Below are 53,301 nucleotides of genomic sequence, written 5' to 3'. Positions count from 1 at the left end.
TCCGCCTGGTCACCGTGGTACACCCGGCCGACGGGTGACTCACTCCGAACGGCGCTCCTCCCGCGGCTCGTCCGGCATCCCCGCGAAGAGTTCCTCGACCCGAGCGACTGTTCCGGCACGGTCGAGCCAGTCGTCGAGGCGGGCGAGGTCCAGGCAGCCGGTGACGCGGGCGCGGGCGTCGTCGGACACGATCAGGCCGCGGACTTCGAGCACCCGCAGGACCCCCTGGGCCTTTCCCTTGGCCCTGCCCACGGCCTCCCCTTCGGCCCTGCCTTCAGCCCTGCCTTCAGCCCTGCCTTCGGCTTCTCCCTTGGCCCTGCCTTCGTAGTACGTCTCCTCCCAGACCGTTCCCCTGCCCGGGAAATACGAGATGACCATCTTCTCCAGCTCCCTCCATGTCTCTCGGGCCGGAGTGTCCTCCAGGCCCACTTCCAGCAGTTCCGCCCAGTACTTGGCTGTGGGTTTGTCGAACGACCGCATTCCACGGGCCAGCAGTTGCAGTATGGCGTCGATGTCCCGGCTTTCGCTGTGCACGATGGCGGAGAACGTCGCCAGCGCCGGCTCTCGCGCCACCACTGCTTCGTCACTGATTTCCGGAACACTGTCCGGCCCCAGCACGAACGGGCGCGTGACCTGGGACTCCCAGGGCCCGACCCGGCATTCGAAGGGACCGGCGGCCCAGGCCGCCGTGGAGCGGTTGCGGCAGACCGCGACGAGCAGTACCGGCAGGCCGAACTTCGCCTGCAAGTACGCCACGTAGTACGGCCAGTTGACTGCCTTGTCAGCGGCCTTACGGGTCTGGGCCTCGACGGCGAGCACGAAGCTCTCCCCGTCGGACGGCTCGACCTTCAGCACCGTGTCCACACGACGCTCAAGCGGTTTCAGCTCCGTGGCGTCGGGAGTCATGAGCTCGATCTCCGCCTTGGCAGGCGGCGGCATGCCCAACGCCTCGAAGATCGGCGCGAGAACCTCCGGATGATCCTGGAAGATCCGGTGCGAGGTCTCGTGGGTGGATGTGACCATGCGTGCAACCCATTTCCGGAGTGGGGCGGTATTTTCGGGTGATCGGGACGCGTTCACCCTTTCGAGCGGCGAGGAAACGTTCACGCCGCCCGCTCCGCAGCGCCCAGTTCGCACCAGACGTATTTGCCGCGATTTCCCTCCCGCGCCAGCGGCTGCCAGCCCCACACGTCGGCGCAGGACCGCACCAGGGCCAGGCCTCGCCCTTCCTCGGCGTCCAAGCCCCGGTCGAAGGGGAGCGGCGGCTCGGGCGGGGTCGGGTCCGCGTCCCAGGCGCCGATCCGCAGCACGCCGTTCCCCGACCAGCGCACCCGCAGGGCGGCCGGCCCCTTGGTGTGCCGTACGGCGTTGGACACCAGCTCCGTCGCGAGCAGCTCCGCGACGTCGACCATGCCGATCAGGCCGTGCATCGTGAGGACGAGGCGGAGGGTGCGGCGGCAGACGGTGACGGCGCGGGGGTCGTTCGGGATGTAGAGGGAGTACTCCCACGAGTTGTTTCCGGGCATGCGGCAACTCCTGTTCCGATGTCGGTGTTTGGGGATGGCGGCCGGCGTCATTGCCGCACCCGTCACGACAGGACGAAGCGGTGCACTTCCGGCAACCCGGCATTCCGCAGAGTATGCGGTGCGTCACTGACAGTAGACCTAAGATGTGATGCGGAACAAGCGAGTCGCGTAATCTTCCCCCCGAACGAGTCGCGCCTACAGGCGCGTTGGATCAAGGAGCGATCGATGCCTCTGCGACGCGAACCCACGGCACGTCAGATGCGCCTGGCGGTCGAGCTGCGCAGACTCCGGGAAGCGTCGGGGCTCGCCGCCGGTGAAGCCGCAGCACTCCTCGGGGTGGGACACACTCAGATCAGCCACATCGAATCGGGCCTCACGGGCGTGAGTGAAGCGCGGCTACGTCGCCTCGCGACCAACTACGCCTGCCGGGACCAGGACCTGATCGACGCACTGGCGGTCATGGCGACCGACCGGACGCGGGGGTGGTGGGAGGAGTACCGCGGGGTGCTGCCCACGCCGTTTCTGGACATCGCGGAGCTGGAACACCACGCCACCTTCCGGCAGGACGTGGAGTTCCTGGTCGTCCCCGGGCTGCTCCAGACGGATGACTACGCCCGCGCCGCCTTCGCTTCCAGAGTCCCCGAACTCCCCCGGGAAGACCTTGAGTCGCGCGTCCAGCACCGCATGCGACGCAAGTCGGTTCTGGAGGGGGACACCCCCACCTCGTACGAAGTGGTCATTCACGAGGCAGCCCTGCGCATCAGGGTCGGCGACCGCGCCATCTCCCACGCTCAGCTCGCCCGCGTCCTGGAGTCCTCGGAAGCACGCAACATCACCGTACGAGTCATCCCGTTCGACCTGGACGGCTTCGGCGCGACCTGGTCCACCGTGATGCTGGCAGGTGGCGCGGTACCCAGGCTGGACACCGCCGTGCGCGACGCGCCTCACGGCTCGGTGTTCGTCGACTCAGAGGCTCAACTCGACGTCTTTCGAACGCTTTTCCGTAGAATGGCGTCCGCGTCACTCGATCCCGAGCGTTCGCGCGACTTCATCCACAGGCTGACCAAGGAACTGTGAGGCGCCCCGTGACCACCCCCGGCAGCTGGCGGAAGTCGTCCTACTCCGGCGGCGGCGACGGAAACAACTGCGTCGAGATAGCGACCTGCCCCGCTCGCTGCGCCATACGAGACTCGAAGGTCCCGGACGGAACAGTCCTCACCTTCCCTGCCGGGACCTTCGCCACCTTCCTCGACGCCCTGAAGTCCGCTCACTCCACCGTGACCGACTTCGCCAGGTTCCGGGGCTGATCCACCTCGTTCCCCCGGGCCGTCGCCAGCTCGCAGGCGAAGACCTGGAGCGGCACCGTCGCCACCAGCGGCTGGAGCAGCGTCGGGGTCGCGGGGATGCGGACGAGGTGGTCGGCGTAGGGGACGACGGCCTCGTCGCCCTCCTCGGCGATGACGATGGTGCGGGCGCCGCGGGCGCGGATCTCCTGGATGTTGGACACGATCTTGTCGTGGAGGACCGAGCGCCCGCGCGGGGACGGGACGACCACGACGACCGGCAGGTCCTCCTCGATCAGCGCGATCGGCCCGTGCTTCAGCTCGCCCGCCGCGAAGCCCTCGGCGTGCATGTACGCCAGCTCCTTGAGCTTGAGGGCGCCTTCGAGGGCGACCGGGTGGCCGACGTGCCGGCCGAGGAAGAGCACCGTGTTCTTGTGGGCGAGGGAGCGCGCCAGTTCCCGTACGGGCTGCATCGTCCCGAGGACCTGTTCGACCGCGTCGGAGATCCGTGAGAGGTCGCGGACGACGTCGCGGATCTCGTCCCCGTACTTCGTGCCGCGTGCCTGCCCCAGGTACAGGGCGACCAGGTAGCAGGCCACCAGCTGGGTGAGGAATGCCTTGGTGGAGGCGACGGCGACCTCGGGTCCGGCGTGCGTGTAGAGGACCGCGTCGGACTCGCGGGGGATGGTGGAGCCGTTGGTGTTGCAGATGGCCAGCACCTTCGCGCCCTGTTCCCGGGCGTGGCGCAGGGCCATGAGGGTGTCCATGGTCTCGCCGGACTGGGAGATCGCGACGACCAGGGTCTGCTGGTCGAGGATGGGGTCGCGGTAGCGGAACTCGCTGGCCAGCTCCACCTCGCAGGGGATGCGCGTCCAGTGCTCGATGGCGTACTTGGCGATCAGCCCGGCGTGGAAGGCCGTACCGCACGCGATGATGACGACCTTGTCGGCCTCCCGGAGCATCTCCGCGGGGATGCGCACCTCGTCCAGGCTCAGCGTGCCGGAGTCGTCGATGCGGCCCAGGAGGGTGTCGGCGATCGCCTTCGGCTGCTCGGCGATCTCCTTGAGCATGAAGGAGTCGTAGCCGCCCTTCTCGGCTGCCGAGGCGTCCCAGTCGACGTGGTAGGAGCGCACGTCGGCCGGGCTGCCGTCGAAGCCGGTGACCGTCACGCCGTCGCGGCGCAGCTCGACGACCTGGTCCTGGCCCAGCTCGATCGCGTCCCGGGTGTGCGCGATGAAGGCCGCCACGTCCGAGGCGAGGAAGGACTCGCCCTCCCCCACGCCCACCACGAGCGGCGAGTTGCGGCGTGCGCCCACGACCACGTCCGGCGCGTCCGCGTGCACCGCGACCAGTGTGAACGCGCCCTCCAGACGCCGGCACACCAGGCGCATCGCCTCGGCGAGGTCGGCGCAGGCGGAGAACTCCTCGGCGAGCAGGTGGGCGACGACCTCGGTGTCGGTCTCGGAGACCAGGTCGTGGCCGCGCTCCGCCAGCTCGGCCCGCAGCGAGGCGAAGTTCTCGATGATGCCGTTGTGGACGACGGCCACCCGGCCCGCGTTGTCGAGGTGCGGGTGGGCGTTGGCGTCGGTCGGTCCGCCGTGCGTGGCCCAGCGGGTGTGGCCGATGCCGGTGACGGCGGCCGGCAGTGGCCGTTCGGCCAGTTCCTTGTCCAGGTTGACGAGCTTTCCGGCGCGCTTGGCGGTGGCGAGGCCGCCGTCCGCGAGCACGGCGACGCCCGCCGAGTCGTATCCCCGGTATTCGAGCCGTTTCAGCCCGGCCATCACGACATCGAGCGCCTGCTGCGACCCCACGTATCCCACGATTCCGCACATGATCGGCAGCCTACGATCAGAAGCGGTCGTGAATCGGGCTTCCCGTGCCCGAAATCGGAAATTCCCACCGGGGTACGAACGCCTCCGGCGGGGTCACCGCCGGCGGCCCGCCGTCAGCCGAGCCGTCGACGGCCCGCCGTTCAGCCGAGCTTGGCCACCTGTGCGTCGACGACGTCCGCGGGGACCTCGAAGTCCGCACCGCTCACCATCGAGGAGAGATTGGTGGCGGCGAAGGAGGCGAGCGTGGCGCCCTTGCGGACCACGACGAGCTTCATGGGCGCGTTGGCGTCCTTGCCGATGTCGAGGCCGATGGTGACGGCGAGGCCCTCGTCCCCGCCCTCGGGAGCGGCGGTCGTGGTGACCTCGGCGACCTGCATCTTGTCGCTGCCCACGCTCGCGACGAAGCCGCCGGCGCACTGCTCGGCGGCCGTCTTCAGCTCCGCCAGCGCCTGCTCGGCGCCGCCGCCCGCGTAGGAGGCGACGTTCAGCCTGATCATGTCCACGCTGATGTTGGTCATGTCCTGGCCGTCCGGACCCGAGCCCTTGGAGGGCGTCTCCGTCTGCCCCTGCCAGGAGCGCTTCACGCTGGCCCCCGGCTCACCCGGAGCCACCGCGGTCTGGGCGAGGGCGAGCGGCAGACAGGCCTTGTCGTCCGTCGAGATCTGGTCCTCGGCGATGTCCTCGTCCGCCGGGATCTTGGTGGTGACCTTGCCGTTCTTGACGTCGGCCTGGGCGAGGGCGATCTTCTCCAGCTCGACGGCGGTCAGCGCGTCGCCCGCGGGGGCGGACTCGTCCGCCTTGGCCTTGTCGCCACCCGCCGGTGCGGACTGGTCGGCCTTGGCCTTGTCGTCACCGGATGCGCCTCCGTCGTCGGACGACCCGCCGCAGGCGGTGACGAGCAGGGCCAGGGCAGCGGCGGAGGCCGCGAGTGCGGTGCGGCGGACAGCGGTCGAACTCACGTCGGCACTCTTTCGTCGGGATGATGTGAAGGGATGTCGAGGGACGCCGGGAACGTCGACGTACGACTGGTACATCGATGTACGCCTGGCACGTCAAGGTGCGTCGGGATACGCCGGATACGCCGAGGCATGTCGAGGCACTCCGAGGCACTTTGAGGCGCGTCGAGGCCGGCGGACGGGCCTCGCCCGGCCTCGTGCACCGTACATACGACAATCACACACATGATCGATAACCGGCCACCCGTACTCATCCGTAACTTCGACGGGTCACCGGCTCCGGCCCACCGGCCGACGTGACAGAGCCCACCCGCCACCCCGTTCGAACTCCGTTAACAATGGGGTGTGATCTCATCGGTCTCCTCGATACCCAGGAGCGCCCACCGGCAGCGGCCGGAGGCGACTCCCTATGTCGACCTCACCCGTCCCGAGTGGAGCGCGCTGCGCGACAAGACGCCGCTGCCGCTGACCGCCGAGGAGGTCGAGAAGCTGCGCGGCCTCGGCGACGTCATCGACCTCGACGAGGTGCGGGACATCTACCTCCCGCTGTCCCGGCTCCTCAACCTCTACGTCGGCGCCACCGACGGCCTGCGCGGCGCGCTGAACACCTTCCTCGGTGAACAGGGCTCGCAGTCCGGCACCCCCTTCGTCATCGGGGTCGCCGGCTCGGTCGCCGTCGGCAAGTCCACCGTCGCCCGCCTGCTCCAGGCGCTGCTGTCCCGCTGGCCCGAGCACCCGCGCGTGGAACTGGTCACGACCGACGGCTTCCTGCTGCCCACGAAGGAGCTGGAGGCCCGCGGCATGATGTCCCGGAAGGGCTTCCCCGAGTCGTACGACCGCCGGGCCCTCACCCGCTTCGTCGCCGACATCAAGGCGGGCAAGAGCGAGGTGACCGCGCCGGTCTACTCCCACCTCATCTACGACATCGTCCCGGACCAGAGGCTCGTCGTCCGCCGCCCCGACATCCTGATCGTCGAGGGCCTCAACGTGCTCCAGCCCGCGCTGCCCGGCAAGGACGGCCGCACCAGGGTCGGTCTCGCCGACTACTTCGACTTCAGCGTGTACGTCGACGCCCGCACCGAGGACATCGAGCGCTGGTACCTCAGCCGCTTCCGCAAGCTGCGCGAGACCGCCTTCCAGAACCCGTCCTCGTACTTCCGCAAGTACACCCAGGTGTCGGAGGAGGAAGCCCTCGACTACGCCCGCACCACCTGGCGCACCATCAACAAGCCCAACCTGGTGGAGAACGTGGCCCCGACCCGGAGCCGGGCCACCCTGATCCTGCGCAAGGGCCCCGACCACAAGGTGCAGCGCCTGCGCCTGCGCAAGCTGTGACGGGGCCTCACCCGGCCGGTACAAATACCGGATGCTGCATCTGCGCCTGATCACCCCGGCCGACCGCACCGCCGAGGTGGTCCGCCTCATCGACCGGACGGTCGGCACCACCCACCTGGTCGTCCTGCCGGGCGCCGCTCGCGAACCCGCCGGCGACGTCGTCATGTGTGACGTCGCCCGCGAGTCCGGCGACGAACTCATCAGCCGGCTGCGGACGTTGGGCGTCGACGACCGCGGCGCCATCACCGCCGAGAACATCGACCTGTCGCTCTCCGAACACGCCGACCGGGCGGAGAAGGAGGCGCCGGGCGAGCCCGCCGACGCGGTGCTGTGGGAGCAGTTGGAGGAGGCGACCCACGAGGAGTCGACCCTCTCCATCACCTACGTCGCCTTCATCACCCTCGCCACGATGATCGCGGCCTGCGGTGTGGTGCTCGACAACGCGGTCCTGATCGTGGGCGCGATGGCGGTCGGACCGGAGTTCGGTCCGCTGGCCGGCATCTGCACCGCGATCGTGCAGCGGGCGCCGCGGCTGGCCCTGCGTTCGGCGATCGCCCTGCTGGTGGGCTTCGCGGTGGCGATGGCGGTGACGGTGGGCTTCAGCTGGATCATGGCCGCGTTCGGCCAGTTCAGCGAGGGCAAGCTGGAGGCCGACCGGCCCAACACCGGATTCGTCTACGCGCCGGACGCGTTCTCCTTCGTGGTGGCGGTCCTCGCCGGGATCGCGGGCACCCTGTCCCTGACCTCGGCGAAGTCGGGCGCGCTGGTCGGTGTCGCCATCTCCGTCACCACGGTCCCGGCGGCGGCGAACGCGGCCGTGGCCCTGAGCTTCGGCGACACCGGCCAGATGGTGGGCTCCAGCGAACAGCTCCTGCTGAACCTGGCCGGCATCGTCATGGCCGGCACACTGACCCTGCTGGCCCAGAAGGCCTTGTGGTCGACTCAGCGGAACCGACTGACCAAACCGGACAACGCCGGATGAGGACACCTGCCCGAGGGGCGCGGGGCCCTGCTGATCCGCGGCTCCGCCGCGTGGGCGCGGCCAGCCACAGCGAACCCGCGGCCCGCACCACGCAGAACCCCCGCCCCCGAACCCGGCCCCGCGGAACTACCCCAGCGCCGACTTCACCGCATCGGCCAGCCGCCCGGCGACGGACCGGGCCTGCTCGATGTCCGCCGCTTCCACCATCACCCGCACCAGCGGCTCCGTCCCGGAGGGACGCAGCAGCACCCGCCCGGTGCTCCCGAGCTCACGCTCGGCCTCGGAAACCGCCGTGGCCAGCTCGGCGGAGGTGTTCACCCGCGACTTGTCCACGTCCGGCACGTTGATCAGCACCTGCGGCAGCCGCTCCATGACGGACGCGAGGTCCCGCAGCGTACGGCCGGTCTGCGCGACCCGCGCCGCCAGCATCAGGCCGGTCAGCGTGCCGTCGCCGGTGGTGGCGTGGTCGAGGATGATGACGTGGCCGGACTGCTCGCCGCCGAGGGCGTAGCCGTTGGCCTTCATCTCCTCCAGGACGTACCGGTCGCCGACGCCGGTCTGCGCGAACCGGATGCCCTCGCGCTCCATGGCCAGCTTGAAGCCCAGGTTGGACATGACGGTCGCGACGACGGTGTCGGAGCGCAGCGCGTCGCGTTCCCGCATCGCCAGCGCGAGCACGGCGAGGATCTGGTCGCCGTCCACCTCCGCGCCGGTGTGGTCCACGGCCAGGCAGCGGTCGGCGTCGCCGTCGTGGGCGATGCCCAGGTCGGCCCCGTGCTCGACGACGGCGGCCTTGAGCAGGTCGAGGTGGGTGGAGCCGCAGCCGTCGTTGATGTTGAGGCCGTCGGGCACCGCGCCGATGGTGACCAGCTCGGCGCCGGCCCGCGCGAACGCCTCCGGCGAGACGCGGGAGGCCGCGCCGTGCGCCTCGTCGAGGACGATCTTCAGCCCGTCCAGGCGGTTCGGGAGTACGCCGACGAGGTGGGCGACGTACTGGTCGAGCCCCTCGTCGTACTCCCGCACCCGGCCCACGCCGGCTCCGGTCGGGCGGTCCCAGGGGGCGCCGGTGCGGTGCTCCGCGTAGACGGACTCGATGCGGTCCTCCAGCTCGTCGGCGAGCTTGTGGCCGCCGCGGGCGAAGAACTTGATGCCGTTGTCGGGCATGGCGTTGTGGCTCGCGGAGAGCATCACACCGAGGTCGGCGCCGAGCGCCCCGGTGAGGTGGGCCACCGCGGGCGTCGGCAGCACGCCGACCCGCAGCACGTCCACGCCGGCACTGGCCAGGCCCGCGACCACGGCGGCCTCCAGGAACTCCCCGGAGGCGCGCGGGTCCCGTCCGACGACCGCGGTCGCCCGGTGCCCGGCGAAGGTGCCCGCCTCGGCCAGTACGTGCGCCGCGGCGACGGAGAGGCCGAGCGCCAGCTCCGCCGTCAGATCCGCGTTGGCGACACCGCGCACGCCGTCCGTGCCGAAGAGTCGTCCCACTTGTCCTCCTGAGGAAACGTCAATTCCGGAAGCGGCTGCCGATGAATGCGGCCCACGCAGTCGGCTCCCGTGGTCCAGGGCACGCACTGCCCGACCATACGATCACACAAGCCTTTGAACGTTTGAACATCTGACCATGTCAGCGTCTCGACGTTTTAACGTCTTGTGCCGTTATACGCCCAACGAAGCGGATAAACGAACGCCCCGGCAGCACTGTGGCGTGCCGCCGGGGCGTTCGGAGTACGTTCGAGCGAGCTGACCAGCCCGCCATACGTACGTGCAGGCAGCGAAGCTTAGCGCTTGCTGTACTGCGGAGCCTTGCGGGCCTTCTTCAGACCGGCCTTCTTGCGCTCGACCGCACGGTCGTCGCGGCGGAGGAAGCCGGCCTTCTTGAGGGCGCCGCGGTTGTTGTCGACGTCGGCCTCGTTCAGGGCGCGGGCGACACCGAGACGGAGCGCACCGGCCTGGCCGGAGACGCCGCCACCGGCGATGCGGGCGATGACGTCGTAACGGCCCTCGAGCTCGAGCACCTTGAAGGGCTCGTTGACTTCCTGCTGGTGCACCTTGTTCGGGAAGTAGTCCTCGAGGGTGCGGCCGTTGATCTTCCACTTGCCGGTGCCCGGGACGATCCGGACACGGGCGATGGCGTTCTTGCGGCGGCCCAGGCCGGCGGCCGGCTGGGGCTCGCCGAACGCGGAGGCCATGGACTCCGAGGTGTACTCGCCCTCGACGGGCACCTCGGACTCGGTGGTGTAGCTGTCGATGTCAAGCTCTTCGAGCGGCTGCTCGGCAGTGGTCTCGGCCACGATGCTCCTCAGATTCTCTTCAGTCTTAGGGGGTGGCCGGAACTACTGCGCGACCTGGGTGATCTCGAACGGCTGCGGCTGCTGCGCGCCGTGCGGGTGCTGGTCACCCTTGTAGACCTTCAGCTTCGAGAGCATCTGACGGCCCAGGGAGTTCTTCGGGAGCATGCCCTTGACGGCCTTCTCGATGGCCTTCTCCGGGTTCTTGTCCAGCAGCTCGTCGTAGCGGACGGAGCGCAGACCGCCCGGGTAGCCGGAGTGGCGGTACGCCATCTTCTGGGTCCGCTTGTTGCCGGAGAGGTGCACCTTGTCGGCGTTGATGATGATGACGAAGTCACCGGTGTCGACGTGGGGCGCGTAGATCGGCTTGTGCTTGCCGCGCAGGATGGAGGCCGTGGTGGAGGCCAGACGCCCCAGGACGACGTCCTGAGCGTCGATGACGTGCCACTGGCGCGTCACATCGCCGGGCTTGGGGCTGTACGTACGCACGGTTCGTAGCCTTCGCTTCTTCAGTGAGTGGTCCTGACATTGGTCACCGAAGACGATCACGACAGCCTTGACCGCACCGCGGTGACGCATACCGCGTGCAGATCGCTGGTCATCGGTCCCGGTGGACCGGTGTAAGGGCCCCTCACGTGAGAATGAGCAAGCCAATACACATACGACTGTGCAGAATACCCGGGGCCCCCTAGCCGGGTCAAAACGGGGCCGCGGCGGCCCGCGCGGGCTCCGGCGCGGGCCCGGCAGCCGCGTGATCGCCGGCGGCCGTCCGCGCGGCCCCGGCCCGCCGGGCGACGGCCAGGGCCAGCACGCACAGGGTGAACGCGTCCTTGAAGGCCCGCCGCCGCTCCGACTCCAGCCAGGGCCAGGTCAGCCCCGGGACCTGGGGCACCAGGGCGATCCAGAACCAGGCGCCGCGGGCCACCGACCCGGCGTACGGCAGCCCGGCCAGCAGCAGCGGCAGGACGACCAGGAGGTAGTGGTCGTAGGACGGCCGGGAGACGAGGAACGCCGAGAGCATCAGGCCCGCGCCGGTCTCCGCGAACCGCAGCGGGCCGGGGCCGGCCCGCCGCCAGCGCAGGTGGGCGCAGAACACCCCGGCCCCGGCCGCCGCCACCGCGAGCCCCTGGGCGAGCGCGCCCGGCACCCCGAGCCGGGGCAGCACGGCCGCCGGGGAGGCCTCGTAGAGCCGTACGAAGCCGTCGTCGCCGTGCAGCAGGAACGGCAGGGTGCGGGTGAAGAAGCCGGCCGGGTCGGGCATCAGCAGTGCCGCCGCGCCCGAGGCCAGCGCGGGCACCAGGACGGCCGCCGCCAGCACCCGCCACCGCCCGGCGAACAGGAAGAGCAGGACGACGGGCGCGAGCAGCGGCTTGAGCGCCACGGCCGCGCCGATCACCAGGCCCGCCGCCGTCCACCGCCCCCGGCTCGCCAGCAGCAGCGACAGCGGCAGGGCCACCGCCGCCGTGACCGTCCAGTTGCCGAGGCGCACCAGGTGCCCGAACGGCGCGAAGCCCACCACGAGCCCGGTCAGCCCGAGGACCGCCAGCCGGCTGCGCGGCGGTACGCGGTGCAGCCGCAGCGCACAGGCCCAGGCCAGCGCCAGCAGGGCCGTCACCGCGCACGGCACCAGCACCCGCAGCACGGCGCCGGGCAGCAGCGCCTGCGGAGCGGCGGCCAGGACCGCGCTCGGGAGATAGAGGAAGTGCGGATCGTCGTACGGGGAGCCGCCGGCCAGCCAGGTGCGGGCGGCCCGCACGACGATCGCGTTGTCCATCCCGCCGTCCGAGGTCACCCGCCCCGCGTGCACGGCGGACGCCGCCAGCACCACCGCGAGCACCGCCCACGCGGGCCCGCCCGCGGGTCGCACCAACCACCCGGAGATGTCGTCTTTGCCCGTCCGCATGAGCGGAACGCTAGGTGCTGCGGGGCTTCACGAGGCGCACCAGCGCGCCACTCGGCCCGTCTAAGATGCGGCCCATGAGCTTTGGGCAGGGGGGACCTCAGTCGCAGTGGGATCCCTGGAAACCGCAATCGCAGCAGCAGCCCTGGGACGGTCAACCGCAGCAGCAGCCCTGGAACGCCGGTGACGCGGGTGCCGCCCCGGACTGGGCGGCCCTCGCCGAGGCCTCCGAGGCCCGGGCCAAGCGGCGCCGCCTGTTCATCATCGGCGGGGGCGCGCTGGCCACCGTGGCGATAGCCGGCGCCGTCGCCGTGGCCGTGGTCTCCGCGAGCGGCTCCGGCCAGGCGTCCGACGGCCCCGCCTCCCGGCTGCCCGCGACGTCGGACATACCCAGCGCGTCGGCCACGACCCCGTCGTTCGCCCCGACCAGCGCCCCGCCCCCGCTGGACCCGAAGGACTTCGTCTCCAGCGTCCAGAAGGACAAGGCCCCGCTCAGCCCGGACCTGCTCTTTCCCGGCACCCAGCTGACCATGGGCGAGACGGTCTACAAGAAGGGCCCGACGGCCGACACCCGTACCTGCGGCTCCGCCGCCCAGGGCACGCTGCCCAAGGTCCTCGACGCCAATGGCTGCACCCGGCTGCTGCGTGTCACCTACACCAAGGACGACACCGCCGTGACGGTCGGCGTGGCGGTCTTCGACACCGAGGCGCAGGCCGTGAAGGCCAAGAAGCAGGCCGACACGAAGAGCATCGTGCGCGCGCTGTCGGGCGGCGGCGTCAAGTCGTTCTGCTCCGGCGCCGTCTGCCGCTCCACCACCAACTCCTACGGCCGCTACGCCTACTTCACCGTCTCCGGGTTCACCGACGGCAAGAACGTGACGGAGAAGTCCACGCAGGTGTTCCGGGCCGGCGACGACCTGGCCGAGTTCGCCTTCCTGCAGATCCGCCGGCGCGGCGAGGCCCAGGCGTCGGCGGCGGCCCAGGCGGGCTGACCGCCCCGGCGTCCCCCCGCGTCCCACCGGCGGACATTCCGGCGGACGACGGGAACGGGGCGTCGCCGAGCGGCGGTCCGGCGGGGACAGGTCCGCACCGTGCGTTCAGCAGCAACCGCTCCCCGGCAGCGTCCGCTTGTTCCGCGCCTCGAGGTTGCGCGCCGCCAGCAGCTCGTCGGCCGGGTAGCCGACCTCCTCCAGCGTCAGCCCGTGCGGCCGTACGACGTGCACCGCCGAGTCCCGTACGCCGGCGGCGAGCACCTTGGCGGGCCAGTCGGGCGGGCGGTGGCCGTCGCCGACGAACAGCAGGGCCCCGATGAGGGAACGCACCATGTTGTGGCAGAAGGCGTCGGCCCGCACGGTGGCGGTGATGATCCCGTCGTCCTCACCGCGCACCAGGCTCAGCTCCTGGAGGGTCCGGATCGTGGTGGCGCCCTCACGCTTCTTGCAGTAGGCGGCGAAGTCGTGCTCCCCCAGCAGTCCGCGGGCGGCCTCGTTCATGGCGTCCACGTCGAGCGGCCAGTCGTGCCACAGGACGTGGCCGCGCAGCAGCGGGTCGACGCCGCCGGGGTTGTCGGTGACCCGGTAGGCGTAGCGCCGCCAGACGGCGGAGAACCGGGCGTTGAAGCCGCTGGGCGCCTCGCGCAGGGCCCACACCCGCACGTCCCTGGACAGCCGGCCGGCGAGCCGCTTGAGCAGCTTGGCGTGGTGCTCGGCCCAGACCTCGCGCGGCAGGTCGACGTGGGCGACCTGGCCGCGGGCGTGCACTCCGGCGTCGGTCCGCCCGGCCACGGTCAGCTCGTACGTGTCCCGCGACCGGGTGACCGTCCGCAGCGCGTCCTCGATCTCGCCCTGCACGGTCCGCCGCCCGCCGGCCTGCTTGGCCCAGCCGGAGAACTCGGTCCCGTCGTAGGAAAGGTCCAGCCGCACCCGTACGTACCCGGGCTCTACTTCGTCACTCACCCAGAGATCCTCTCACCGACGAAAAAACGGGCCCGCCCCTCGAAAGGAACGGACCCGCAACGCCCTCGAGGGGCGCGGGGAACTGCGCGACGACCCACGACGAAGCCGCAGCCGCCGCACAGCCCCCGGCAGACGCTCAGGCGTCCTTGGACTCCTCGGCGGGAGCCTCGTCGGCCTTGGCCGTGTCGACCTTGGCCTCGGAAACCTCGGCGGAGCCCTCGGCGTCCTTGGCGGCACGCTTGGTGGCGGCCTCGGCCTCGCCGGTCGCCTCCTGCGCCACGGTCAGCGCCTCGACCAGCTCGATGACGGCCATGGGCGCGTTGTCGCCACGGCGGTTACCGATCTTGGTGATCCGGGTGTAGCCACCGGGACGGTTCTCGTAGCGCGGGCCGATCTCGGTGAAGAGCGTGTGGACGATGCTCTTGTCCGTGATCACCTGGAGCACCTGACGGCGGTTGTGAAGGTCGCCCTTCTTCGCCTTGGTGACCAGACGCTCGGCGTACGGACGCAGCTTGCGCGCCTTCGCCTCGGTGGTGGTGATGCGGCCGTGCTCGAAGAGCGACTTCGCGAGGTTCGCGAGGAGCAGCTTCTCGTGCGAGGCGCTGCCGCCCAGACGGGCACCCTTGGTGGGCTTCGGCATTGTTTCTCCTAGGTGTCTGCTCCGGCCGTATCAGGTACCGAAGTCAGTATCTGAGCAGACGGTTGTCTGTCAGAGATCCGGTCACTCCTTCGAGCGCCGGAAGGTCCCGCGCCCCCAGAGGGGCGCGGGGAACTGCGCGACCAGCCACAGCGGGCCCGCAGTCGAAAGCGAACCGGTCGGGTCCGAGCTCAGTACTGCTCGGTCTCGACGAAGCCCGCGTCCGCGTCGTCGTCGGCGCCGAAGGCGTCCGCCGCGGCGGTCGGGTCGAATCCGGGCGGGCTGTCCTTGAGCGCGAGGCCCATGCCGGCCAGCTTCGCCTTGACCTCGTCGATCGACTTCGCACCGAAGTTGCGGATGTCGAGCAGGTCGGCCTCGGAGCGGGCGACGAGCTCACCCACCGAGTGGATGCCCTCGCGCTTGAGGCAGTTGTACGACCGAACGGTGAGCTCCAGCTCCTCGATCGGCAGCGCCAGGTCGGCGGCGAGCGCGGCGTCCGTCGGGGACGGACCCATGTCGATGCCCTCGGCGTCGATGTTCAGCTCGCGGGCGAGACCGAACAGCTCGACCAGGGTCTTGCCGGCCGACGCCATGGCGTCACGCGGCCGCATGGCCTGCTTCGTCTCGACGTCGACGATCAGCTTGTCGAAGTCGGTGCGCTGCTCGACACGCGTGGCCTCGACCTTGTACGTGACCTTGAGAACCGGCGAGTAGATCGAGTCGACCGGGATACGGCCGATCTCCTGGCCCACCTGCTTGTTCTGCACGGCGGAGACGTAGCCGCGACCGCGCTCGACGGTCAGCTCCATCTCCAGCTTGCCCTTGCCGTTGAGCGTGGCGAGGACGAGGTCGGGGTTGTGCACCTCGACACCGGCCGGGGGCGCGATGTCGGCGGCGGTGACCAGACCCGGGCCCTGCTTGCGCAGGTACATCACGACCGGCTCGTCGTGCTCCGAGGAGACGACCAGCTGCTTGATGTTGAGGATCAGGTCGGTGACGTCCTCCTTGACGCCCGGCACGGTGGTGAACTCGTGCAGGACACCGTCGATGCGGATGGACGTGACCGCCGCACCCGGGATCGAGGAGAGGAGCGTACGGCGCAGGGAGTTGCCGAGGGTGTAGCCGAAGCCCGGCTCCAGCGGCTCGATGACGAACCGGGAGCGGAACTCGTCGACGACCTCTTCGGTCAACGAGGGACGCTGAGCGATCAGCATGTGGTGTTCCTTCAGTCAGGGGCGCCCGCTATTTGACGCCCGACCATTACTGCAAGGGTACGGGCGATACGGCCGAAAGAGCCGTACCGCCCGTGAAAACCCAGGTGAAGCGAGATCAGGAGCGTCCCGGAGGACACGCCCGATCAGACGCGACGGCGCTTCGGCGGGCGGCAGCCGTGCTGCGACATGTGGGGGACGACCCCCACACCCCCAGCCGGATACCAGGCCGACGCGACCGGTACGTCAGACGCGACGGCGCTTCGGCGGGCGGCAGCCGTTGTGCGGCGTCGGGGTGACGTCCTGGATCGAGCCGACCTCGAGGCCGGTCGCCTGCAGGGAACGGATGGCGGTCTCACGACCGGAACCCGGGCCCTTGACGAAGACGTCGACCTTGCGCATGCCGTGCTCCTGAGCGCGGCGGGCAGCCGACTCGGCGGCCATCTGCGCGGCGAACGGCGTGGACTTCCGGGAGCCCTTGAAGCCGACGTGGCCGGCGGAGGCCCAGGAGATCACGTTGCCGGTCGGGTCCGTGATGGACACGATCGTGTTGTTGAACGTGCTCTTGATGTGCGCGTGGCCGTGAGCGACGTTCTTCTTTTCCTTGCGGCGCACCTTCTTGGCAGCGCCCTGACGTCCCTTGGGGGGCATGTCGTACTCCTACGGGAGGTGGTCGGTCCTACAGCGAAGACCGCTGGACGGCGAGTCCGCTGCGGACTACTTCTTGCCCGGCTTCTTCTTGCCGGCGATGGCGCGACGCGGGCCCTTGCGGGTACGCGCGTTGGTGCTGGTGCGCTGACCGCGGACGGGCAGACCGCGACGGTGGCGGAGACCCTGGTAGGTGCCGATCTCGACCTTGCGGCGGATGTCGGCCTGGATCTCGCGACGGAGGTCACCCTCGGTCTTGATGTTGTTGTCGACGTACTCGCGGATCGCGACGAGCTGCTCCTCGGAGAGGTCGCGAACACGGGTGTTCGGGTCCACTCCGGTGGCAGCCAGCGTCTGCTGCGAGAGCGTCCGGCCGATGCCGAACACGTAGGTGAGGGCGATCTCGACGCGCTTTTCGCGCGGGATGTCAACACCGGAAACGCGTGCCATTCAATGGCTCCTGGTGATCTTCGGAGGTCTTCCACAGAACCGGTTCCCGGGCCGCCGTGTCAGGTACGGATCGGGTCCCCGGCCTCCGAACCGGGGGTGTCGGACGCCTGGGCGTCCGGGTCCTGCGTATGAACATATTCAGCTCGCGTCGCGCGAAGTCCTGCGAATCGCGGAGGGAACGGTCGTGCGTCAGCCCTGGCGCTGCTTGTGGCGCGGGTTGTCGCAGATGACCATGACCCGGCCGTGACGGCGGATCACCCTGCACTTGTCGCAGATCTTCTTGACGCTCGGCTTGACCTTCATTGAGTGAAGTTCTCCGGGCTCAGTGCCCCCGCGCCATACGGTGCCGGGGCAGGGGAAAGATCTACTTGTACCGTTGGAGAAGCTCCCCTGGATCGCTCCGGGGAGTTTGACAGGACCAGCCTGTCCGACGACGACCCTCCCGGCCGCCGGGGCGGGTACGGGACCCGCCCAAGCTCACTTGTACCGGTAGACGATCCGGCCACGCGTCAGGTCGTACGGAGACAGCTCCACCACGACCCGGTCGTCAGGGAGGATGCGGATGTAGTGCATACGCATCTTGCCGCTGATGTGTGCCAGGACCTGGTGGCCGTTCTGGAGCTCGACCCTGAACATCGCGTTGGGGAGAGACTCGACGACAGTGCCCTCGATCTCGATGGCACCTTGCTTCTTGGCCACGCTTCGCCCTTCGAATCGACTACCTTGATCGACTCTCGCGCTTCGCACTAGTGCATGCAGGCATGCGGGTGCACGAGATCCGACGAGTCAGTCTACGTCAGCACACCCGGAAAGGCGAAACGAGGAAGTCTGCCCCAGTCGGGCGATCGTTATGCGAGCCGTCGGCCCAGTGGGTCCGGCGCCGCCGTGACACCCGGCTCCGCCGGCTCGGCCTTGCCGCCGACCGACGCTCGTCCCCACCGCCCCCGCCGCCCTCTCGCGGGCTCGGCGCGGAGGGCGCCTCGCGGGCTTCGATCGGCTGCTCCGGCCCCCGACCCGGCGACCACCGCGACCGGCGACGCTCAGCCCAGCGGGTCCGGCGCCGCCGTGACACCCAGCTCCGCCAGCTTCGCCTTGCCACCGTCGGGGGCGGTCAGGACCAGCGGCCCCTGCTCGGTGAGGGCCACGGAGTGCTCCCAGTGCGAGGACCAGGTGCCGTCGGTGGTGATGACCGTCCAGTCGTCCTCGAGGACCTTGGTGCGCGGGGTGCCGAGGGACACCATCGGCTCGATGGCCAGGCAGAAGCCGGGGACCAGCTTGGGGCCCTTGCCGCGCTTGCGGTCGACGTAGTTCAGCAGGTGCGGGTCCATGTGCATCTCGGTGCCGATGCCGTGGCCGCCGTAGTCCTCGATGATCCCGTACTTGCCGCCGCCGGGCTTCGGCTGACGGCGGATGTACGTCTCGACGGCCCGCGAGATGTCGACGAGCCGGTTGCCCAGCTTCATGGCCGCGATGCCCGCCCACATCGACTCCTCGGTCACCCGGGAGAGCTCGACCAGCTCCGGGGAGTGACCGGAGCCGACGAAGGCCGTGTACGCGGCGTCGCCGTGCCAGCCGTCGATGATCGCGCCGCAGTCGATGGAGATGACGTCGCCGTCCTTGAGGACCACGTCGTCGGACGGGATGCCGTGGACGACGACCTCGTTCACCGACGTGCAGATGGTCGCCGGGAAGCCGCCGTAGCCGAGGAAGTTCGGCTTGGCGTTGTGCTCCGAGAGCACCTTGCGGGCGACCTGGTCCAGGTCCTTGGTCGTGGCGCCGGGCACGGCCGCCTCGCGCGTGGCCGCGTGGATGGCGGCGACGACCAGCCCCGCCTCACGCATCTTGGCGATCTGCTCGGGGCTCTTGATCTGCACCATGGGAACTGCGGCCTTTCTGGACCGGAGGGGACGGGGAACGCTTCCAACGATACGGGGCGGGGACCACCCCATCACACAGCTCAGCCGCGGCCCCTGAGCAGGGGACCGCGGCTGCAGCCGGGGCTGACGACTACTGGTCGCGCTTGAGCGCCTCCAGCGCACGGCCCGTGACCGTGTCCACCGGTCCCGTCGCCGCGATGGTGACGACCAGGCCCTGCGACTTGTAGTAGTCGATGATCGGCTCGGTCTGCGTGTGGTAGACCTCCAGCCGCTTGCGGACCGTCTCCTCGGAGTCGTCGCCCCGCTGGTACAGCTCGCCGCCGCAGACGTCGCAGACGCCTTCCTGCTTCGGCGGGCTGTACGTCACGTGGAAGACGTGCGCCGAGTTGCTGCGGCAGACACGCCGGCCGGCGATCCGCTTGACGACCTCGTCCTCCGGGGCCTCCAGGTCCAGCACCGCGTCGAGCTTCATGTCCTCGGTCTCGAGCAGCTCGTCCAGCGCCTCGGCCTGGGAGACGTTGCGCGGGAAACCGTCCAGCAGGAAGCCGCCCTCGGCGTCGGGCTGCTCCATGCGGTCCTTCGCCATGGCGATGGTGACCTCGTCCGGTACGAGGTTGCCCGCGTCGATGTACGACTTCGCGAGCTTGCCCAGGTCGGTCTGCTGGCTGATGTTCGCGCGGAACAGGTCGCCCGTGGAGATGTGCGGGATGTGCAGCGTCTCGGCAAGGCGGGTGGCCTGCGTTCCCTTACCGGCGCCCGGCGGCCCGACGAGGACGATTCGCATCAGCGGAGGAACCCTTCGTAATTGCGCTGCTGGAGCTGGCTCTCGATCTGCTTCACCGTCTCGAGACCGACACCCACGATGATCAGGATGCTCGTCCCGCCGAACGGGAAGTTCTGGTTTGCCCCGAAACCGGCCAACGCCATTGTCGGTACGAGAGAGATCAGGCCCAGATACAGCGAACCCGGCCAGGTGATCCGGTTGAGTACGTAGCTCAGGTACTCAGCGGTCGGTCGGCCAGCCCGGATGCCCGGGATGAACCCACCATACTTCTTCATGTTGTCCGCGACTTCCTCGGGGTTGAACGAGATCGCCACGTAGAAGAAGGCGAAGAACACGATCAGGAGGAAGTACAGAATGATGTGCGGAGTCGCGGCCGTGTCGGCGAGGTTCTTCTGGATCCAGGTGGCCCAGCCCGCCTGCGAGCCGGAGAACTGGACGATCAGCGCCGGGATGTAGAGCAGCGACGAGGCGAAGATGACGGGGATGACACCCGCCTGGTTCACCTTGAGCGGGATGTACGTCGACGTGCCACCGTAGGAACGGCGGCCGATCATGCGCTTCGCGTACTGCACCGGGACGCGGCGCTGCGCCTGTTCCACGAAGACGACCAGGCCGACCATGACGAAGCCGACGAGCATGACGGTGCCGAACTCGATCCAGCCGTCCGCCAGCTCACCCTGCTTCTTGATGGCCCACAGGGCGGACGGGAAGGTCGCGGCGATCGAGATGAACATCAGGATCGACATGCCGTTGCCGACGCCGCGGTCGGTGATCAGCTCGCCGAGCCACATGACGGCGGCCGTACCGGCGGTCATGGTGACGACCATGACGACGGTGGTGAAGATGGCCTGGTCGGGAACGATCTGACCGGCGACGGTGCAGCCGGAGAACAGGGCGCCGCTGCGGGCGGTGGCCACCAGGCCGGTGCCCTGCAGGATGGCGAGCGCGATGGTCAGGTAGCGGGTGTACTGCGTGATCTTCGCCGTACCCGCCTGGCCCTCCTTCTTCAGGGCTTCCAGGCGCGGGATCACCACGGTCAGCAGCTGCAGAATGATGCTCGCCGTGATGTACGGCATGATGCCGAGCGCGAAGACCGTGATCTGCAGCAGGGCGCCGCCGCTGAACATGTTCACCAGACCGAAGAGGCCCTGGTTGCCGGACGCCTGGTCCACACACTCCTGGACGTTCTTGTAATCGACGCCTGGGATGGGAATGTGGGTACCGAGCCGGTAGACCACGATGATGCCGAGCGTGAAGAGCAGCTTCTTGCGCAGGTCGGGCGTCTTGAACGCCCGGGCGAACGCGGTGAGCACGGTGCCTCCTGCGACCCCCGCGCTACTGCGTCAAGGGTGACGGTCTTGAGGATTCGACTGACGACTAAGTAAGTAACGGTCAACTGCCGCCCAGGGTGCCCCATGTGACGCACCCGTGAAAGAGGGCAGCGCAGGCCACCTTACCGGCGGGAGTACTTTCCTTGGAACGACCAACCGGGGATACCCCTTTTGTGGGGCATCCCCGGTCGGGATCGCTCATGTCATCGAGACGCCTGAAGGGTTCAGACGAGCTCGGTGACGGTACCGCCGGCGGCGGTGATCTTCTCCTTGGCGGAGCCGGAGACGGCGTCGACCGTCACCTGCAGCGCCACGGAGATCTCGCCCTGGCCGAGGACCTTGACGAGGCTGTTCTTGCGAACGGCACCCTTGGCCACCAGACCCTCGACGGTGACCTCGCCACCCTCGGGGTAGAGCGCGGCCAGCTTCTCGAGGTTCACGACCTGGAACTCGGTCTTGAACGGGTTCTTGAAGCCCTTCAGCTTCGGAAGACGCATGTGGAGGGGCATCTGGCCACCCTCGAAGCGCTCCGGAACCTGGTAACGGGCCTTCGTACCCTTCGTACCACGACCAGCCGTCTTACCCTTCGACGCCTCACCACGACCCACACGGGTCTTGGCGGTCTTGGCGCCCGGGGCGGGACGGAGGTTGTGGATCTTGAGCGGGTTCTGCTCACCCATGATCAGTCGACCTCCTCGACCGTCACGAGGTGGCGGACGGTGTGCACCATGCCGCGGAACTCGGGGCGGTCCTCCTTGACGACCTGCGTGTTGATCCCCTTGAGACCAAGGGAACGCAGGGTGTCACGGTGGTTCTGCTTGCTGCCGATGTAGGACTTGACCTGCGTAATCTTGAGCTGCGCCATGATTACGCACCCGCCCCGGCACGCGCACGGAGAAGAGCCGCGGGAGCGACGTCCTCGAGCGGCAGACCACGGCGGGCCGCGATCTCCTCGGGACGCTGCAGACCCTTGAGGGCCTCCACGGTCGCGTGCACGATGTTGATCTGGTTGTCGGAGCCCAGGGACTTCGACAGCACGTCGTGGATACCGGCGCACTCGAGCACGGCGCGCACCGGACCACCGGCGATCACACCGGTACCCGGGGACGCGGGCTTGAGCAGCACGACGCCGGCAGCCTTCTCACCCTGGATGGGGTGCGGGATGGTGCCCTGGATGCGGGGGACCTTGAAGAAGTGCTTCTTGGCCTCCTCAACACCCTTGGCGATGGCGGCCGGCACCTCCTTGGCCTTGCCGTATCCGACACCCACGGTGCCGTCACCGTCGCCCACCACGACCAGCGCGGTGAAGCTGAAGCGACGACCACCCTTCACAACCTTGGCGACACGGTTGATCGCGACGACGCGCTCAACGTAAGCGGTCTTCTCGGCGGCAGCTGCGCCGCCGTCACGGCCCTTCCGGTCCCGCCGCTCGCCGCCACCGGCACCGCCACCGCGGCGCTGGGGTCCAGCCATTGGAATTACCTCTCTCTGTTTCCGCTAGCGATACGGAACCGGGTCAGAACTTCAGACCGGCTTCGCGGGCGGCGTCCGCCAGGGCGGCGATGCGCCCGGCGTACTGGTTGCCACCGCGGTCGAAGACCACGGTCTCGACACCCGCGGCCTTGGCACGCTCGGCGACGAGTGCGCCGACCTGCTTGGCCTGCGCGGACTTGTCCGCCTCGCCACCACGGATCGAGGTGTCCAGGGTGGACGCCGACGCAAGGGTGTGACCCTTGAGGTCGTCGATCACCTGGGCCACGATGTGGCGGTTCGAGCGGGTAACGACCAGACGAGGACGCTCCGCCGTACCGGCGATCCGCTTGCGGATCCGGATGTGACGGCGCTTGATCGCGGCGCGCTTGTAGGCGTCGCCCTTGAGGATCTTCTGTCCGTATGCCATGGCTTACTTACCCGCCTTTCCGACCTTGCGTCGGATGACTTCGCCCTCGTACTTGACGCCCTTGGCCTTGTACGGGTCGGGCTTGCGCAGCTTGCGGATGTTGGCCGCAACCTCGCCGACCTTCTGCTTGTCGATGCCCTCGACCGAGAAACGAGTCGGGTTCTCCACCTTGAAGGTGATGCCCTCGGGGGCCTCGACCAGGATCGGGTGGCTGTAGCCGAGGGAGAACTCCAGGTTCGAACCCTTGGCGATCACGCGGTAACCGACACCGCTGATCTCGAGCTTCTTCACGTAACCCTGGGTCACGCCGGTGATCATGTTCGCCACCAGCGTGCGGGACAGGCCGTGCAGGGCCTTGCTCTGACGCTCGTCGTTGGGGCGGGTGACGTTCAGAACGCCGTCCTCACCCTTGGCGATGTCGATCGGCGCCACGACGGTGTGAGTCAGCGAGCCCTTCGGGCCCTTGACCGAGACCGTACGGCCGTCGATGGTGACGTCCACGCCGGCGGGAACCGCGATGGGGAGCTTGCCGATGCGCGACATAGCTGTTTCCTCCGTTCCCTTCCGTTACCAGACGTAGGCGAGGACTTCTCCGCCTACGCCCTTCTTGCCGGCCTGCTTGTCGGTGAGGAGCCCGTGCGACGTGGAGATGATCGCCACGCCGAGGCCACCCAGCACCTTGGGCAGGTTGGTGGACTTCGCGTACACCCGGAGACCGGGCTTGGAGATCCGCTTGATGCCCGCGATGGAGCGCTCACGGTTCGGGCCGAACTTCAGCTCGAGGACGAGGTTCTTGCCGACCTCGGCGTCCTCGGTCTTCCAGCCCGTGATGAAGCCCTCCTGCTGGAGGATCTCCGCGATGTGAGACTTGATCTTGGACGCCGGCATCGTCACGGAGTCGTGGTACGCCGAGTTCGCGTTCCGCAGACGCGTAAGCATGTCTGCGATCGGATCAGTCATGGTCATGAATTGGCCTTCGGCCTCTCTCGCCGGGGTTTCCTGGTGCGCCATCCCTCTCCCCGATCCGAGACGGGACGGGTGCGGCGCGGTGGACCTACGGCGTAGTAAGCAAATATGTGCAGGCACAGCCTGCGGGCGTAGGGGCGGCAGACGCCCAACCCCACAAGCCTAAGGCATGTGGAGGCGGGCCCTGCCGACCCAGATGCTTACCGAGAGTCTGAATAACCCGGGATTACCGGATTACCAGGAGCTCTTGGTCACGCCCGGCAGCTCGCCACGGTGAGCCATCTCACGAAGGCACACGCGGCACAGGCCGAACTTGCGGTACACGGAGTGCGGGCGGCCACAGCGCTGGCAGCGGGTGTAGCCACGCACACCGAACTTGGGCTTGCGAGCAGCCTTAGCGATCAGAGCCTTCTTCGCCATCTCGCTCACGCCTCCTTGAAGGGGAAGCCGAGGTGACGAAGGAGCGCGCGGCCCTCAGCGTCATTGGTCGCCGTGGTCACCACGGTGATGTCCATACCCCGGGTGCGGTCGATCTTGTCCTGGTCGATCTCGTGGAACATGACCTGCTCCGTGAGACCGAAGGTGTAGTTGCCACGGCCGTCGAACTGCTTGGGGGACAGACCACGGAAGTCGCGGATGCGCGGCAGCGCGAGCGACAGGGTGCGGTCCAGGAACTCCCACATGCGGTCGCCACGGAGCGTGACGTGGGCACCGATCGGCTGGCCCTCGCGCAGCTTGAACTGCGCGATGGACTTGCGGGCCTTGGTGACGGCCGGCTTCTGACCGGTGATCGTGGTGAGGTCGCGAATCGCGCCGTCGATCAGCTTGGAGTCGCGGGCGGCGTCGCCCACACCCATGTTGACCACGATCTTCACGAGGCCGGGGATCTGCATGACGTTCTCGTAGGAGAACTCCTCACGCAGCTTGCCCGCGATCTCCTCGCGGTACTTCGTCTTCAGACGCGGAGTGGTGGTGGTAGCCATCAGATGTCCTCACCCGTCCGCTTGGCAACGCGAACCTTGTTGCCCTCGTCGTCGAAGCGGTAACCGACGCGCGTGACGACCTTGTTGCCGTCCTTCTCCACGACCAGCTGGACGTTGGAGACGTGGATCGGGGCCTCGGTGGTCACGATGCCGCCGGCCTGCGAACCGCGAGCGGTCGGCCCGGCCTTGGTGTGCTTCTTGACCCGGTTGACACCCTCGACCAGGACGCGGTCCTCGCGGGGGAAGGCCGCGATGACCTTGCCCTGCTTGCCCTTGTCCTTACCGGTGATGACCTGAACCAGGTCGCCCTTCTTGATCTTCATGCTCACAGCACCTCCGGCGCGAGGGAGATGATCTTCATGAACTTCTTCTCGCGCAGCTCACGGCCCACCGGGCCGAAGATACGGGTGCCGCGAGGGTCGCCGTCGTTCTTCAGAATGACGGCGGCGTTCTCGTCGAAGCGGATGTACGAGCCGTCCGGACGGCGGCGCTCCTTGACGGTGCGAACGATGACCGCCTTGACGACGTCACCCTTCTTCACGTTGCCACCGGGGATCGCGTCCTTGACGGTGGCGACGATGACGTCACCGATACCCGCGTAGCGGCGACCGGAGCCACCGAGCACACGGATGGTGAGAATTTCCTTCGCACCCGTGTTGTCGGCGACGCGCAGTCGCGACTCCTGCTGGATCACGTCTATCTCCTGATTGTCTGCCGGTTCCCGGCAGGGGCCGCCTCGTCAACGAGGTGGGGCCCCTGCCGAGCCTGGCGGAACTGACCTGCGTGGGTTTGCCCCGCAGGCGGATTTGCTGGAATTCCCTTGCGGGAATTACCTACTTGGCCTTCTCGAGGACCTCGACGACGCGCCAGCGCTTCGTCGCGGACAGCGGCCGGGTCTCCATGAGGAGGACGCGGTCGCCGACACCTGCGGCGTTCTGCTCGTCGTGAGCCTTGAGCTTGTTGGTACGGCGGATGACCTTGCCGTACAGCGCGTGGGTCACGCGGTCCTCGACGGCGACGACGACGGTCTTGTCCATCTTGTCGCTGACGACCAGACCCTGGCGGGTCTTGCGGAAGCCGCGGCCGGCCTTCGTCTCTTCAGTCACGTTGTTCTCGCTCATCAGGCGCTCTCCACCGTCTCGATGCCCAGCTCGCGCTCACGCATCAGGGTGTAGATCCGCGCGATGTCCTTGCGGACGGCCTTGAGCCGACCGTGGTTCTCGAGCTGACCCGTCGCCGCCTGGAAGCGGAGGTTGAACAGCTCTTCCTTGGCTTCGCGGAGCTTCGCGAGAAGCTCCTCGTCACCCAGTTCGCGCAGCTCGGACGCCTTGGTACCGGCCGACATCACGCTTCACCTGCCTCGCGCTTGACGATCCGGCACTTCATCGGCAGCTTGTGGGCCGCACGAGTCAGCGCCTCACGGGCGATCTTCTCGTTGGGGTAGGACAGCTCGAACATGACCCGGCCCGGGTGCACGTTCGCGATCCACCACTCCGGCGAACCCTTACCGGAACCCATGCGGGTCTCGGCGGGCTTCTTCGTGAGCGGGCGGTCCGGGTAGATGTTGATCCAGACCTTGCCGCCACGCTTGATGTGGCGGGTCATCGCGATACGGGCCGCCTCGATCTGGCGGTTGGTCACGTACGCCGGCGTGAGGGCCTGGATGCCGTACTCGCCGAACGCAACCTGCGTACCGCCCTTGGCCATACCGCGGCGCTTCGGGTGGTGCTGCTTGCGGTGCTTGACCCTACGGGGGATCAGCATGTCGGTCAGGCCTCCGTTCCGGTGCTCTCAGCCGGAGCGGCAGCGGCGGCGGGAGCGTCGGCCTTGGGGGCCTCGGCAGCCGGCACGGACTGCTGCTGCGGCTTGCGACCGCGACCGCCACGCTCGCCACCGCGGCCACCACGGGCCGGGCGGTCGTTGCCACCACGGGCCGGGCGGTTGCCGGCGCGGGCAGCGGCGTTCTCGGCGCGGACCTCGGCGATGTTCTTGACGTCGCCCTTGTAGATCCAGACCTTCACGCCGATGCGGCCGAAGGTCGTCTTGGCCTCGAAGAAGCCGTAGTCCACGTTCGCGCGGAGCGTGTGCAGGGGCACACGGCCCTCGCGGTAGAACTCCGAGCGGGACATCTCGGCGCCACCGAGGCGGCCACCGCACTGGATCTTGATGCCCTTGGCGCCGGCCTTCATCGTGCCCTGCATGCTCTTGCGCATGGCACGACGGAAGGAGACGCGGGAGGAGAGCTGCTCGGCGACGGCCTGGGCCACCAGCTGAGCGTCCGTCTCCGGGCTCTTGACCTCGAGGATGTTCAGCTGGACCTGCTTGCCGGTCAGCTTCTCCAGGTCACCGCGGATGCGGTCGGCCTCGGCGCCGCGGCGGCCGATGACGATGCCGGGACGAGCGGTGTGGATGTCCACACGCACGCGGTCACGGGTGCGCTCGATCTCCACCTTCGAGATGCCGGCGCGCTCCATGCCGGACGTCATCATCCGACGGATGGCGACGTCTTCCTTGACGTAGTCCTTGTACAGCTTGTCGGCGTACCAACGCGACTTGAAGTCGGTCGTGACACCGAGCCGGAACCCGTGCGGGTTTACCTTCTGGCCCATTACCGGGTTCCTTCCTTGCTGCTGACGACCACGGTGATGTGGCTGGTCCGCTTGCGGATCCGGTAGGCGCGGCCCTGGGCGCGCGGACGGAACCGCTTCAGGGTCGGGCCCTCGTCGACGTAGGCCTCGGAAATGAAGAGGCTGTCGGCGTCGGTGTGGTCGTAGTTGTGCGCGGCGTTGGCAATGGCGCTGTCCAGCACCTTGCCGACCGGCACGCTCGCGGCCTGCGGGGCGAAACGCAGGACCGCCTGAGCCTCCGTGGCATCCATGCCACGGATGAGGTCCACCACGCGGCGGGCCTTCATGGGCGTGACGCGGATGTACCGCGCCTGGGCCCTGGCTTCCATGGTTGTCCCTTCAGTGTTTGTCATGGTCTTTCACACCCCGCTGACTAGCGGCGCTTCGACTTCCGGTCGTCCTTGACGTGACCCCGGAAGGTGCGCGTCGGCGAGAACTCGCCGAGCTTGTGGCCGACCATGGACTCGGTGACAAACACCGGGATGTGGGTCTTGCCGTTGTGCACCGCGATCGTGTGGCCGAGCATCGCCGGGACGATCATCGAGCGACGGGACCAGGTCTTGATGACGTTCTTGGAACCGGCTTCGTTCTGCGTGTCCACCTTCTTGATCAGGTGGTCGTCGACGAAGGGTCCCTTCTTCAAGCTACGAGGCATCTCAACCCGTCCTTAGCGCTTCTTGTTCGTCTTGCGGCGGCGGACGATGTACTTGTTCGACGCCTTCTTGGGCGAACGAGTACGGCCTTCCTTCTTGCCCCACGGGGACACGGGGTGACGGCCACCGGAGGTCCGGCCCTCACCACCACCGTGCGGGTGGTCCACCGGGTTCATGACCACACCACGGACGGTCGGGCGAACGCCCAGCCACCGCTTGCGGCCCGCCTTGCCCCAGTTGATGTTCGACTGCTCGGCGTTGCCGACCTCGCCGACGGTGGCGCGGCAGCGCACGTCGACCAGGCGGATCTCTCCGGACGGCATGCGCAGGTGGGCCATCGAGCCCTCCTTCGCGAGCAGCTGCACGGAGGCACCGGCGGAGCGGGCGAACTTGGCACCGCCACCGGGACGGAGCTCGATCGCGTGGATCGTGGTACCGACCGGGATGTTGCGGAGGGCCAGGTTGTTGCCCGGCTTGATGTCGGCCCCGGGACCGTTCTCGACGCGGTCACCCTGCTGCAGGTTGCGCGGGGCGAGGATGTAGCGCTTCTCGCCGTCGGCGTAGTGCAGCAGCGCGATGCGCGCGGTGCGGTTGGGGTCGTACTCGATGTGCGCGACCTTCGCCGGCACGCCGTCCTTGTCGTGGCGACGGAAGTCGATGACACGGTAGGCGCGCTTGTGTCCGCCACCCTGGTGGCGAACGGTCACACGACCGGCGTTGTTACGGCCGCCCTTGCTGTGCAGCGGGCGGACCAGCGACTTCTCCGGCGTGGACCGCGTGACCTCGACGAAGTCGGCGACGGAGGAGCCACGGCGGCCCGGCGTCGTCGGCTTGTACTTGCGGATTCCCATTTCTCAGTCCTCGTCCGATATTCGGACGATCCGGACCTCCGTCAGGAGGTCGGACCGCCGAAGATGTCGATACGGTCGCCCTCGGCAAGGGTCACGATCGCGCGCTTGCTGTCGGCACGCTTGCCGAAGCCCGTGCGGGTCCGCTTGCGCTTGCCCTGGCGGTTGATCGTGTTGACCCCGGTGACCTTGACCGAGAAGACCGCCTGGACGGCCTCCTTGATCTCGGTCTTGTTGGAGCCCGGCGCGACGATGAACGTGTACTTGTTCTCGTCGAGGAGCGCGTAGCTCTTCTCGGACACGACCGGCTTCAGCAGCACGTCACGGGGGTCCGTGAACGCCTTGCTCGCCGGGGTGACGACGGTGTTCTTGCCCTCGGCCTCGTGGCGGCGTGCCTTGGCGACGCGCGCGGCCTTGGCGGCCTTGGCCGCCTTGGAGGCGATACTCGGGTGACGCGTAGCCATCAGGCTTCGCTCCCTTCGGTGTCAACGGCCTTGTTGGGGCCAGACACGAAGGACTCGAAAGCGGCCTGGGTGAAGACCACGTCGTCCGAGACGAGAACGTCGTACGTGTTCAGCTGGCCCGGCTCCAGGATGTGGATCTGGGGCAGGTTGCGGGCGGACAGCCACGCGGCCTCGTCGGCGCGGTCGACGACCAGGAGCAGGTTCTTGCGCTCCGAGATCTTGCCGAACAGCGTCCGGGCGGCCTTCGTGGACGGGTTCTCGCCCTCGATGACGCCGGTGACGACGTGGATGCGGTTGTGGCGGGCCCGGTCGGTGAGGGCGTGGCGCAGGGCCGCGGCCTTCATCTTCTTCGGGGTCCGCTGCGAGTAGTCACGCGGCTGCGGGCCGTGGACGACGCCACCGCCGGCGAACTGCGGCGCACGGGTCGAACCCTGGCGGGCGCGGCCGGTGCCCTTCTGGCGGTACGGCTTCTTGCCGCCACCACGGACCTCGCCGCGACGCTTGGTCTTGTGCGTGCCCTGGCGGGCAGCGGCGTTCTGCGCGACGACGACCTGGTGGATCAGCGGGATGCTGATCTTCTCCACGCCGAAGATCTCCGCGGGGAGCTCGACGCTTCCGGTCTTCTCGCCTGCAGGCGAAAGGATGTCAACAGTGCTCATCGGTTACCTCAGGCCCCCTTGGCCGCAGTGCGGACCAGGACGAGGCCGCCGTTCGGACCAGGAACCGCGCCCTTGATGAGGAGCAGGCCCTTCTCCGCGTCAACGGCGTGAACGGTCAGGTTCTGGGTGGTGACCCGCTCGTTGCCCATGCGACCCGCCATGCGCATGCCCTTGAAGACACGGCCGGGGGTGGCACAGCCACCGATGGATCCGGGCATGCGGTGCACACGGTGGGCACCGTGTGACGCCTTGCCACCCTTGAAGTTGTGGCGCTTCATGACGCCGGCGAAGCCCTTGCCCTTGCTCTTCGCGGTGACGTCGACCTTCACGCCGGACTCGAAGGCCTCAGCGGTGATCTCCTGGCCGAGGGTGTACTCGCTGGCACCAGCGGTACGGATCTCGACGAGGTGACGGCGGGGGGTGACGTCGGCCTTGGCGAAGTGGCCCTTGAGGGGCTTGTTCACCTTGCGCGGGTCGATCTCGCCGAAGGCGATCTGGACCGACTCGTAGCCGTCGACGTCGTTCGTACGGACCTGGGTGACGACGTTGGGGCCGGCCTTGACGACGGTGACGGGAACAACGCGGTTGTTCTCGTCCCACACCTGCGTCATGCCGAGCTTCTCGCCCAGGATGCCCTTGATCTGCTTGGTCATCTTCAGATCACCGGCCTTCAGAGCTTGATCTCGATGTCGACACCGGCCGGGAGGTCGAGTCGCATCAGAGAGTCAACGGTCTTGGGGGTCGGGTCGAGGATGTCGATCAGGCGCTTGTGCGTGCGCATCTCGAAGTGCTCGCGCGAGTCCTTGTACTTGTGCGGCGACTTGATGACGCAGTACACGTTCTTCTCAGTGGGCAGCGGCACCGGGCCCGCGACCGACGCACCAGTGCGAGTCACCGTCTCGACGATCTTCTTCGCCGAAGAGTCGATGACCTCGTGGTCGTAGGCCTTGAGCCGGATGCGGATCTTCTGTCCCGCCATGGCTACTCAGTAGTCCTGTCTCTCGAAACGCTCTGGACCCGGTGGTCCCTTTTCTTCCGCTCCCCCTCCGACCCACGCGGTCGGGCGTGTCGCGCTCTCGCTGAAACGGATGTCCCTTTCGGGACTTCCCTGCAGTGGGAGTCGCGGACCCTTCCGGAACCGCGGGGCGGGGGCGAGAGGCCCACCGGGTGCCTGGTCTGCACCCCGCTGACACTTCCCGGAAGATTCCCGTACGTCCGCCCCTACACCTTTCGGTGTAACGCATGGGACGACGAGTACTGTGGGACTCGCTTCCGGTCCTCCCGGCGGGAGGCGCGCAGCATCGGCACTCGACCGAGCAACCCCGTTAGTCTGCCATACGGGGCAGGGGGCTGGCCAATCGAAGTGGATGACTGTACCCCACGTCACCGAGGCGTACACACGGCGACGCCTCGGCTCACCGATGACCGCCCGCGTCGCGCATCCGCGCGAACGACGTGTCCAGCCCCTTCTTCAGCAGCCGTGACACCGGTCGTTCCACGAGGCGGTGGATCAGGTAGCTCAGGAGCAGGAAGCCCGTGATGATCAGGGCGATGAGCAGTCTGGCGTCCATCGTGTCGCGGAGGCGGGCGATGAGGGCCGTACCGGCCGCGTAGTGGATCAGGTAGAGCGGGTAGGTCAGGGCGCCCGCCGTGACCAGCCACTTCCAGCGGATGCGGTCCGTGTGGCCGAGCGCGACGGCGACCATGAAGAGCAGGAAGACGGTGAAGATGACCACGCTTCCCCGCCAGCCGGAGACCCGCTCGACCTCCTCGATCCGGTTGCCGAGTTCCATCTGCCCCATCAGCCAGGCCATGGCGAGGATGCCCCACAGGAGCAGGTCCTGGCCGAAGCGGTGCATGAGGTAGAGGGCGAGGCCGGCGATGAAGTACCAGGCGCCGTCCGGGTTGGCGACCAGTTCCAGCAGGTGGAGGTCGGCGATCGGGGCGAGCATGGCGACCGCGCCCCACACGCAGCAGAAGACGACGACCCTGCGGTACGTCAGGCCCATGGCGACGACGACCAGGAACAGCAGGTAGAAGCGGAGTTCGGACCAGAGGGTCCAGTAGACGCCGTCGACGTTCGGTACGGCGGAGCCGGACTGGAGCATGGTCAGGTTGAGGAGGACCTCGCGCAGGCGGAGGCGCTCCCACACGCCCGGCACGGCGATCAGCACGGCCGTGGTGAACACGACCGCGAACCAGTACGCCGGGTAGAGCCGGATCACGCGGGAGACGAAGAACTGGCGCGGCGTACGGCCCCAGCACGACATGCAGATCACGAAGCCGCTGATCACGAAGAAGATCTCGACGCCGATCCAGCCGTACGAGGCGACACGGAACACCGTGGGCATGATCTCGGAGACCGGGCGGTCCCAGATCAGGTTGCCGGGGCGGTCGGCGCGCCAGGTGCCGGCGTAGTGGTGTGCGGCCACCATCAGCGCGGCGAGCAGGCGGATGCCGTCGATGACGTACAGCCGACCGCCGGTGTGCTTTCCGCCCGGCTGCTTCCCGCCCGGCGCGGCCGCCCGGCGCCCGCGGGCGCCGGCCGGTGACGGTCCCTGGCCCGGCAGGACCACGGCGAGCGGCGGGAGCGGTTGCTTCGACCGCCCCTCCGCCCGCTCGGGCACCGATGTCTCACTGTCCGCTGCGCGCACCATCCGAACAGACAAGAACAGCGGCCACGGGAGCGGTAGGGGTTCGGGTAAACCCCCGCACCCCCTCCTCGCCGTGTTCGTGGGGCGTTCTCCTCGGGTTCAGATGACGCCCTGGGCCAGCATCGCGTCGGCGACGCGCTCGAAGCCCGCGATGTTCGCGCCGGTCACGTAGTCGCCGGGGGCTCCGTAGCGCTCGGCGGTCTCGTGGCAGGTGGTGTGGATGTCGTTCATGATGTGGGTCAGCTCCTCCTCGACCCGCGCCGCCGTCCAGGACGTACGGGCGTGGTTCTGCGCCATCTCCAGGGCGCTGACCGCGACACCGCCCGCGTTGGCCGCCTTGCCGGGGCCGAAGGCGACGCCGGAGCGCTGGAAGAGGTGGACGGCCTCGGGCGTGGCCGGCATGTTCGCGCCCTCGGAGACCGCCTTCACGCCGTTGCGGACGAGGGTGGCGGCGGCGTTCTCGTCCAGTTCGTTCTGCGTGGCGGACGGGAGGGCGATGTCGGCCGGGACGTCCCAGACGTTTCCGCCGGGCACGAAGCGGGCCGAGGCGCCGCGGCGCTCGGCGTACGTGTCGACCCGGCCGCGCTCGACCTCCTTGATCTGCTTCAGCAGGTCGAGGTCGATGCCCTTCTCGTCGACGACGTACCCGGAGGAGTCCGAGCAGGTCACGGCGTTCGCGCCGAGGGCGGCCAGCTTCTCGATCGTGTAGATCGCGACGTTTCCGGAGCCGGACACGACCGCCGTCTGGCCCTCCAGGTCCTCACCGCGCTCGCGCAACATCGCCGCCGCGAAGAGCACGTTGCCGTACCCGGTGGCCTCCGGGCGGATCAGTGAGCCGCCCCAGCCCGCGCCCTTGCCGGTGAGGACGCCGGCCTCCCAGCGGTTGGTGATCCGGCGGTACTGGCCGAACAGGTAGCCGATCTCGCGCCCGCCGACGCCGATGTCGCCGGCCGGGACGTCGGTGTGCTCACCGATGTGCCGGTACAGCTCCGTCATGAACGACTGGCAGAACCGCATGACCTCCGCGTCGCTCCGCCCGTGCGGGTCGAAGTCGCTGCCGCCCTTGCCGCCGCCGATGCCGAGACCGGTCAGCGCGTTCTTGAAGATCTGCTCGAAGCCCAGGAACTTGATGACGCCCAGGTTGACCGAGGGGTGGAAGCGCAGGCCGCCCTTGTAGGGGCCCAGCGCGCTGTTGAACTCGACGCGGAAGCCCCGGTTGACGTGGACGCGTCCCTGGTCGTCCTGCCACGGCACCCGGAACATGACCTGCCGCTCCGGCTCGACCAGCCGCTCGACGAGCCCCGGCTCGGCGTACTCGGGGCGGGCCTCGAGCACCGGCGCGAGCGTCTCCAGCACCTCGTGGGCGGCCTGGTGGAACTCGGGCTGGGCCGGGTTGCGGTGTTCGATCTCGGTGAGGAGGTTGTCGAGCGCGGTCCTGGTCTCGCTTCGCGTCGTCACGGGGGGCCTTTCTGGCACGGCGGGCACCGGAGACCGGGACGGGGGGGCCGGGGGTACGGGGTGCACAGGCACAGGACGCACAGGGGCGTACGTGGATGTACGGGGCCGTACGGGCCGTCGTCCGGGTCGGTCCGGTGATGGGCGCTCGGCGCCGTTGCCGCGCGCGGGACACTTAAGTGTTACGCGCATGTAAACATCCTGGCCAGTACCCTGCGCAGGGCGTGACCACTATGTGAGACCGATCTTTCGTATACCGGCCGTTATGGATGTTCGCCCCCGTACGTTACCCGAGCGGCCCGGAAAGCGGTCAAACGTCCCCGTTGAGCATGGCGGCGGTGAGGACGTTGCCGCCGACACCCCAGCCACCGTCGGCGACCTCGTCGACCAGCACGACGGTGGTGGGACGGGCCCGCTCACCGTAGATCTCCGCGTACAGGTCGGTGGTGCGCTCGACGATCTTCCGCTTGTCCTCGGCGGTGACGGTGCCCGCGGGGACCTTGAAGTGGGCGAATGGCATTGCTGACTCCTTGGGAGAGGGTGATCGAAGGTTGGTGGGCGGCCGGGGCGTCAGACCATGCCGCCGTTGGCCCGCAGGATCTGGCCGTTCACCCAGCGCCCCTGCGGGCCGGCGAGGAAGGCGACCACACCGGCGATGTCCTCCGGCGTGCCCAGCCGCTCCAGGGGCGGGGTCTTGGCGAGCCGCTCGATCTGCTCGGGGGTCTTGCCTTCGAGGAACAGATCCGTGGCCGTGGGCCCGGGGGCGACGGTGTTCACGGTGATGTCCCGCCCGCGCAGCTCGCGCGCCAGGATCAGCGTCATCGCCTCCACGGCGCCCTTGCTCGCCGCATACGCGCCGTAGGCGGGGAACTGCGTGCCGACCACGGAGGTCGAGAACCCCACGAACGAGCCGCCCGCACGCACCCGCCGCGCCGCCTGCCGGGCGACGACGAAGGTGCCGCGGATGTTGGTGCGGTGCATGGCGTCGAGCGCCGCCAGGTCGAGGTCGGCGATGGGTGAAAGGGCCATCCGACCGGCCGAGTTGACGACCACGTCGACGCCGCCGAACTCCTCCTCCGCCCGGTCGAACAGCGCGGCGACCTCCTTCTCCTCCGCCACGTCCGCCTGTACGGCGACCGCCCGTCCGCCGGCCCCGGTGATCGCCTCCACCGTCTCGTCGGCGGCCGAGGCGTCGCGGGCGTAGTTGACGACGACGGCCAGGCCGTCCTCGGCGAGCCTCTGCGAGACCGCCCGGCCGATCCCGCGCGATCCTCCCGTGACGACGGCGACCCGCCGGGTGTCTGCCTCCGGTGCTGGAGGCCGTTGATGTGTGTGCGTGCTCATGACTCCACGATGCGCGCGGCCGGCCCGCGCAACCAGGGGACGTCATCCCCTGGGTCGCCGCCCCGGCCGGACGCAGAATGGACGGCATGAGCGCTGTGAAGTACGCCGAGCTGGGAGCGTTCCTGCGTTCGCGCCGCGAGCGCATCCGCCCGGCCGACGTCGGACTCCCGGCCGGACCGCGCCGCCGGGTGCCGGGGCTGCGCCGTGAGGAGGTCGCCCTGCTCGCCGGGGCGTCCGTGGACTACTACAACGAGCTGGAGCGCGGCGCCGGATCTCAGCCGTCCGAGCAGATGATCGCCGCACTGGCGAGGGCGCTGCGGCTGACCTCCGACGAGCGGGACTACCTGTACCGGCTCGCCGACCGCCCGGTGCCCGTACAGGGCGGGGCCGCCTCGCACGTCCACCCCGGCATGCTCGACCTGCTCGGCCGGATGACCTCGACCCCGGCCCAGGTCATCACGGACCTGCACGTCACCCTCGTACAGAATCCGCTGGCGGTGGCGCTACTGGGCGACCAGTCCGGCTTCCGGGGACCCCGGGCCAGCTTCGTCCACCGCTGGTTCACCGAGCCGGACGCCCGGCGCCTGTACCCCGAGGCCGACCACGAGCGTCAGTCCCGCTCCTTCGTCGCCGACCTGCGGGCCGCCGCCGCGAGGCGGGATGCGAAGGACGCGGAGACCGGCACGATGATCCGCACGCTGCTCGACGTCTCCCCCGAGTTCGCCGCGCTGTGGGCCGAGCACGACGTGGCGTTCCGGCGGAGCGACCGGAAACGGCTCCTCCACCCCACGCTGGGCCTCGTCGAGGTCAACTGCCTCAACCTGTTCAGCGAGGACGGGCGGCAGCGGCTGCTCTGGTTCACACCGGCCGTGGGGACGGACAGCGCGGGGCTGCTGGAGCTGCTCGCGGTGGTGGGGACGCAGGAGGTCGTCGAGCCGACGGTCAGTTCTCCGACGCGTACGGCAGGAAGTCCGCCCAGGCGGCGGGGGTGAGGGTCAGGCGGGGGCCGTCGGTGTGCTTGGAGTCGCGGATGTGGATGGTGCGGGGGGTGCGAGCCAGTTCGACGCAGGAGTTGCCGTCATTCCCACCGCTGTAGCTGCTCTTGAACCACGCCAGCTCGAAAGCTTCCCCGGCGTTGGTCTTGCGGATCATGTTTCTCCCAGCAGTTGCTCGATGAAGGCCAGCGACTCCCCCGGCGAGAGGGCCTGAGCCCGGATGGTGCCATACCGCAGCTCAAGGATGCGCAGGTGCTTGAGCTCGCCGGTCGGCCGACCAGCGAACGCTCCGTCCGAACGCCCCACCGCGGTACCGTCCGGGAACTTCAGCAGCTCGATCCGCCCGTCCAGGCCGGAATGGGTGTCGCAGTTCATCGGCATCACCTGAAGTACGACGTTGTGCAAGCGCCCCACCTCCAGCAGACGTTCAAGCTGCTGACGCCAAGCCATTGTGCCCGCGATAGGACGGCGCAGAACCCCCTCTTCCAGGACGAAGCTGAGGGCCGGAGCGGGCGTGCGTTCGAACACTGTCTGCCGGGCCAGGCGAGCTGCCACCATGCGTTCCACATCGTCCGGCGAGTAAGGCGGTTGCGCGGCCCCAATCACCGCACGCGCATGCTCCCGTGTCTGCAGCAGCCCAGGGATGATGTGGCACTCGTACAAAGCGATCTCAACCGCCTGCGCCTCCAGCTTCCCCAGCTCCCGAACCCTCTTCGGATACCGGACCTTCTTCACGTCCTCCCAGGCCGCCGAGATGAGCCCACCGGCCTCCAACACCTCGTCGGCCCTGTCCAGATACTCCTGCCGGGGAATCCGCTTCCCGCCCTCGACCTTGTAGACGAGGTCCTCCCCGTACCCCACCGCCGCCCCGAACTCGCCGGCGCGCATGCCCACGGCCTCGCGCCGCAGCTTCAACTGCCGTCCCACCGTGGTGATGACCGCGACGCCCCACTCGTCGTCCGGGTCCACCTCCCACCCCGGCTCGTCCACCTCACCCGCAGCCTCCACGGGCCGTACCGTCTCACCGTCCACCGCCGTCATGCCGCACCCCTCCTCGTCCCGCGCCGTACCGCGACGCCCTACCCGTACCAACCACTGCGACCGTCCGGACAGCACCGGACAGTCACACCACGCAGCCGACTGGGCCACCACTCACGCTAGATCGCGACACTGCCTCTCGGTGAAGAAAACGCACAATTCATGCTTTTAGGCGCCGTCCACCCGCCGCCTCAACCACCCCCAGAAAACCGTGAACAACTCCCCGAAAATGTTCACAGCGCGCTCATTCGAGCACCCCAGGGACAAAATCGCCGAAATGTTCACGCTTGCCAAGCACGGAACGCACCGGGACGCGTGACGTGCGACAGCGGCACGTGACCCCGCGCGCCCGGCAACGACCGGCCATGAAGTTGCCCACCGGAGCCGGCCCCCTCCGCCGCCCCCGCCGCCCCGCGCCTCCGACAGCACCGACACCCTCGGACAACCACCGGACAGTGATCGCGTGTACTCACTGAGTCACTTCTCACGGTACGCACACGGCGCCACGCTGAGTGACGTGAACCAGAAATCCGCCGAACTCACGACCGCCGTCCGCAACTTCAGCGTGCAGCTCTCCCCCACGCCACGCGGCGCCCGCCTCGCGCGACTGCTCGCGACGGAGCAGCTCCGCTCCTGGGAACTGCCCCTGGACCCGGCACGCCTCCTCGTCGCCGAACTGGCCAACAACGCGGCGGACCACGGACGCGTCCCCGGCCGCGATTTCCGGCTCACGCTCTACGTCGTCGGCGAGACCCTCCGTATCGAGGTCACCGACACCCGAGGCCAGGAACTCCCCCGCCCCCAAGCACCCGCCCCCGACGCCGAATCCGGCCGTGGCCTGCTGCTCGTGGAAGCGCTGGCGGACCGCTGGGGAGTAACCGAGGGCCGCTTCCCGCGCAAGACCGTCTGGGCGGAACTGAGCCTTACGGCACCGCGACCCACGTTTTGAGGTTGCGGTGCCATCGGCGCCTTACCAATAACAAGAACTCGGCGAAAAGAACCCCACCAAGCCCCACCCCTCCCGCCCGAGGCAGGTCGTCACTCGGGCGGGTGAACATCACCGGCTCGGCTGGCTTTTCGGGTCCCCGACTCCCCTACTCTCAGCGCAAACGACCGAGAAATACTTCGGCCCCCGCCGGGACTGGCATCCCACTGCGAGGGCCTACCACCAAGGAAGCAAACCCTAGGAACTTCCCGATGGATACCCAAAACCCTAGCGCGCCCTCGCGCGCCCAGTCAGCCCCTGCCGCCGATCCGACCCGTCCGCGTCGCCACGGCGGCGGCATCATCCACGAGAACACCCGCCACACCACCCGCTTCGTGGTGATCGGCAACCACCTGGCCCAGCACCCGGAGCTGTCACTGCTGGCGATCGGCCTCAGCTGCCACATCCAGTCGCTGCCCACCGGCGCGGGCGCCGACATCAAGACGCTCACCGCCCGTTTCAAAGAGGGCCCCACCCGCATCGCGTCCGCCCTGCGCGAGCTGGAGACCCACGGCTACCTGCGCCGCGAGCGCGTACGCACGTCCACCGGCCGCATCGTCACCCGCACGGTCTCCTGCAACCAGCCGAAGACGCCCCGCCGCGAGCCGGCCGACACCGGCTGCCCGGACCGCCCGACGCCCCGGCCCACCCGCCCGGCGGGACGGCCCCCGAAGCAACCGGAGCACTCAGCCCCTCCCCGCCCGCGCCACACCGGCACCGAAACGCGCCCCCGCAAGGCCCTCCCCGCCGTACCCCAGCCCAGCTGCACCGCCCCCGCCCTCCTCCAGCAGGCCACCGACCTCCTCACCACCCTGCGCCGACACGACCCCCGCCTCCTCCTCTCCGCGACGGACACCGCCCACCTGGCCCCCGGCGTCGCCGCCTGGCTGGAACGGGACGTCACCCCCACCGCCGTACGCCACGCCCTGACCACCGACCTGCCGGACGCCCCCCTGCGACGCCCCGCAGCCCTCCTCGCCCACCGTCTCGCAGCTCAGCTGCCGCCCCCGCCGCCGTACAGGGCCCCGGCCAATCCGCCACCACCCCGCTACGAGGTGCGCAACTGCGACGGCTGCGACCGCGGCTTCCGCGCCCCCAAAACCGAAGACCGCTGCCGGGAATGCCGAACGAACACAAGCGGCGCACCGCCCAGGACACCCCCTGGGCATGTCCCTTCACACACTCGTTGACCAGGAGAAACGCACCTCGATGTTCGCGTCCCGATTCCCCAGCCGTCCCGGACGACTACCCTGGCCAGTGCACTCCCGGGAGGACTCCATGAGCACTCAGGCCGACCACGGACACGAGCTGGTCCCCCGCCCCGAGCAGACGCCGGACGCGCTGCGAGCCGCCCTCGCCGTCGTCGCCCCCGGGCGTCTGCCGGAGATGCAGCAGACCAAGGAAGAGGCGTTCGCCGAGGCCCTGGAATGGCAGTCGCTCAGCCCGGTACGCAGCTGGGCCCTGGCGTGGGCCCGTGACATCGAGATCGCCCGTCGGCCCGACCTCGCGGTCCGCCACACCCGGGCCAAGAACAACCTGGAACACAAGGACGCGGACGTGGCCCGTGAAGCCCTGCGAGAGCTGAGTGCCGTCCTGGACGAGGCGATGAAGGCAGTACACGCTTGAGCTGAGCCTGGGAGTACGCCTTCGGCGCGGAGGAAGCCGCCCGCACCGCCCCGCCCGTCTTCCTCACAGCCGGGGAACGCAAGGCCGCCGAGCTGGTCAGAGCGGCAGAAGCACGGTACCTGCACGGTCGCACGTACGGCGGAGACGACCCGAAAGGCGGCGACATCACGGTCCCCGGCGGAATGTTCACCTACCAGATCGTCGTGCGGGACGAACGGGTCTACGTCGTCCAGATCACCTACCTGGGCTTCTGACGAGAGCGACGAGGGCCGGCAGTCCTGACGTACAGCCAGGAGCACGTGCTTCGAGGGGAGTACCCGGCGTTGCGGTCGTGTGCGTAACATCGTCGCTCGAAAAGGCTGTTGACCAGCCGAAGCAGCTCAGTCTCAGGGTTGGGAAATGACGGACAACGGCGGTGGCGCCGGGGCGCCGGTACGGCGCTCCCGGCTCGCCGACTACGCGGAGATGACCCGGCTGCCCGAACCGCCGGATGCAGCCCCGGAGCCGCCTGAGCCCGACACCGCCGAGACGGCCGAGGCCGCCGGGCCACCCGGCTCGGGAGAGCCGGGTGAGAGCGTCGGGCCGTCCGCCGAGGAGGTAGCGGCCCGGCGTCGCGAGTTCGCCGGGCTGCTGGCGACATTCACGGGAATTGCCGTAGCAACCAGCCGGAAGTAGCAGCCCTGCATGAGTTCCGAACACTCCGACTGCCGGATCAACCCCCGCTTGGCCCAAGACCTGGGCGGCTACATCGTGCCGGGAGGGCCGCCTCGCTACGCCCGTCACACAGGCCGGCCCGTGCAGTACGTGGCGATCGCCGACTCCGACGATCAGGTGATCGGTTACGTGTGGGTGAACGACGAGGACGAAGCCGGGTCGGTGTGGCCGCGCAACGCTGCGGGACCTGCCGCCGCCAACGAAGCGGGTGTCTGGGGGAAGCGCCTGCGTATCGCCAAGGAACGCGGGCTCCGGCCCACGCAGGCTCTGGCCGAGTTGCTGGCGACGCCGTCCACCAGCCCGAGGAGTCACATCGTGCCGGACTCCCTCGCCGAGGCCGAAAGCCTCGCCGTCCTGGACGACCTCACCGAGCGGAGGTGGGGCAGGGACAACGTCAAGGGCGGCGCCATGGCGGCGATCTACGGTCTCGCCATCGGTGACGCCCTGGGCTACCCCACCGAGTTCCTCGACATCGCCCAGCTCACCAGCCGCTACGGCTCCTGGCGGCAGCTGGAGCTGCCCATCCGTTCCGGCGTGGCCCGGGTCTCGGACGACACCCAGATGACACTGGCGGTGGTCGAGGCGCTGGCGGACGTCGTGGACGGCGGCGGGGTGGCCTCGCTGACCGCCGCGACCGCCGAGCCGGCGCTGCGCGCGCGCTTCGTGGCCTGGCTTCGCTCGCCCGACAACAACCGCGCACCGGGGCGGACCTGCCTGGACGCGTGCGCGGCCCTGGAGCGCGGTCTGCCGTGGCAGGAGGCCACCGTGATGGCCTCGAAGGGCTGCGGAGCGAACATGCGGGTGACGCCCGTCGGACTGCTGCCGGGGCTGACGGCGGAGCAGCGCGCGGGTACGGCCCAGTTGCAGGCCGCGCTGACCCACGGCCACCCCACCGCGCTCGCGGCCAGTGACCTCACCGCACACGCCGTATGGCTGCTGACGCACAACTGCCACCCCTCCGAGCTGCTGCCGCGCCTGCGCCACTACGGCCGCTCCGCACGCCGGACGTACCACGGCGACTGGCTCGGCGACCTGGCGCGGCGGGCGGGCGCGGCCGACCCCGCCGACTTCATCGCACACGGCTGGGACGAGACCCTCGCGGCCCTCGACACCGTCTCGGCCGCCCTCGGCCACCCGGACCCGGAGCGCGACCCCTGCGAGGTGGCCGGCGCGGGCTGGATCGCCGAGGAGGCGCTCGCCACCGCCCTGTACTGCTTCCTGCTCTTCCCCGAAGAGCCCGTGGCGGTCGTCCAGCGAGCGGCGTTCTCCTCCGGCGACTCCGACTCCGTCGCCGCGCTGGCCGGGGCGTTCGCGGGGGCGTCGGTCGGCGGCTCCGCCTGGCCGGCCGACTGGGTACGCGCGCTTGAGTACGAGGCTCAGGTGCGTCCTCTCGTCGTCCCGTGGAACTCGGGAAACCCGAAGAGCTACCGGGGCACGCCGCCACCGCCGCCGGGACGCCGCGCATGAGCCGGCCCGTGCGGCTGGCCGAGGAGTGGCTGCGGCAGACCTACAACGGTCTGGTGGAACTGACCGTCCCCGACGTCGTGCACGAGGCCCCCACTGCCTGGTTGCTCAGCTGCCGAACCGTGGCACAGCCGGGTTTCCCGCGTACGCCGATGCTCGCTGCGTCCGTCGTCGTACCGAAGTACAGCGGCCTGCCGTACCATCCGTCTCCCAGCGCTCCCCTCGCCGATCTGGAGCACGTCCCCAATTGGGAGCAGGTCAACCGAGTGGTGTCCCAGCCGCAGCGGCTCAATGTCCGCGGCCGGGTCGTCGCACTGCACCATCGCATCGACCGGATCGCCGTGACCGCGTTGCCGTGGGCGCCCGGCCACGAGGCTCCGGGATGGTGGGGCAGGCTGGCCAAGCGCTATTTCCCGGGGTTTCGGGAGACGGTGGTCGGCGGCTGGGACGACGTCATACGCACCGTCGCCGACGCGGGGCCGGATGCCCGAGGCCTGGTCTGGGTCAGGCGCGAGGCTGGCGGTCAGGAGATCACAGGACATCTCGTCTACGTCCACAACAACAACGGCCAAGTCGTCTTTCTCGATGAGATGACCGCCTCTTTGGCGAAGTTGGAGACCGAGAACGTCCGCGAGCTCCGCCTGTTGCACTAGCCGCCGCAGCGCCTCACCAGAACGTCGTGCATCAGAACACCCCGTACCTGATGGAGCCGGACAAGTGGTCACCAAGGACGAGGCAGTTGCTACTGCCGCTCATTACGTGAAGACCTCCGCCTATGCAGAGCGAGCCGATTCCGTCGTCATGCTTCCGGACACGGCGGTCGAATACACGTATGGCTGGACTGTGCTCTTCGACTTCAAGGAGCACATCGAGACCGGCGACTTCACGAAGAAGCCGTTCAGCCCGGTCGTTGTCGTCCCCCATGACGGCACGGCCGCCCACATGGCGCCGACCTTCCCCGCGACCGCGCAGTACATGGAGATGCGCGCGTCCGGCGATTGGCCTCCGGCCAGAGGGCGCTGACGGACCGGGCCTGATGGCCCGGGGAATCAAGTGATCGAGGCCTCGGCCGTGCTACCGCTTCCTCCGACGCGGCATGCGGCGAGGGCGAGGACCGGCGGAGCCACCGAGTACCGGACGTGGTTCATGTTCACGACACAACTTGTGCCACAGGTCCGGACCAACCTCTTGCCCCCGCCCCTCCCCCGTCGCAAGCTCCCCTCATGGAGCTGGAGTTGCGGCATCTCAAGACGGTCCGGGCCATCGCCGACGCCGGCAGCCTCACCAGGGCGGCGACGGCGCTCGGCCTCGCACAGCCCGCGCTGAGCGCACAGCTCAAGCGGATCGAAAGGGCCCTGGGAGGCGCGCTGTTCGTGCGGGGCAGACACGGGGTGCGGGCCACCGCGCTGGGCGAACTGGTGCTGGAGCGCAGCCGGATCGTGCTGCCCGCGGTGACCGAGTTGCAGCAGGAGGCGGCCCGGTTCGCCCGGGCCCCGCGTACCGCCGAGCGGCTTCGGTTGGGCGGCACCCACGGGCCCCTGCTGGGTGCCTTGGTCGACCGGCTGGCGGGCGTGGCGCCGGACGCCCGGATGACGACCTGTACGTCCTGGTCGGAGAGGGAACTGGCCGAGCAGCTGGCGGAGGGACGGCTGGACTTCGCGCTCGCCGGGACCTGCGGATCCGCCTCCCCGCCCGGCGCCGCAGGGCTGGTCTGGCGGGAGGTCGCCGTCGACCCGGTGTTCGTGATGCTGCCCGACGGCCACCCGCTCGCCCGGCGGACGGAGGTGGACCTGACCGAGCTGGCGGACGAGGAGTGGGCCTGCGTGCCCGGTGACGGCTGCTTCGGCGACTGCTTCGCCGCGTCGTGCGCCCGGGCAGGGTTCACCCCGCGCCGCATGTACGAGACGGACACCGCGTCCCTCGTGCACCTGGTGCAGGTGGGGCGGGCGGTCGGGCTGTGCCGGGCGACCTTCCCGTCCACGCCCGGCATCGTCACCCGGCCGCTCACCGGCACCCCGCTGGCCTGGCGGCACCTGCTCGGCTGGCACGCGGTGACGCAACGGCAGGACACCGCCGCGACCGTGCTCGCGCAGGCCCGCATGGCGCACGCGGGGGTCGCGGCGAGCAGTGACAGCTACACGGAGTGGATGGCGGCGCACCGGGTTCCGTGACACCGACCGTGTGCCTGCCGCATCACCTGCCGTATCGCCCTCCGTAACACCTTCCGCAACGCCTTCCATAACACCGGGGAGAGGGCCGACCGACGTCTTATGGCCACCGGTCGGTCCTCCCTACGGTTTCGGCACCTCCCCACCGAGACCGAGGAGAAGGCCCCATGCCCCACCGACACCGACACACCAGAGCCGTGGGTGCGGCCGTCGCCGCGACGGCCGCCCTGCTCGTGGCCGGGCTCAGCGGCTCCGCGAGCGCCGGGACGGCTCCCGCCGACTCCGCACCCACCGCGGCCGAGACCCTCCGCACCGACGCCGCGCCTGTCGCCCTCCTCGACGCCATGCAGCGCGACCTCGGCCTCGACCGGCGGCAGGCCGAGCGCCGCCTCGTCAACGAGGCCGAGGCGGGCGCCGCCGCGGGCCGGCTCCGCGCCGCGCTCGGCGGCGACTTCGCCGGCGCGTGGCTGCGGGGCGCCGAGTCGGGCACGCTGACCGTGGCGACGACCGACGCGGACGACGTCGCGGCGATCGAGGCGGCGGGCGCCGTGGCCACCGTCGTACGGCACTCGCTCGCCGACCTGGACGCGGCCAAGTCCCGGCTGGACCGGGCCGCCACCGGCCGGGACACCACCGACGCGCCGGTCCGGTACGTCGACGTGCGGACGAACACGGTCACCGTGCAGGCGATACGGCCGTCCGCCGCCCGTGCCCTCCTCGACGCGGCCGGGGTCGACGCCGGGCTCGCGCGGGTCGAGAGGACGTCCGAGAAGCCCCGCCCGCTGTACGACCTGCGGGGCGGCGAGGCGTACTACATCAACAACAGCGGACGCTGCTCGATCGGTTTCCCGGTCACCAAGGGCACCCAGCAGGGCTTCGCCACCGCCGGTCACTGCGGACGGACCGGGGCGAGCACGAGCGGCGCCAACCGGGTGGCCCAGGGCACCTTCCAGGGCTCCGTCTTCCCCGGCCGGGACATGGCCTGGGTGGCCACCAACTCCAGCTGGACGGTGACCCCGTACGTCAGCGGCGCCGGCGGGCAGAACGTCCAGGTGACCGGGTCCACGCAGGCCCCGGTCGGCGCGTCCGTGTGCCGTTCCGGTTCCACCACCGGCTGGCACTGCGGCACCGTCCAGCAGCACAACACCAGCGTGACCTACCCCGAGGGCACCATCAGCGGCGTCACCCGCACCACGGTGTGCGCCGAGCCCGGCGACTCCGGCGGCTCGTACATCTCCGGCAGCCAGGCGCAGGGCGTCACCTCGGGCGGCTCGGGCGACTGCCGCTCCGGCGGCACGACGTACTTCCAGCCGATCAACCCGCTGCTGCAGAACTACGGCCTCACCCTGGTGACCACCGACGACGGCGGCCCCGAGGAGCCGCCGCCCGGTGAGGGCGGCACCTGGGCGGCCGGCACCGTCTACCAGCCGGGCGCCACGGTGACGTACGGCGGCGCCACCTACCGCTGCCTCCAGGGCCACCAGGCCCAGCAGGGCTGGGAGCCGCCGAACGTCCCGGCACTGTGGCAGCGCGTGTGAGTCACGGAGTGACGGACTGACCCACGGGGGACGACGGGGGCGGGCCCGGGTGCGCTGAGGGAGAGCACCCGGGCCCGGTCGCGTCGTCACGTCGTCACGTCGTCGCCGCGTCGGTCCCCGTCCGGGACCGACGGTCCCCGGCCCTCATGTGCGGGTCACCCGTCCGCAGCCTTCCGAGTCGGCCCCCGTGAGGGGCTGACTGCGGTCGTAGGGGTCCACCGTGGGCCCGGTGGGCCGCTCGCCGCTGGGGCCGTCGGCGGCGAAAGCGGGGTGCAGGTAGCCGTCGTCGATGTCGCAGTCGGTGTTGTTGTGCTCCGAGAAGTACTTCTCCAGCAGGAGCTTTCCCTCGGTCACGTCCCATCTGGCCGGGTCGTTCAGCGTCAGGGTGAGCACGCGGCGGACGATCGTGCGCGACACCTCTCCGTCGTCCCCGTCCGCCCGCACGAGCGGATAGACGAAGGTGTAGTCCGCGTTCACCTTCACCACGCCCGGCTCCCCGGCGGCCAGGGTCATGTGGCCGCGGACCTTGACCACGTCGCCGGCCGGGCGCACCTCGTCCGGGTCGAAGCGGGTGAAGAGCCGGAGCGGGTCGTGCTCCTCGTCCGGTGCCCGCAGTGACCGGCGCAGCTCCGGCAGGAGCTCCGGTTGCTTCGGGTCGAGGACGGCCAGCGCCTCGTCCGGCTGCTCGCCGCGCAGCACTCCGGGGTCGAGGTTGGCGGAGACCAGGAGCTCCTTGGTGCGGCGCAGCGCGAACGCCACGTCCTTCTCGCTCATGCCGGAGAGCGCCTTCGCCGCCGGTACCTCGATGGCGTCGGCGCCCTCGGCCCACCGTTCGGCCGGCGAGCCGCGGAAGGGGTGCTCGCGGGTTGCCCGTCCCGACCGGGCGGGGTCCCCGGGGGCGCCGGTCGGCAGCGCGTTCTCGGCCGCCAACGGCTGTTCGGCGCCGCCGCCTCCGCCGGGCAGCCGGTCCAGGAGCAGCGAGGGCCGTACGGCGACGACCGCGAGGGCCGCCAGCACCAGCACGCCGACGACCGTACCCAAGCGGCGTCGGCGGGAGCCGCCGCCCTTGCTCTCCTGCCCTGCCGGGCCCGTACGCCATCCCGGTGGGGCCGGCGGCCCCGGTTCCTTCCGCTTGCGGCCCGGTACTCGGCCGCCCCGGCCCCCGCCCGGGGCGGCGCGCCGCGCCGCCTCGTCCTCCTCCCGCAACCGCCGAGCCACCATCCGCGCCCGTGCGGACGGTTCCTTGGGCGCGGAGGGGGCGTGACCGCCCTCGGCGGCTTCCCGCAGGAACGACTCCAGTTGCTCGTCGGACAGGGAGGGGGCCGGGTCGTCGTCGGAACGGTCGGGAGGCGGAACAGTACTCACGGACTCACTTTCCGGGCAGCGGAACGGGACGGGGACTTTTCCGCGATCAATAGTGGCGTCGTGTGAAGGAAAAGTGGGGTGTCATGCGGGATTCGTGACCGAATTCTCCGTGCTCCGACGCCCCGTGGGCGTCAAGGCCCCGAAGTCCCGCGTCCTCTGCGGGGATCAGGCCCGCAGAAACGCCAGCACCGCCAGTACCCTGCGGTGCGTCTCGGTGGCCGGGGGCAGGTCGAGCTTGGTGAGGATGCTGCCGATGTGCTTGCCCACGGCGGCCTCGGAGACGACCAGTTCGCGGGCGATGGCGCCGTTGGACCTGCCCTCGGCGATCAGGGCCAGCACCTCCCGCTCGCGCGGGCTGAGCCGCTCCAGCGGGTCCCGGCGGCGCCGCAGCAACTGGCGTACGACTTCCGGGTCGACGACCGTGCCGCCGTCCGCGACCTCGGCCAGCGCGTCGACGAACTCCTCGACCTGGCCGACGCGGTCCTTCAGCAGGTAGCCGACACCCGTGCCGTCGCCGGAGTCCAGCAGTTCGGCGGCGTAGGTCCGCTGCACGTACTGGCTGAGGACGAGGACGGGCAGGCCGGGGCGCCGCTCCCGCAGCCGCACCGCGGCGTGCAGGCCCTCGTCCTGGAAGCCGGGCGGCATGCGGACGTCCGTGACGACGATGTCCGGGGTGTGCTCCTCCGTCGCCGCGACCAGCGCCTCGGCGTCCCCCACGGCCGCCACGACCTCGTGGCCGCAGCGGCCGAGCAGGCCGACCAGCCCGTCCCGCAGCAGCACGCTGTCCTCGGCCAGTACTACGCGAAGCGTTCGGTCCGGTGCTCGGTCCACTCGCAAGGAATCTCCACGCGCAACAGGGTCGGTCCGCCCGGCGGACTGGACAGGGAGAGTCTGCCATCCAGTACGGACACCCGGTCGGCGAGCCCGGTCAGTCCGCTGCCCGCCCCGGCGTCGGCACCGCCCCGGCCGTCGTCGCGGACGTCGAGGAACAGCCGTCCGTCGCGGTGTCCGCCGGTCACCTCCACGCGGTCCGCGCCACTGTGCCTGGCGGCGTTGGCGAGGGCTTCGCAGACCACGAAGTAGGCGGCGGCCTCGACTGCCTGGGGCAACCGGCCCGGCAGCTCCAGGCGCACGTCCACGGGGACGGCGGACCGGTCGGCCGCGTCGTCCACGGCGGCCTGGAGACCGTGGTCGGCGAGCACCTTGGGGTGGATGCCGTGGATCAGTTCACGCAGTTCCTCCAGCGCCTTCCCCGCCTCCCCGTGGGCCTTCGCCAGCTGGTCGGCGAGCGGGCCGGGCGGCGCGTCCAGGCGGGCCAGGCCGAGGGCCATCGTCAGGGCGACCAGGCGCTGCTGGGCGCCGTCGTGCAGGTCGCGTTCGATACGGCGCCGCTCGGTTTCGAAGGCGTCCACCAAACGCACGCGTGAGCGCGTGAGTTCGACGACCCGGTCGCCCAGGTCGCCCTCGCGCGGGGCCACCAGGACACGGGTGAACTCGGCCCGCGCACCCGCCGCGAGACCCAGCGCGTAGGCGCCCAGGGCGAGCAGCAGCAGCCCGAGCACCGCCACGCCGAACGCGGCCGGCCAGGTGGTGACCGTCCACTGCTTGAGCACCTTCGCCTCCTCGCCGTCCCCGACGGTGGCCATCAGCAGCGGAGTGGCTGCCGTGGCGAGCGGCACCGCCAGCGCGGCGCAGACGACCAGCGCGTCCAGCGGCCAGAGCAGGAAGGCGAACAGCAGGGCGTAGCCGAGTTCCTGCCAGGTCGACCGCTCCCGCAGCCGGGTGGTCAGCCAGGCCCACAGGCCCGCGGCGTCGGGCGGCCGGTGCCGGCCGGGTACGGGATCGCGGTCGACCAGGCGCAGCCGGTGCCGTTCCAGATGGGCGACGGGGATGCCCGCGAGCGCGGTGAGGACGAGCAGCGGCAGCCCCACCACGACGACGGCGAGGAGGCCGCCGGCGGCCACCGCGGCCACGACTCCCACCAGGGTGACGGCACCGGCGACCGCCCCGGTCGTCAGGTAGGCGACCGCGCGCCACGGCCACGCCGACAGCAGGAAGCCGGGGCCGGACATGGCCTGCCACACAGTACGAGGGTGCATGCGGATCACCGTAGAACTCCCGCGTACGGCCGGGCCATCGGTCCAGGAGGCCTCCAGGGGGTATGGCCTGCCCTACCCCGGTTCTCGCCTCTGCCGCACTGCGCCGGGGTGGTCACGGACGGTTTCGTGGAGCCATCAGCCGGAAGCCGACGTGGTGGGGACAGATGAACGGTCAGATGAACGGTCGGACGAACGGCCGGATGAGCGGCCGGATGAGCGGCCGGATGAGCGGCCGGATGAGCGGTCGGATGAGCGGTCAGGTAAGCGGCCAGGTGAGCGACGGCGTGATCCAGTTGCGTTCCGTCAGCCGACGGTACGGATCGGGCGACAGCACCGTGACGGCCCTCGCCGAGGTCTCCCTCGCCTTCCCCGAAGGCACGTTCACCGCCGTGATGGGCCCCTCCGGCTCGGGCAAGTCGACGCTCCTGCAGTGCGCCGCCGGCCTGGACCGGCCCACGTCGGGGTCGGTCGTGGTCGGCGGCACCGAGCTGACCGGGCTGAGCGAGCGGAGACTGACCCTGCTGCGCCGGGAGCGCATCGGGTTCGTGTTCCAGGCGTTCAACCTGCTGCCTTCGCTGACCGCCGAGCAGAACGTGGCCCTCCCCCTGCGCCTGGCCGGCCGCCGCCCCTCCCGGGCACGGGTGCGCGAAGTACTCGCCCAGGTCGGCCTCGTCGACCGGGCCCGGCACCGGCCCACGGAGATGTCCGGCGGCCAGCAGCAGCGCGTCGCCCTGGCCCGCGCGCTGATCACCCGCCCCGACGTGCTGTTCGGTGACGAGCCGACCGGTGCGCTGGACTCGGGGACCGGCCGCGAGGTGCTGGCCCTGCTGCGCGGCATGGTCGACCGCGAGGGCCAGACCGTCGTCATGGTCACCCACGACCCGGTGGCCGCCTCCTACGCCGACCGCGTGGTCTTCCTCGTCGACGGCCGTGTCAACGGCGAGCTGGCCGACGCCGGCGCCGACCGCATCGCCGCGCACCTGACCCGGCTGGAGACCGTCCCGTGCTGAACGCCGCCCTGCGCACCCTGCGCACCCGCTGGGCCACCTTCGCCGGCAGCTTCGTCGCGCTGTCGCTGGGCGTCGCCCTCCTCGCCGTGACGGGGCTGGCCCTGGCCTCCTCGCTGGACGCGCCGGACCGCGCGCCGGAGCGGTTCGCCGCCGCGCCGGCCGTGGTCCGGGGGCAGGACACCCTGCGCGTGCCGACACCGGTCGGCGACCGTACGGAGGAGCTGGCGCAGCCGCGTGCGGTGTCCGCCGGGACGATCGCCGAGCTGGAGCGGCTCGGCCGGGTCGTCGAGGACCGGTCCTTCGCGGTACGCGCCGAGGGCGGGCCCGCCGACCTGGTCGGCCACCCCTGGTCGACCGCCGCCTTCGCCCCGTACACCCTCGACGCGGGCCGCGCGCCGCGCACGGCCGACGAGGTCGTCGTCACCGGCGGCTGGGCCGCGCCGGGCGAGCGGGTGCGGACGGACCGGGGCACCGTGCGGGTCGTGGGCACCGTGCCCGACCGCGGGTTCGAGGACGCCGTCTTCTACACCGACGCGCACGCCGCCCGGCTCTCACCGCTCAGCGTGCAGCTGGTGGTGGCCGGCGCGGACCCGACCGCGGTGCGGGACGCGGTGCGCGGCAGCGCGGGCGTCCAGGTGCTCACCGGGGACGACCGGCGGTACGCCGACGCCGACCCCGACCGGGACAGCGAGGCGCTGACCGCGATGAACGCCCTGTTCGGCACGGCCGGCGGCGTCACCGCGTTCGTCTCGGTGTTCGTCGTGGCGTCCACGTTCGCCTTCGCGGTCGCCCAGCGGCGGCGGGAGTTCGGGCTGCTGCGCACGGCCGGGGCGACGCCGGGGCAGATCCGCCGCATGGTGTTCGCCGAGGCCCTGCTGGTCGGCGTGCTCGCCTCGGCCGCGGGCTGCGTACTCGGCTCGTACGGCGCGCCGCGGCTGGCGGCGTGGGTGGTCGACGGCGGGCTGGCGCCGGCCTGGTTCACCATCGGCGACCACACCTGGCCGTACCACATGGCCTTCTGGACCGGGCTCCTCGTCGCCCTGTGCGGCGTGGTCGCGGCGTCCTGGCGGGCGGGCACGACCGGCCCCGCCGAGGCGCTGCGCGAGGCGTCCGTGGACGCCGGGTCGATGACACCGGGGCGGTGGCTGTTCGGTCTCGGGCTGCTGCTGACCGCCCTGGTGACGCTCGTCATCGCCCTGACCGGCGACCCCGGTGACCTGCTGCACCGCAAGACGTACGTGCTCCGGCCGATGCTGCTGATCACCGCGGTCGCGCTGCTCGCGCCGGTCGTGGTGCGTCCGCTGACCCGGGTGCTGGCCTGGCCGGCGGCCCGGTCGCCGGGCGCCACGGGCATACTGGTGCGCGAGAACGCGGCCGCCGGCGTGCGCCGTACCGCAGCCGTCGCGGCGCCGGTACTGGTCACCGTCGCCCTCGCGGGCTCCCTCCTCGGCGCCACCGCGACGCTCAACGAGGCGAAGGCCACCGAGACGCGCGAGCGGACCACCGCCGCCTTCGTGGTCACCGCGCCGGACGGCGCCCCCGGCACGGGCCCTGACACACGCACCACGGGCTTCGACGCGCGGACCGTGGAACGGATACGCGCCGTGCCGGGGACGGCGGAGGTCTCGCCCAGCTCGTCGAGCGCGGTGTACGTCCTGGAGGAGGGCGTGGCGCTCATCCGGTCCGAGGCCCGCGCCGTCGGCAGTCCCCGCGCCCTCGCCGCCACCTCCCGGCTGCCGCTCGCGGCGGGGAAGGCGACCGGCCTCGACGACCACTCCATCATCGTCAACGAGGAGTGGGAACGGCACTCCGTCGGCCGGAGCGTACGGGTGTGGCTGGGGGACGGTACGGAGAAGACGCTGCGCATCGCCGCGGTGATGCACACCGGCACCGGCGACAACGGCGTCTACGTCACTCCCGCCAACGCCCCCGGCGCCGCGGTCGACCGGGTGGACGTCGCCCTCACCGCCGGCGCCGATGCCGAGGCCGTGGCCGCCGGGCTGCGCGAGGCGGTGCGACCGGCCGGCGGAGAGGTGTTCACCAAGGACGAATGGGTCGCCGCCACCTACCCGGAGACCAACCGTCCGACCCGGGTCGGCCTCTTCCTGATCCTCGGCATCGCCCTGCTCTACACCGGCATCTCGCTGGTCAACACGATGGTGATGGCCACCTCCGACCGGGTCCGCGACCTGGCGGTACTGCGGCTGGCCGGGGCCACCGACGGGCAAGTGCTGCGGCTGGTCGGCGCCGAGTCGCTCCTGGTCGTCGCGGTCGGCGCGCTGCTCGGGCTGGTCGCCGCCGTGCTCAATCTCGCCGGGATGTGGGCGGCGCTCAGGCTGCTCTCGGTATACGCCACGCCCGTAGTGCCGTGGGAGACGATCGGCGCGGTCGTGGCCGCCTGCGCGTTCCTCGCGGTGCTCGCCTCGGTCGTCCCCGCCGCCCTGGCCCTGCGGCGCCGTCCGGCGGAGCTCGCGGGCATACGCGGCGAGTGACCTCGCTCCGGCACATCGCCGATCACCCTGCCCCACCCCGCCGACACGGCCTCTCACTCGCCGCCCGGGGTGAACACCTCGGCCGCCGACACGACGGCGATCGCCCGGTTGAGCCAGACGTTCAGGGTGTCGGGATCGGTGCAGCCGACGATGCGCGCCCGTTCCTCCTCGGACACCACGACACCACGACGCTCCAGCACACGCAGGACGGCCTCGGCAAGACCTTGGGCGTACCCCTCGGCCCGAAGGCTCTGAGCAG

Annotated in this window: 67 protein-coding genes (1 of these 67 running past the window's edge); 18 read left to right on the top strand and 49 right to left on the bottom strand. The window is 70.0% G+C overall.

The genetic code is table 11. The features are described 5' to 3' along the window. Positions 1 to 38, top strand: the 3' end of a protein-coding gene (locus tag ACZ7G3_RS01275) for an ASCH domain-containing protein (protein WP_470922743.1). It extends 433 nt beyond the left edge of the window; the window shows 38 of its 471 coding nt (coding positions 434–471); its start codon lies off the left edge, out of view; the stop codon is at positions 36 to 38. Between the two features lies 1 nt (position 39). Here ACZ7G3_RS01275 and ACZ7G3_RS01270 read toward each other — a convergent pair whose 3' ends face one another. Both ACZ7G3_RS01270 and ACZ7G3_RS01265 read right to left on the bottom strand, forming a co-directional pair. Beyond that, positions 40 to 1,023, bottom strand: a complete 984-nt coding sequence (locus tag ACZ7G3_RS01270) for an RpnC/YadD family protein (protein ID WP_470922742.1) — start codon at positions 1,021 to 1,023, stop codon at positions 40 to 42. 80 nt (positions 1,024 to 1,103) lie between these two features. Continuing rightward, positions 1,104 to 1,526: an ATP-binding protein gene (locus tag ACZ7G3_RS01265; RefSeq protein ID WP_470922741.1), complete on the bottom strand. Its 423-nt coding sequence runs from the start codon at positions 1,524 to 1,526 to the stop codon at positions 1,104 to 1,106. Positions 1,527 to 1,751: 225 nt separating this feature from the next. On the opposite strand from ACZ7G3_RS01265, the gene ACZ7G3_RS01260 reads away from it, so the two are divergent. Beyond that, a complete protein-coding gene (locus tag ACZ7G3_RS01260; RefSeq protein WP_470922740.1) occupies positions 1,752 to 2,603 on the top strand; it encodes a DUF5753 domain-containing protein in 852 nt (283 codons plus the stop codon). Positions 2,604 to 2,611: 8 nt separating this feature from the next. After that, the gene (locus tag ACZ7G3_RS01255; protein WP_470922739.1) at positions 2,612 to 2,833 is read left to right on the top strand and encodes a DUF397 domain-containing protein; all 222 of its coding nucleotides are present in this window, start codon (positions 2,612 to 2,614) and stop codon (positions 2,831 to 2,833) included. Here the strand turns inward: ACZ7G3_RS01255 and glmS are convergent. Further along, positions 2,794 to 4,641, bottom strand: a complete 1,848-nt coding sequence (gene glmS, locus ACZ7G3_RS01250) for a glutamine--fructose-6-phosphate transaminase (isomerizing) (RefSeq protein WP_426597225.1) — start codon at positions 4,639 to 4,641, stop codon at positions 2,794 to 2,796. The genes ACZ7G3_RS01255 and glmS overlap by 40 nt on opposite strands. 140 nt (positions 4,642 to 4,781) lie before the next feature. Further along, the gene (locus ACZ7G3_RS01245; protein ID WP_470922738.1) at positions 4,782 to 5,600 is read right to left on the bottom strand and encodes a hypothetical protein; all 819 of its coding nucleotides are present in this window, start codon (positions 5,598 to 5,600) and stop codon (positions 4,782 to 4,784) included. A 342-nt stretch (positions 5,601 to 5,942) separates the two neighbouring features. On the opposite strand from ACZ7G3_RS01245, the gene coaA reads away from it, so the two are divergent. Both coaA and ACZ7G3_RS01235 read left to right on the top strand, forming a co-directional pair. After that, positions 5,943 to 6,932: a type I pantothenate kinase gene (gene coaA / locus ACZ7G3_RS01240; RefSeq protein WP_470922737.1), complete on the top strand. Its 990-nt coding sequence runs from the start codon at positions 5,943 to 5,945 to the stop codon at positions 6,930 to 6,932. A 31-nt stretch (positions 6,933 to 6,963) separates the two neighbouring features. Continuing rightward, positions 6,964 to 7,914, top strand: coding sequence for a DUF389 domain-containing protein (locus tag ACZ7G3_RS01235; RefSeq protein WP_470922736.1), 951 nt, complete (start codon positions 6,964 to 6,966; stop codon positions 7,912 to 7,914). A gap of 126 nt (positions 7,915 to 8,040) precedes the next feature. On the opposite strand, the gene glmM is transcribed toward ACZ7G3_RS01235, so the two are convergent. The 4 genes from glmM to ACZ7G3_RS01215 form a co-directional block, all read right to left on the bottom strand. Continuing rightward, complete coding sequence (glmM, locus tag ACZ7G3_RS01230; protein WP_470922735.1) at positions 8,041 to 9,399, bottom strand: phosphoglucosamine mutase; 1,359 nt, start codon at positions 9,397 to 9,399, stop codon at positions 8,041 to 8,043. A 293-nt stretch (positions 9,400 to 9,692) separates the two neighbouring features. After that, on the bottom strand, positions 9,693 to 10,205 hold the full coding sequence (gene rpsI, locus ACZ7G3_RS01225) for a 30S ribosomal protein S9 (RefSeq protein WP_398131114.1): 513 nt from the start codon (positions 10,203 to 10,205) through the stop codon (positions 9,693 to 9,695). 42 nt (positions 10,206 to 10,247) lie between these two features. Then, entirely contained in the window at positions 10,248 to 10,691 is a 444-nt protein-coding gene (rplM, locus tag ACZ7G3_RS01220) for a 50S ribosomal protein L13 (RefSeq protein ID WP_031041507.1), read from the bottom strand. 208 nt (positions 10,692 to 10,899) lie between these two features. After that, positions 10,900 to 12,105, bottom strand: coding sequence for a glycosyltransferase 87 family protein (locus tag ACZ7G3_RS01215; protein WP_470922734.1), 1,206 nt, complete (start codon positions 12,103 to 12,105; stop codon positions 10,900 to 10,902). 74 nt (positions 12,106 to 12,179) lie between these two features. Between ACZ7G3_RS01215 and ACZ7G3_RS01210 the strand changes: the two genes are divergently transcribed. Continuing rightward, the gene (locus tag ACZ7G3_RS01210) at positions 12,180 to 13,094 is read left to right on the top strand and encodes a hypothetical protein (RefSeq protein WP_470922733.1); all 915 of its coding nucleotides are present in this window, start codon (positions 12,180 to 12,182) and stop codon (positions 13,092 to 13,094) included. A gap of 105 nt (positions 13,095 to 13,199) precedes the next feature. Here ACZ7G3_RS01210 and truA read toward each other — a convergent pair whose 3' ends face one another. The 35 genes from truA to ACZ7G3_RS01035 all read right to left on the bottom strand — a co-directional run bounded on the left by truA (position 13,200) and on the right by ACZ7G3_RS01035 (position 35,548). After that, complete coding sequence (gene truA, locus ACZ7G3_RS01205; protein WP_426597232.1) at positions 13,200 to 14,057, bottom strand: tRNA pseudouridine(38-40) synthase TruA; 858 nt, start codon at positions 14,055 to 14,057, stop codon at positions 13,200 to 13,202. A 136-nt stretch (positions 14,058 to 14,193) separates the two neighbouring features. Beyond that, on the bottom strand, positions 14,194 to 14,697 hold the full coding sequence (rplQ, locus tag ACZ7G3_RS01200) for a 50S ribosomal protein L17 (RefSeq protein WP_395572035.1): 504 nt from the start codon (positions 14,695 to 14,697) through the stop codon (positions 14,194 to 14,196). Between the two features lie 188 nt (positions 14,698 to 14,885). Then, on the bottom strand, positions 14,886 to 15,908 hold the full coding sequence (locus ACZ7G3_RS01195) for a DNA-directed RNA polymerase subunit alpha (protein WP_003966937.1): 1,023 nt from the start codon (positions 15,906 to 15,908) through the stop codon (positions 14,886 to 14,888). Positions 15,909 to 16,151: 243 nt separating this feature from the next. After that, complete coding sequence (gene rpsK, locus ACZ7G3_RS01190) at positions 16,152 to 16,556, bottom strand: 30S ribosomal protein S11 (RefSeq protein WP_003948617.1); 405 nt, start codon at positions 16,554 to 16,556, stop codon at positions 16,152 to 16,154. Between the two features lie 66 nt (positions 16,557 to 16,622). Beyond that, the gene (gene rpsM / locus ACZ7G3_RS01185) at positions 16,623 to 17,003 is read right to left on the bottom strand and encodes a 30S ribosomal protein S13 (protein ID WP_004984507.1); all 381 of its coding nucleotides are present in this window, start codon (positions 17,001 to 17,003) and stop codon (positions 16,623 to 16,625) included. 189 nt (positions 17,004 to 17,192) lie between these two features. After that, a complete protein-coding gene (gene rpmJ, locus ACZ7G3_RS01180) occupies positions 17,193 to 17,306 on the bottom strand; it encodes a 50S ribosomal protein L36 (RefSeq protein WP_003974245.1) in 114 nt (37 codons plus the stop codon). A gap of 174 nt (positions 17,307 to 17,480) precedes the next feature. Continuing rightward, a complete protein-coding gene (gene infA, locus ACZ7G3_RS01175; RefSeq protein ID WP_004927214.1) occupies positions 17,481 to 17,702 on the bottom strand; it encodes a translation initiation factor IF-1 in 222 nt (73 codons plus the stop codon). Between the two features lie 341 nt (positions 17,703 to 18,043). After that, entirely contained in the window at positions 18,044 to 18,880 is an 837-nt protein-coding gene (gene map / locus ACZ7G3_RS01170) for a type I methionyl aminopeptidase (protein WP_426597233.1), read from the bottom strand. 130 nt (positions 18,881 to 19,010) lie between these two features. Then, entirely contained in the window at positions 19,011 to 19,664 is a 654-nt protein-coding gene (locus tag ACZ7G3_RS01165) for an adenylate kinase (protein ID WP_470922732.1), read from the bottom strand. After that, positions 19,664 to 20,977 (bottom strand): preprotein translocase subunit SecY, encoded by a 1,314-nt coding sequence (gene secY, locus ACZ7G3_RS01160; RefSeq protein ID WP_426523610.1) that lies wholly within the window; start codon positions 20,975 to 20,977, stop codon positions 19,664 to 19,666. Before secY ends, ACZ7G3_RS01165 begins: the two co-directional genes overlap by 1 nt. A 242-nt stretch (positions 20,978 to 21,219) precedes the next feature. Then, a complete protein-coding gene (rplO, locus tag ACZ7G3_RS01155) occupies positions 21,220 to 21,675 on the bottom strand; it encodes a 50S ribosomal protein L15 (RefSeq protein ID WP_351602488.1) in 456 nt (151 codons plus the stop codon). 2 nt (positions 21,676 to 21,677) lie between these two features. Further along, a complete protein-coding gene (gene rpmD, locus ACZ7G3_RS01150; RefSeq protein WP_003974250.1) occupies positions 21,678 to 21,860 on the bottom strand; it encodes a 50S ribosomal protein L30 in 183 nt (60 codons plus the stop codon). 2 nt (positions 21,861 to 21,862) lie between these two features. Next, positions 21,863 to 22,468, bottom strand: a complete 606-nt coding sequence (gene rpsE / locus ACZ7G3_RS01145; protein WP_004927232.1) for a 30S ribosomal protein S5 — start codon at positions 22,466 to 22,468, stop codon at positions 21,863 to 21,865. A 43-nt stretch (positions 22,469 to 22,511) separates the two neighbouring features. Then, positions 22,512 to 22,895 carry a 50S ribosomal protein L18 gene (gene rplR, locus ACZ7G3_RS01140; protein ID WP_426597235.1) on the bottom strand — a complete coding sequence of 128 codons (384 nt, stop codon included), beginning with the start codon at positions 22,893 to 22,895 and terminating at the stop codon, positions 22,512 to 22,514. Positions 22,896 to 22,898: 3 nt separating this feature from the next. Continuing rightward, entirely contained in the window at positions 22,899 to 23,438 is a 540-nt protein-coding gene (gene rplF, locus ACZ7G3_RS01135) for a 50S ribosomal protein L6 (RefSeq protein WP_426523609.1), read from the bottom strand. A gap of 24 nt (positions 23,439 to 23,462) precedes the next feature. Beyond that, positions 23,463 to 23,861, bottom strand: coding sequence for a 30S ribosomal protein S8 (rpsH, locus tag ACZ7G3_RS01130; protein WP_026248232.1), 399 nt, complete (start codon positions 23,859 to 23,861; stop codon positions 23,463 to 23,465). A gap of 234 nt (positions 23,862 to 24,095) precedes the next feature. Further along, positions 24,096 to 24,281, bottom strand: coding sequence for a type Z 30S ribosomal protein S14 (locus ACZ7G3_RS01125; protein ID WP_003948630.1), 186 nt, complete (start codon positions 24,279 to 24,281; stop codon positions 24,096 to 24,098). A 5-nt stretch (positions 24,282 to 24,286) separates the two neighbouring features. After that, a complete protein-coding gene (gene rplE, locus ACZ7G3_RS01120; protein ID WP_030619154.1) occupies positions 24,287 to 24,844 on the bottom strand; it encodes a 50S ribosomal protein L5 in 558 nt (185 codons plus the stop codon). Continuing rightward, positions 24,844 to 25,167: a 50S ribosomal protein L24 gene (rplX, locus tag ACZ7G3_RS01115; protein WP_003974256.1), complete on the bottom strand. Its 324-nt coding sequence runs from the start codon at positions 25,165 to 25,167 to the stop codon at positions 24,844 to 24,846. The genes rplE and rplX overlap by 1 nt, the downstream gene beginning before the upstream one ends. 2 nt (positions 25,168 to 25,169) lie before the next feature. Then, positions 25,170 to 25,538, bottom strand: a complete 369-nt coding sequence (rplN, locus tag ACZ7G3_RS01110; RefSeq protein WP_003974257.1) for a 50S ribosomal protein L14 — start codon at positions 25,536 to 25,538, stop codon at positions 25,170 to 25,172. A gap of 139 nt (positions 25,539 to 25,677) precedes the next feature. Then, the gene (gene rpsQ / locus ACZ7G3_RS01105; RefSeq protein ID WP_210974119.1) at positions 25,678 to 25,965 is read right to left on the bottom strand and encodes a 30S ribosomal protein S17; all 288 of its coding nucleotides are present in this window, start codon (positions 25,963 to 25,965) and stop codon (positions 25,678 to 25,680) included. Further along, positions 25,965 to 26,189: a 50S ribosomal protein L29 gene (gene rpmC, locus ACZ7G3_RS01100; protein ID WP_003998824.1), complete on the bottom strand. Its 225-nt coding sequence runs from the start codon at positions 26,187 to 26,189 to the stop codon at positions 25,965 to 25,967. Before rpmC ends, rpsQ begins: the two co-directional genes overlap by 1 nt. Beyond that, entirely contained in the window at positions 26,189 to 26,608 is a 420-nt protein-coding gene (gene rplP / locus ACZ7G3_RS01095; protein ID WP_003974260.1) for a 50S ribosomal protein L16, read from the bottom strand. Before rplP ends, rpmC begins: the two co-directional genes overlap by 1 nt. Positions 26,609 to 26,613: 5 nt before the next feature. Beyond that, positions 26,614 to 27,453: a 30S ribosomal protein S3 gene (gene rpsC / locus ACZ7G3_RS01090; protein WP_470922731.1), complete on the bottom strand. Its 840-nt coding sequence runs from the start codon at positions 27,451 to 27,453 to the stop codon at positions 26,614 to 26,616. After that, positions 27,453 to 27,800 (bottom strand): 50S ribosomal protein L22, encoded by a 348-nt coding sequence (rplV, locus tag ACZ7G3_RS01085; RefSeq protein ID WP_003974262.1) that lies wholly within the window; start codon positions 27,798 to 27,800, stop codon positions 27,453 to 27,455. Before rplV ends, rpsC begins: the two co-directional genes overlap by 1 nt. A gap of 44 nt (positions 27,801 to 27,844) precedes the next feature. Further along, positions 27,845 to 28,126 (bottom strand): 30S ribosomal protein S19, encoded by a 282-nt coding sequence (gene rpsS / locus ACZ7G3_RS01080; protein WP_055418366.1) that lies wholly within the window; start codon positions 28,124 to 28,126, stop codon positions 27,845 to 27,847. A 12-nt stretch (positions 28,127 to 28,138) separates the two neighbouring features. After that, complete coding sequence (gene rplB, locus ACZ7G3_RS01075; protein WP_217143312.1) at positions 28,139 to 28,975, bottom strand: 50S ribosomal protein L2; 837 nt, start codon at positions 28,973 to 28,975, stop codon at positions 28,139 to 28,141. 41 nt (positions 28,976 to 29,016) lie between these two features. Continuing rightward, positions 29,017 to 29,436: a 50S ribosomal protein L23 gene (gene rplW / locus ACZ7G3_RS01070; RefSeq protein WP_426523607.1), complete on the bottom strand. Its 420-nt coding sequence runs from the start codon at positions 29,434 to 29,436 to the stop codon at positions 29,017 to 29,019. Next, positions 29,436 to 30,095: a 50S ribosomal protein L4 gene (rplD, locus tag ACZ7G3_RS01065; RefSeq protein WP_003974266.1), complete on the bottom strand. Its 660-nt coding sequence runs from the start codon at positions 30,093 to 30,095 to the stop codon at positions 29,436 to 29,438. The genes rplW and rplD overlap by 1 nt, the downstream gene beginning before the upstream one ends. Positions 30,096 to 30,103: 8 nt before the next feature. Then, a complete protein-coding gene (gene rplC / locus ACZ7G3_RS01060; protein ID WP_104634712.1) occupies positions 30,104 to 30,748 on the bottom strand; it encodes a 50S ribosomal protein L3 in 645 nt (214 codons plus the stop codon). A gap of 17 nt (positions 30,749 to 30,765) precedes the next feature. Next, a complete protein-coding gene (gene rpsJ / locus ACZ7G3_RS01055; protein ID WP_003948644.1) occupies positions 30,766 to 31,074 on the bottom strand; it encodes a 30S ribosomal protein S10 in 309 nt (102 codons plus the stop codon). Between the two features lie 436 nt (positions 31,075 to 31,510). Further along, positions 31,511 to 32,752, bottom strand: a complete 1,242-nt coding sequence (locus ACZ7G3_RS01050) for an acyltransferase family protein (protein WP_470922730.1) — start codon at positions 32,750 to 32,752, stop codon at positions 31,511 to 31,513. A 96-nt stretch (positions 32,753 to 32,848) separates the two neighbouring features. Beyond that, entirely contained in the window at positions 32,849 to 34,207 is a 1,359-nt protein-coding gene (gene gdhA, locus ACZ7G3_RS01045; RefSeq protein WP_470922729.1) for an NADP-specific glutamate dehydrogenase, read from the bottom strand. Between the two features lie 307 nt (positions 34,208 to 34,514). Beyond that, a complete protein-coding gene (locus ACZ7G3_RS01040) occupies positions 34,515 to 34,724 on the bottom strand; it encodes a 4-oxalocrotonate tautomerase family protein (RefSeq protein WP_426523603.1) in 210 nt (69 codons plus the stop codon). A gap of 50 nt (positions 34,725 to 34,774) precedes the next feature. Then, a complete protein-coding gene (locus tag ACZ7G3_RS01035) occupies positions 34,775 to 35,548 on the bottom strand; it encodes an SDR family oxidoreductase (protein ID WP_470922728.1) in 774 nt (257 codons plus the stop codon). A gap of 77 nt (positions 35,549 to 35,625) precedes the next feature. Here ACZ7G3_RS01035 and ACZ7G3_RS01030 point away from each other — a divergent pair, with 77 nt between their 5' ends. Next, a complete protein-coding gene (locus tag ACZ7G3_RS01030; protein WP_426558177.1) occupies positions 35,626 to 36,540 on the top strand; it encodes a helix-turn-helix transcriptional regulator in 915 nt (304 codons plus the stop codon). Here ACZ7G3_RS01030 and ACZ7G3_RS01025 read toward each other — a convergent pair. Together ACZ7G3_RS01025 and ACZ7G3_RS01020 are read right to left on the bottom strand one after the other, a co-directional pair. Then, a complete protein-coding gene (locus tag ACZ7G3_RS01025; protein ID WP_470922727.1) occupies positions 36,491 to 36,700 on the bottom strand; it encodes a DUF397 domain-containing protein in 210 nt (69 codons plus the stop codon). The genes ACZ7G3_RS01030 and ACZ7G3_RS01025 overlap by 50 nt on opposite strands. Next, the gene (locus ACZ7G3_RS01020; protein WP_470922726.1) at positions 36,697 to 37,584 is read right to left on the bottom strand and encodes a helix-turn-helix domain-containing protein; all 888 of its coding nucleotides are present in this window, start codon (positions 37,582 to 37,584) and stop codon (positions 36,697 to 36,699) included. The genes ACZ7G3_RS01025 and ACZ7G3_RS01020 overlap by 4 nt, the downstream gene beginning before the upstream one ends. 514 nt (positions 37,585 to 38,098) lie before the next feature. Between ACZ7G3_RS01020 and ACZ7G3_RS01015 the strand changes: the two genes are divergently transcribed. The 9 genes from ACZ7G3_RS01015 to ACZ7G3_RS00975 all read left to right on the top strand — a co-directional run bounded on the left by ACZ7G3_RS01015 (position 38,099) and on the right by ACZ7G3_RS00975 (position 46,076). Next, positions 38,099 to 38,530 (top strand): ATP-binding protein, encoded by a 432-nt coding sequence (locus tag ACZ7G3_RS01015; RefSeq protein ID WP_470922725.1) that lies wholly within the window; start codon positions 38,099 to 38,101, stop codon positions 38,528 to 38,530. Positions 38,531 to 38,778: 248 nt separating this feature from the next. Further along, positions 38,779 to 39,756 (top strand): helix-turn-helix domain-containing protein, encoded by a 978-nt coding sequence (locus tag ACZ7G3_RS01010; protein WP_470922724.1) that lies wholly within the window; start codon positions 38,779 to 38,781, stop codon positions 39,754 to 39,756. Between the two features lie 88 nt (positions 39,757 to 39,844). After that, the gene (locus ACZ7G3_RS01005) at positions 39,845 to 40,192 is read left to right on the top strand and encodes a hypothetical protein (protein WP_470922723.1); all 348 of its coding nucleotides are present in this window, start codon (positions 39,845 to 39,847) and stop codon (positions 40,190 to 40,192) included. 399 nt (positions 40,193 to 40,591) lie between these two features. Further along, positions 40,592 to 40,867 (top strand): hypothetical protein, encoded by a 276-nt coding sequence (locus tag ACZ7G3_RS01000; protein WP_470922722.1) that lies wholly within the window; start codon positions 40,592 to 40,594, stop codon positions 40,865 to 40,867. Between the two features lie 447 nt (positions 40,868 to 41,314). Further along, complete coding sequence (locus ACZ7G3_RS00995) at positions 41,315 to 42,373, top strand: ADP-ribosylglycohydrolase family protein (RefSeq protein ID WP_470923178.1); 1,059 nt, start codon at positions 41,315 to 41,317, stop codon at positions 42,371 to 42,373. After that, positions 42,370 to 43,023, top strand: coding sequence for a toxin glutamine deamidase domain-containing protein (locus ACZ7G3_RS00990; protein ID WP_470922721.1), 654 nt, complete (start codon positions 42,370 to 42,372; stop codon positions 43,021 to 43,023). The genes ACZ7G3_RS00995 and ACZ7G3_RS00990 overlap by 4 nt, the downstream gene beginning before the upstream one ends. A 64-nt stretch (positions 43,024 to 43,087) precedes the next feature. Beyond that, entirely contained in the window at positions 43,088 to 43,393 is a 306-nt protein-coding gene (locus ACZ7G3_RS00985) for a YrhB domain-containing protein (RefSeq protein ID WP_470922720.1), read from the top strand. A gap of 200 nt (positions 43,394 to 43,593) precedes the next feature. Next, complete coding sequence (locus ACZ7G3_RS00980) at positions 43,594 to 44,541, top strand: LysR family transcriptional regulator (protein WP_470922719.1); 948 nt, start codon at positions 43,594 to 43,596, stop codon at positions 44,539 to 44,541. Positions 44,542 to 44,705: 164 nt separating this feature from the next. After that, on the top strand, positions 44,706 to 46,076 hold the full coding sequence (locus ACZ7G3_RS00975; RefSeq protein ID WP_470922718.1) for an alpha-lytic protease prodomain-containing protein: 1,371 nt from the start codon (positions 44,706 to 44,708) through the stop codon (positions 46,074 to 46,076). A 144-nt stretch (positions 46,077 to 46,220) separates the two neighbouring features. Here ACZ7G3_RS00975 and ACZ7G3_RS00970 read toward each other — a convergent pair whose 3' ends face one another. The 3 genes from ACZ7G3_RS00970 to ACZ7G3_RS00960 all read right to left on the bottom strand — a co-directional run bounded on the left by ACZ7G3_RS00970 (position 46,221) and on the right by ACZ7G3_RS00960 (position 49,540). After that, the gene (locus ACZ7G3_RS00970) at positions 46,221 to 47,441 is read right to left on the bottom strand and encodes a hypothetical protein (RefSeq protein WP_470922717.1); all 1,221 of its coding nucleotides are present in this window, start codon (positions 47,439 to 47,441) and stop codon (positions 46,221 to 46,223) included. Positions 47,442 to 47,606: 165 nt separating this feature from the next. Further along, complete coding sequence (locus ACZ7G3_RS00965) at positions 47,607 to 48,272, bottom strand: response regulator (protein WP_426524575.1); 666 nt, start codon at positions 48,270 to 48,272, stop codon at positions 47,607 to 47,609. After that, the gene (locus ACZ7G3_RS00960; RefSeq protein ID WP_470922716.1) at positions 48,239 to 49,540 is read right to left on the bottom strand and encodes a sensor histidine kinase; all 1,302 of its coding nucleotides are present in this window, start codon (positions 49,538 to 49,540) and stop codon (positions 48,239 to 48,241) included. Before ACZ7G3_RS00960 ends, ACZ7G3_RS00965 begins: the two co-directional genes overlap by 34 nt. A gap of 248 nt (positions 49,541 to 49,788) precedes the next feature. On the opposite strand from ACZ7G3_RS00960, the gene ACZ7G3_RS00955 reads away from it, so the two are divergent. Together ACZ7G3_RS00955 and ACZ7G3_RS00950 are read left to right on the top strand one after the other, a co-directional pair. Further along, positions 49,789 to 50,550: an ABC transporter ATP-binding protein gene (locus ACZ7G3_RS00955; RefSeq protein WP_470922715.1), complete on the top strand. Its 762-nt coding sequence runs from the start codon at positions 49,789 to 49,791 to the stop codon at positions 50,548 to 50,550. Continuing rightward, on the top strand, positions 50,544 to 53,042 hold the full coding sequence (locus tag ACZ7G3_RS00950) for an FtsX-like permease family protein (protein WP_470922714.1): 2,499 nt from the start codon (positions 50,544 to 50,546) through the stop codon (positions 53,040 to 53,042). Before ACZ7G3_RS00955 ends, ACZ7G3_RS00950 begins: the two co-directional genes overlap by 7 nt. Before the next feature lie 53 nt (positions 53,043 to 53,095). Here the strand turns inward: ACZ7G3_RS00950 and ACZ7G3_RS00945 are convergent. After that, the coding region (locus ACZ7G3_RS00945) for a hypothetical protein (protein ID WP_470922713.1) at positions 53,096 to 53,301 on the bottom strand (206 nt) is incomplete at its 5' end.

Source organism: Streptomyces sp. NPDC037271 (assembly GCF_055603605.1).
Note: the sequence above shows the minus strand (reverse complement) of the source record. Positions and strands in the feature narration are given on the sequence as shown.

Bases quoted from the DNA above. Each gene is read 5' to 3' on its own strand.
- ACZ7G3_RS01270 (WP_470922742.1), bottom strand. From the start codon at position 1,023: ATGGTCACATCCACCCACGAGACCTCGCACCGGATCTTCCAGGATCAT.
- ACZ7G3_RS01265 (WP_470922741.1), bottom strand. From the start codon at position 1,526: ATGCCCGGAAACAACTCGTGGGAGTACTCCCTCTACATCCCGAACGAC.
- ACZ7G3_RS01260 (WP_470922740.1), top strand. From the start codon at position 1,752: ATGCCTCTGCGACGCGAACCCACGGCACGTCAGATGCGCCTGGCGGTC.
- glmS (WP_426597225.1), bottom strand. From the start codon at position 4,641: ATGTGCGGAATCGTGGGATACGTGGGGTCGCAGCAGGCGCTCGATGTC.
- ACZ7G3_RS01235 (WP_470922736.1), top strand. From the start codon at position 6,964: ATGCTGCATCTGCGCCTGATCACCCCGGCCGACCGCACCGCCGAGGTG.
- ACZ7G3_RS01215 (WP_470922734.1), bottom strand. From the start codon at position 12,105: ATGCGGACGGGCAAAGACGACATCTCCGGGTGGTTGGTGCGACCCGCG.
- ACZ7G3_RS01210 (WP_470922733.1), top strand. From the start codon at position 12,180: ATGAGCTTTGGGCAGGGGGGACCTCAGTCGCAGTGGGATCCCTGGAAA.
- rplQ (WP_395572035.1), bottom strand. From the start codon at position 14,697: ATGCCGAAGCCCACCAAGGGTGCCCGTCTGGGCGGCAGCGCCTCGCAC.
- ACZ7G3_RS01195 (WP_003966937.1), bottom strand. From the start codon at position 15,908: ATGCTGATCGCTCAGCGTCCCTCGTTGACCGAAGAGGTCGTCGACGAG.
- rpsK (WP_003948617.1), bottom strand. From the start codon at position 16,556: ATGCCCCCCAAGGGACGTCAGGGCGCTGCCAAGAAGGTGCGCCGCAAG.
- rpsM (WP_004984507.1), bottom strand. From the start codon at position 17,003: ATGGCACGCGTTTCCGGTGTTGACATCCCGCGCGAAAAGCGCGTCGAG.
- rpmJ (WP_003974245.1), bottom strand. From the start codon at position 17,306: ATGAAGGTCAAGCCGAGCGTCAAGAAGATCTGCGACAAGTGCAGGGTG.
- map (WP_426597233.1), bottom strand. From the start codon at position 18,880: ATGGTGCAGATCAAGAGCCCCGAGCAGATCGCCAAGATGCGTGAGGCG.
- ACZ7G3_RS01165 (WP_470922732.1), bottom strand. From the start codon at position 19,664: ATGCGAATCGTCCTCGTCGGGCCGCCGGGCGCCGGTAAGGGAACGCAG.
- rplO (WP_351602488.1), bottom strand. From the start codon at position 21,675: ATGGGTGAGCAGAACCCGCTCAAGATCCACAACCTCCGTCCCGCCCCG.
- rpmD (WP_003974250.1), bottom strand. From the start codon at position 21,860: ATGGCGCAGCTCAAGATTACGCAGGTCAAGTCCTACATCGGCAGCAAG.
- rpsE (WP_004927232.1), bottom strand. From the start codon at position 22,468: ATGGCTGGACCCCAGCGCCGCGGTGGCGGTGCCGGTGGCGGCGAGCGG.
- rplR (WP_426597235.1), bottom strand. From the start codon at position 22,895: ATGGCATACGGACAGAAGATCCTCAAGGGCGACGCCTACAAGCGCGCC.
- rplF (WP_426523609.1), bottom strand. From the start codon at position 23,438: ATGTCGCGCATCGGCAAGCTCCCCATCGCGGTTCCCGCCGGCGTGGAC.
- rpsH (WP_026248232.1), bottom strand. From the start codon at position 23,861: ATGACCATGACTGATCCGATCGCAGACATGCTTACGCGTCTGCGGAAC.
- ACZ7G3_RS01125 (WP_003948630.1), bottom strand. From the start codon at position 24,281: ATGGCGAAGAAGGCTCTGATCGCTAAGGCTGCTCGCAAGCCCAAGTTC.
- rplE (WP_030619154.1), bottom strand. From the start codon at position 24,844: ATGGCTACCACCACCACTCCGCGTCTGAAGACGAAGTACCGCGAGGAG.
- rplX (WP_003974256.1), bottom strand. From the start codon at position 25,167: ATGAAGATCAAGAAGGGCGACCTGGTTCAGGTCATCACCGGTAAGGAC.
- rpsQ (WP_210974119.1), bottom strand. From the start codon at position 25,965: ATGAGCGAGAACAACGTGACTGAAGAGACGAAGGCCGGCCGCGGCTTC.
- rpmC (WP_003998824.1), bottom strand. From the start codon at position 26,189: ATGTCGGCCGGTACCAAGGCGTCCGAGCTGCGCGAACTGGGTGACGAG.
- rplP (WP_003974260.1), bottom strand. From the start codon at position 26,608: ATGCTGATCCCCCGTAGGGTCAAGCACCGCAAGCAGCACCACCCGAAG.
- rpsC (WP_470922731.1), bottom strand. From the start codon at position 27,453: ATGGGCCAGAAGGTAAACCCGCACGGGTTCCGGCTCGGTGTCACGACC.
- rplV (WP_003974262.1), bottom strand. From the start codon at position 27,800: ATGGAAGCCAGGGCCCAGGCGCGGTACATCCGCGTCACGCCCATGAAG.
- rpsS (WP_055418366.1), bottom strand. From the start codon at position 28,126: ATGCCTCGTAGCTTGAAGAAGGGACCCTTCGTCGACGACCACCTGATC.
- rplB (WP_217143312.1), bottom strand. From the start codon at position 28,975: ATGGGAATCCGCAAGTACAAGCCGACGACGCCGGGCCGCCGTGGCTCC.
- rplW (WP_426523607.1), bottom strand. From the start codon at position 29,436: ATGGCTACGCGTCACCCGAGTATCGCCTCCAAGGCGGCCAAGGCCGCC.
- rplD (WP_003974266.1), bottom strand. From the start codon at position 30,095: ATGAGCACTGTTGACATCCTTTCGCCTGCAGGCGAGAAGACCGGAAGC.
- rplC (WP_104634712.1), bottom strand. From the start codon at position 30,748: ATGACCAAGCAGATCAAGGGCATCCTGGGCGAGAAGCTCGGCATGACG.
- rpsJ (WP_003948644.1), bottom strand. From the start codon at position 31,074: ATGGCGGGACAGAAGATCCGCATCCGGCTCAAGGCCTACGACCACGAG.
- ACZ7G3_RS01050 (WP_470922730.1), bottom strand. From the start codon at position 32,752: ATGGTGCGCGCAGCGGACAGTGAGACATCGGTGCCCGAGCGGGCGGAG.
- ACZ7G3_RS01040 (WP_426523603.1), bottom strand. From the start codon at position 34,724: ATGCCATTCGCCCACTTCAAGGTCCCCGCGGGCACCGTCACCGCCGAG.
- ACZ7G3_RS01035 (WP_470922728.1), bottom strand. From the start codon at position 35,548: ATGAGCACGCACACACATCAACGGCCTCCAGCACCGGAGGCAGACACC.
- ACZ7G3_RS01030 (WP_426558177.1), top strand. From the start codon at position 35,626: ATGGACGGCATGAGCGCTGTGAAGTACGCCGAGCTGGGAGCGTTCCTG.
- ACZ7G3_RS01025 (WP_470922727.1), bottom strand. From the start codon at position 36,700: ATGATCCGCAAGACCAACGCCGGGGAAGCTTTCGAGCTGGCGTGGTTC.
- ACZ7G3_RS01020 (WP_470922726.1), bottom strand. From the start codon at position 37,584: ATGACGGCGGTGGACGGTGAGACGGTACGGCCCGTGGAGGCTGCGGGT.
- ACZ7G3_RS01010 (WP_470922724.1), top strand. From the start codon at position 38,779: ATGGATACCCAAAACCCTAGCGCGCCCTCGCGCGCCCAGTCAGCCCCT.
- ACZ7G3_RS01005 (WP_470922723.1), top strand. From the start codon at position 39,845: ATGAGCACTCAGGCCGACCACGGACACGAGCTGGTCCCCCGCCCCGAG.
- ACZ7G3_RS01000 (WP_470922722.1), top strand. From the start codon at position 40,592: ATGACGGACAACGGCGGTGGCGCCGGGGCGCCGGTACGGCGCTCCCGG.
- ACZ7G3_RS00995 (WP_470923178.1), top strand. From the start codon at position 41,315: ATGGCGGCGATCTACGGTCTCGCCATCGGTGACGCCCTGGGCTACCCC.
- ACZ7G3_RS00990 (WP_470922721.1), top strand. From the start codon at position 42,370: ATGAGCCGGCCCGTGCGGCTGGCCGAGGAGTGGCTGCGGCAGACCTAC.
- ACZ7G3_RS00980 (WP_470922719.1), top strand. From the start codon at position 43,594: ATGGAGCTGGAGTTGCGGCATCTCAAGACGGTCCGGGCCATCGCCGAC.
- ACZ7G3_RS00975 (WP_470922718.1), top strand. From the start codon at position 44,706: ATGCCCCACCGACACCGACACACCAGAGCCGTGGGTGCGGCCGTCGCC.
- ACZ7G3_RS00960 (WP_470922716.1), bottom strand. From the start codon at position 49,540: ATGCACCCTCGTACTGTGTGGCAGGCCATGTCCGGCCCCGGCTTCCTG.
- ACZ7G3_RS00955 (WP_470922715.1), top strand. From the start codon at position 49,789: ATGAGCGGTCAGGTAAGCGGCCAGGTGAGCGACGGCGTGATCCAGTTG.